Genomic DNA, 55534 nt, shown 5'->3' on the forward strand with positions numbered 1-55534 from the left:
GCCGAGCCAAGCGTCCGTGGGCGAAGGCCAAGGCCCTCGGCGCCACGTTCGCGATCGGCGTGATGGTCACCGGTGCGGCACTACCCGCACTCGCCACCGGGAGCGACGGGGCCGTCGCCACCACCAGCCTCACCACAGCCGCCGCCGCCGATGCCGCGCAGTCCTACACGTCTCCGTCCGCGTCGGCTTCGACCGAGACGATCCGCGCCGAGATCGCCCCGCGGGGGAGCTTCTCGGCGACGACGCCCGAGGAGATCGAGGAGACGCGCTCCCGTGCCGTCGCCGCCGCGCTCGCTGCCGGCATGCCACTCGGAAGCGCGGTCGAGATCCCCATCGCCGACCGCATCGTCATGCCGATGGCAGACGGCACGTACTCGTTCACCGACGGCTTCGGCGCCTCACGCCCGGGCCGGTCTCACCTGGGCCAGGACTTCGCTGCGGGTGTGGGCACCCCGATCAACGCCGCCATGAAGGGCTGCGTGTCCCGCTCCACCGAGAGCTACCAGGGCTACGGTGTGACGATCCAGATCGAGAGCATCGTCGACGGGCAGGCGGTGAGCACCGTCTACTCGCACATGAACTACGGAACCCGCGCGGTCGAGGTCGGCGACTGCGTCGACGAGGGCCAGTACATCGGCGACGTCGGATCGACCGGATACGTGTTCGGCTCCTGCCTGCACTTCGAGGTCCACATCAACACGGTCGCCGTCGATCCCATGCCCTGGCTCCAGACGCACGTGAGCTGACCTGCACCACCGGGCATCTCGGCGAGACCCCGACTTGGCACCGAGACCCCGTTGTGCCGTCGACGGAAGCCCGGGGCTTCGACGAGAAGCCGGGGTTTCGACGAGAAGTCGGGGCTTCGGCGCCCACCAGGACGCCCGCGGCTCAGTCGAGCGCGCTCATCACGTGCTTGATGCGCGTGTAGTCCTCGAACCCGTACTGCGAGAGGTCCTTGCCGTATCCGGAGTGCTTGAACCCACCGTGCGGCATGTCCGAGACGAACGGGATGTGCGTGTTGATCCACACGCAGCCGAAGTCGAGGTTGCGCGATAAGCGCATCGCCCGGGTGTGATCGGTCGTCCACACCGAGGCGGCGAGCGCATAGGGCACGTCATTCGCCATCTCCAGCGCCTCGTCGTCGCTGGAGAACGCCTGCACGGTGAGCACCGGGCCGAAGATCTCGCCCTGCACGACCTCGTCATCCTGCCGCACGCCCGAGACGATCGTCGCCTCCCAGAAGTAGCCCTGATCTCCCTGACGGCGTCCGCCGGTCTCGATGGTCGCGTGCGCGGGCAGCCGGTCGATGAAGCCCTGCACTTGAGCGAGCTGCGCCGCGCTGCTCAGCGGGCCGTACAGCACACCCTCCTCATGCGGGCCGCCGGTGCGCGCATGCGTCTTCGCCCTGGCCACCAGCGCGGCCACCAGCTCGTCGTGCCGCGAGGCGTGCACCAGCACCCGAGTGGCGGCGGTGCAGTCCTGCCCGCCGTTGAAGAAGGCCCCGGTGATGATCCCGTCGACCGCCTTCTCCAGCGATGCATCCGCGAACACGATCGCGGGCGCCTTGCCGCCGAGCTCCAGGTGCACGCGCTTGACGTCGTTCGCCGCCGAGCGCGCCACCGCCATGCCTGCGCGCACCGATCCCGTGATCGCGACCATCTGCGGAGTCGGATGCTCCACCAGCGCGACGCCCGTGTCACGATCGCCCAGCACGACGTTGAGCGTGCCGGCCGGGGTGTGTCGGGCGACGACCTCGGCGAGCAGGAGAGTCGTCAACGGCGTCGACTCCGCCGGCTTGAGCACGACCGTGTTCCCGGCGGCGAGCGCGGGCGCGATCTTCCAGACGGCCATGTTCAGCGGATAGTTCCACGGCGTCACCTGGCCGATCACGCCGACCGGCTCGCGGCGCACGAACGAGGTGTGCCCGGCGAGGTACTCCCCCGCCGCGCGGCCCTCCAGACTGCGGGCGGCACCGGCGAAGAAGCGCAGCTGATCCACCGACTGCATGATCTCATCGGCGACGAGGCTCGCGCGCGGCTTGCCGGTGTCCTGCGACTCCAGATCGGCGAACTCCTCGGCCCGCGACTCCATCTCGTCGGCGATGCGGAACAGCGCCAGCTGCCGGTCGGCGGGCGTTGTGTCGCGCCAGAGCGGGAAGGCGGCGGATGCCGCGGCGTAGGCGGCGTCCACATCGACGCCGTCGGAGATCGGCAGTTCACCGTAGACGGCTTCGGTGACAGGATCGAGAAGCGGCATCCGTTCCGTCCCGGTCGCGGGCACGGAGCGGCCGCCGATGAAGTTCTGCAACGGCGCCGAGTTCTTCACAAGGGTGCGGGACATGCCGTCATGGTAGCGCGCGGCCTGCGGAATCGGAAGATTTCACCCGGGCGAAGCGACTGAATCAGTTGCAGAATCAGGCTATGACTGTCAATATCGACAGATGAGCCCCAAGCCTGCCCAGCCTGCACTGGACGACATCTCGAAGCGCATCGTCGAACTCCTGCAGGAGGACGGTCGCCGCCCCTACGCCGAGATCGCCCGCGAGGTCGGCCTCAGCGAAGCCGCCGCCCGGCAGCGGGTGCAGCGGATGACCGAGGCAGGCATCATCCAGATCGTCGCGGTCACCGATCCCATGCAACTCGGCTTCCACCGCATGTCGATGATCGGCATCCGCGTCTCCGGCGACCCCCGCGCGATCGCCGAGGAACTCACCCTGATCCCCGAGTTGGCCTACGTCGTCGTCACTCTCGGCACGTTCGACATCCTCGTCGAGGCCGTGTGCGAGGACGACGAGCACCTGATCACCCTCATCGCCACTCGCATCCGCACCATCCCGGGCATCGTCCACACCGAGAGCCTGCTCTACGCGGGCCTGTACAAAGACCTCTACAACTGGGGAACGCGCTGACGCGCGCCCCGAACGCATCGGAGTGATCATGGGAACCACGGTCTTCGAACGCCGGCGGCCGCCGCAGGGGGTCGTCGACGACTCTCTGCGCGACACCGCTCTCCGGGTGTTCTGGCTCGACGATGTCGATCGGCCGACGCATCCGCGACTGAACGGAACGGTCCGCGCCGACCTCGCCATCGTCGGCGGCGGCTACGCCGGGCTGTGGACGGCGGTGCGCGCCAAGGAGCGCGACCCCGAGCGCCGCGTGGTGCTGCTGGAGGCGTCGCGGATCGCGTGGGCGGCATCCGGTCGCAACGGCGGCTTCTGCGAGTCGAGCCTCACCCACGGTCATGAGAACGGCGTGACCCGGTGGCCCGACGAGATCGACCGGCTCGAGGAGCTGGGCCACGAGAACCTCGACGGCATCGAGCAGACGGTCGCCCGCTACGGGATGGATGCGGAGTTCGAGCGCACCGGCCAGCTCGCCGTCGCGGTCGAACCGCACCAGGTCGAGTGGCTCCGCGACGAACCGGGCTTCCTCGACCGCGAAGCCGTGCAGGCCGAGGTGCACTCCGAGACGTTCCTCGCCGGAGCTTGGGACCGCGAGGGCTCCGCGATGGTGCATCCCGCCAAGCTGGGCGTCGAGCTGGCCCGCGTGGCCGCAGACCTCGGCGTCGAGATCTACGAGCACAGCATCGTGCGCGCCATCGAGGGCGACGGCTCCGGTCCGATCACGCTGGTCACCCCGAACGGTCGGGTGATCGCGGATGCCGTGGCGCTCGGCACCAACGTGTTCCCCTCGCTCCTGAAGCGCAACCGCCTGATGACCGTGCCGGTGTACGACTACGTGTTGATGACCGAGCCGCTCTCCACGGAACAGCTCGCGTCGATCGGCTGGTCGAACCGTCAGGGCCTGGCCGACAGCGCGAATCAGTTCCACTACTACCGGCTCACCGCCGACAACCGCATCCTGTTCGGCGGCTACGACGCGGTCTACCACTACGGCGGCAAGGTGCGCCCGGAGTATGAGGACCGCATCGAGAGCCACCGCAAGCTCGCCTCGCACTTCTTCACGACCTTCCCGCAGCTGCAGGGCCTGCGCTTCACCCACCGCTGGGCCGGAGCGATCGACTCGTCGAGCCGCTTCTGCGCATTCTTCGGCACCGCCCGCAAGGGCCGCGTCACCTATGCCACCGGCTTCACCGGACTGGGCGTCGGCGCCGCGCGCTTCGCCGCCGACGTCATGCTCGACAAACTGTCGGGGGATTCGACCGAGCGCACCGAGCTGCAGATGGTGCGCGAGAAGCCCATCCCGTTCCCGCCCGAACCCGCCGCCTCGATCGGCGTCAACCTCGTGCGCGCGGCCATGAACCGGGCCGACCACAACGAGGGCAAGCGCAACCTGTTCCTCAAGACCCTCGACGCCGTCGGCATGGGCTTCGACTCATGAGCGGCCTCGCTGCCGGGGCGGGGGTGGATGCCGGCGCGCTGGGCCTCACGCACGAGCCGCTCCCCGCGGAGGAGGTGCTCGCCGGCGCCCCGACGACCGCCGTGCACGAGCTGGCGACACTCGGCGGGGTCGAGATCGGCGGGGTCGAGATCGGTGTGTGGGAGATGACACCGGGCACTGCGACCGACACCGAGGCCGACGAGGTGTTCGTGGTGCTGTCCGGCCGCGCCACGATCTCGTTCGCCTCATCGGGCGTGCCCGACCTCGAGGTCGGCCCCGGCTCAGTGGTGCGCCTCGCCGAGGGCATGCGCACGACCTGGACCGTCGCCGAGACGCTTCGCAAGGTCTACGTGGCCTGACGGCAGGCGCGATCCGAAAGAGAACGTCAGGTTCGCAGCAGCGGGCGCACGGAGGCGTAGGCGTCGCGCACATCGCGCGACGGCACGTCATAGACCCGGACGATGCCGGAAGCGCCCTCGTGACGTGGCCACCCGGGGTCGCCGCCGGTGACGAACGCGACCGCCGCGCCGTGCACCTCGTCGGCCAGGCCCTGTGGCGGGTTCGGGCCGGCGAGCGGCTCCATCGCGGGGCCGTCGAGGCAGTCGAAGAAGAACGGCACATCGAGGCAGTGCTCGGCGAAGCCGAAGCGTCCCGACGGCCAGGAGAACCGGTACACCCAGGTCGGAGCAGCGCCGCGGTCGGCGACGACCTTCAGCAGCGCCGAGCGGAACATCCGGTCGGTCAGCAGCCGCCCGGCGACGCGGGCATTGCCGAGTCGCGTGACGTCGGCGTTGGCCGCGAGGTACTCGCGACGCGCGGCCTTCGGCAGCCCGAGCTTTCCCAGCAGCAGCGACCGAGGCACCCAGCGGAGCTTCTTCGCCGCATCCGAGAACACCATGGTGAACTCGTCGTCGGTCGCCCCGAGCACGAGCGGCTTGTCGGCGCCGATGCCCGCGGCGAGCGCCTCGCGCGTCGAACGTGGCAGCAGATCGCCGTCGATGCTCGGCCCGAGCGGCAGCCCCTCCTCGAGCATCATGCCGACCGACGACGGCCCGAGCTCGGTCGCCCTCTTCTGCAGCTCGAGGATGCGCTCCTCGGACAGCGACGAGAACCCGGCCAGGGTCGGCTCGACCCCGCCGGCGGCGGCGAGCCCGCGGCCGAACGCCTCGGCGCGTGCGGAGGCGACATCGGCGAGCGCGCCGGAGATCGCATAGACGCCCTGGAACAGGTGCTGCGCCTTCTCCATGCCGAGCAGGGTCAGCACGGCACCGCCACCCGCGGACTGCCCGGCGATCGTCACGCGCGACGGATCTCCGCCGAACTCGGCGATGTTCCGCTGCACCCACTCCAGCGCGAGCAGCCAGTCGCGCACACCACGGTTCGAGGGAGCGCCCTCGATCCAGCCGAAGCCATCGAAGCCCAGGCGGTACGAGATCGACACCGTCACGACGCCGTCGCGGTTGAAGTTTCGGCCGTCGTACCAGGGGCTCGCGGGTGAGCCCGCGAAGTATCCGCCGCCGTGGATCCAGACGAGCACCGGGAGCCCGGCTCTTTGCTCGGCGCGGGTCGGGCTCGGCGTGAAGACGTTGACGTTGAGCGTCGATTCGCCCTCGATGCTCGGCTCGGGGATGAGCGTGACGCCGGGGTCGCCGCGCTGTGCGGTGGCGGCGAACTCGAGCGCATCGCGCACACCCTCCCACGGCGCCTTGGGCACGGGCTCCAGGAAGCGCAGCTCACCGATCGGCGCCTCCGCGAACGGGATGCCGAGGAACGCCGCCGACCGCGGATTGCCGCGCCCGCCGGTGGTCGGACGCCAGCGTCCCCGCACCCGCCCTGCGGCGGTCGTCACCTCGACGAAGTCGGCGGTGGTCTCGAAGTCGATGTCGGTCATGACAGCATTCTCCTGGTCGCGGCGGTGAGCGAGCCACATCGAGAGAGGCTTCAGCCGGGTGTGATCACTTCGGCGTGCGGCAGCCGCGTCTTCATGACCCCGATCGCCTCGGGGTTGTCGTCGACGAGCACGGCGTCGCGACCGAGCGCCGACGCCACGGCGCCGGTCGTGCCGCTGCCGGCGAAGAGGTCGAGCACACGGTCGCCGGGGCGGCTGGATGCGGTCACGATGCGGCGCAGGATCCCCTCGGGCTTCTGCGTGGGATAACCGGTCTTCTCGCGCCCCGTCGTCGGGACGATCGTGTGCCACCAGACGTCGGTCGGCAGCTTGCCGCGCGCGGCCTTCTCGGCGGTCACCAGTCCCGGTGCCATGTACGGCTCGCGGTCGACCTCGTCGGAGTTGAAGACGTACGCCCGCGGATTCTTCACGTACACCAGGATCGTGTCGTGCTTGGTGGGCCAGCGGCTGCGCGACTTGGCGCCGTAGTCGTACGCCCAGATCAGCTCGTTGAGGAAGCAGTCCCGCCCGAACACGGCGTCGAGCATCACCTTGGCGTAGTGCGCCTCCCGATAGTCGAGGTGCAGGTACAGGGTGCCGTCGTCGGCGAGCAGCCGCCACGCCTCCTCGAGCCGCGGCATCAGGAAGGAGCCGTAGTCGTCGAAGCGGTCGTCGTAGGCGCGCAGCATCCCGCGCACCCGCTCGTACGCGTGGCCGTGGAATCCGTGGCGCACCTCGGCGGTGGGCACGGTCTCGGCCGTCGGCGCGGCTTCGGTCTCGGCCACCCCCCGTTCAGATCTCCTCGGACCTGTGCCGGTCTCTCCATCCGGGTCGCGGAATTCCGGGAGTTCTTCGGTGACCGGCTCGGATTCTCGAGGAGTTGTGAACGTCCGGCGCGCGGTGACCACCTGCCGGCCCTGCGTCCGGCCGGTGTTGAACGGCGGGTCGAGGTACACGAGCGTGAAGGAACCCGACGGCAGGGTCGCCGCGACGGCGAGGTTGTCGCCCTCGATGATGGTGACCGCGCCCCGCGCCTGCGTCGGAGAAACGCGCTTCCCGCGGCCGGAATCCGGGGATTCGGCCGCGGGAAGCGCATTCGTCCGAGTTTCGGGTCCGTCGTCCGGCGCGGCCACGGCCGCGGGAAGCGCATTCGTCCGAGTATCGGATCCGTCGTCCGGCGCGGTCACGGCACCCGATGCAGCCACGCCTCGGTGGCGAACTTCGACGCGACGAGTGCCTCCGCCTCGGCATACTCGTCCGCGGTGATCGTGCCGGTCTCGGCGTCGGTCAGCGAGCGGAAGGTGTCTTTGAACCGCTCGATGATCTCGGCGCGCTCGAGTCCGGTCTGGCTGCGCAGCGGGTCGACGCGCTTTGCGGCCGACGTGGTGCCCTTGTCGCTGAGCTTCTCGCGGCCGATGCGCAGCACCTCGGTCATGACCTGGCCGTCGATGTCGTACGACAGCGTCGCGTGGTGCAGCACTCCCCCGTTGGCGAGGCGCTTCTGCGCGGCACCGCCGATCTTGCCGGTCGGGCTCGCGATGTCGTTGAGCGGCTGGTACACCGCATCGATGCCGAGGGACCGCAGCGCCTGCAGCACCCAGTCGTCGAGGAAGGCGTAGGAGTCGGCGAACGTCATGCCCGCGACGAGCGATGCCGGCACATACAGCGAATACGTGATGATCTGCCCCGCGGCCATGAGCATCGCCCCGCCGCCGGAGATGCGGCGGACCACGTCGAAACCGTGCCGTGCGGCGCCCTCGGGGTCGACCTCGTTGCGGTACGACTGGAACGACCCGATCACGACGGCCGACTCGTTCCACTCCCAGATGCGCAGGGTGGGACGCCGTCGCCCCTCGCCGACACGGGCGGTGAGCACCTCGTCGAGGGCGAGGTTCATGCGCGGCGAGACCGCCTGGTCGTGCACGATCTCCCAGTCGAAGTCACGCCATCCCGGGGCCGTCACGAGCGCGCGGCGCACCGCGGTGCCGACGGCTTCGGGCGAGAAGCCGAGCAGCTGAGCCCCATCGGGCAGGGCGCTGCGGACGGCCGTGGCGATCGCCGTCGAGTCCGACTCGGCGGGCAGCCCGTTCACCGCGGCGTTGATGTCGTCGAGGGCTGAGTCCGGCTCGAGGAAGAAGTCGCCGGCGAGGCGGAAGCGGGCGATCCGGTCGTCTTCGATCTCGAGGTCGACGACGACGAGCTTTCCACCTGGGACCTTGTATTCACCGTGCACAGAACCAGCTTAAGGCGCGCGGCCTCGGATGCGGCGGGCTCGACTACCCGGATCACCCGAGCGCATCAGCCGTCGAGCGGGATCGACCGCCGGCCGCGGATCAGCCGCCGAGCACCACCACGCGCTCGCCGGCGCGGATCGGCGTCGAGTATCGGTTCCCCGCGGGCGGCAGCGGGCAGACGTACTGGTCCGAGAACGCGCACGGCGGCAGGTAGGCGCGGTTGAAGTCGATCACGGCCGTGCCGTCGGCGGCGGGTTCGTCGACCGGCAGGAACCGGAAGCGATACGTCTCGAGCCCGTTGGTGCCGTCGGCGAACACCGCGCTCAACGCCCCCTGTCCGTTCCTGGTGACGGTCAGCGTCTGCGGCGCACCGGCCAACTCGAACCGCAGTCGCCCGGCGACGGCAGTCTCGCGCACCTCGCCGTCGACCGACGTGATCAGGATCTGCTCGTCCGGCGTCTCCTCGAACACCGCGGGGAGTCGCCAGCGCTCGTCGGGCGCATAGGCGTCGATCGCGGTGAACCACTCGCGCTGCGGTCGTGCCGGATTCAACACCCGCAGCGCCAGTGCGCCGTGGCGATCGAACACGCGCAGCTCACGGCGGCCGAGGCGGATGCTCTCCGAGCCGCGCAGGATCACGGTCGACCCCGTCTGGCCGAGCTCGCTGCCGCGGATGCCGCCGTCGCCGGTGAGGGCCCAGAGCCCGGGGATGCCGTCGACCGCCGCCGCCTCCGTGATGAGCCAGTTCGTCGACTCGAGCGCCGACGGACCGTACTCCGACCCCGCGTACCGCTCGCGCGACGCGTGCCAGTCCTGCCAGTCCTTCACGAAGCTCATCGGTGCGGTCCCTCCCGTGCGAGCAGCACACACGGGCGCGCTCCTCGCTCCTGCGCGGAATATTGACCCGAATCTACGGTCGGGACCGAGCCCGAGGAACGGCTCCGTCACACGACTTCACGCCGCGTCATTCCGCGTCACATCCGGCCCCGCACCGACGAGACCCCGCCTTCTGACCGAGACCCCGCCGTGCGCGCGCAGCCACCCCGGGGTGTGGACGCGAACCGGGGGTCTCGGGGCGCGAAGGCGGAAGCTCAGCGCGCGGGGATGTGCTTGTCGAGCCAGGCGAGCACGTCGGCGCGCACCTCTTCCTGCTGCAGTTCGGCGAAGATCTCGTGCCGCGCATCCGGATACACCAGCGTGGTCACGTCGGTGAGGCCGGACCGGCTGCGGTACTCGTCGGCGAGCTTGTGCACGCTGCGGGGTCCACCCACCGGGTCGTCGCGACCCACCAGGAGCAGCATCGGGATGTCGCGGCCCAGGTCCTTGGCCGGACGCCCGTACAGCCGTGCGGCCTCGATCGGGCCGAAGAGCTTGAGCAGCGGGACATCGGTCGTGAGCGGGTCGTCGGCGAACGCGGCCCACACGGCAGGATCGCGGCTGAGCCATTCGAGCCCGGTGGCGCCTTCGTCCTTCGCCCACCGCGCGTTCAGGGGTGCGGCGTTGAGGAAACCGGGCGTGCGCAGTGCGGAGCCGGAGAGGATCACGGCATCCCACGCCTCCGGGTGGTGGTTCACGAGCATCTGCGCCAGGAACGACCCCCACGAGTGGCCGAGCAGCACCAGCGGCAGATCGGGGTTCTCGTCTCGGATGATCCCGGTCAGCTGCCAGACGGCATCCTCGGCCGCGCGAAGGCCGCCGACGCCGAGCCTCCCCAATTTCTCGGGTCCGCCGTGCTGACGGATGCCGGTGCGGCCATGGCCTCGGTGATCGTCGGCGTAGACGTGGAAACCGGCCCCCGTGAGGGCGCCGATCAGGGCGCCGTATCGTCCGGCGTGCTCGCCGACGCCGTGCAGGAGCTGCACGACTCCGCGAGGAGTCCCCGCAGCCGGATGCACGTCGTAGACGATGGCCACGCCATGGGCGTCGGTGAACTCGCGCGTATCCGTCACGCTGCGAGCCTAGCGACCGGGCACCGGGACCGCCTACCGGGCGACGGCATCCCGGATCGCGAAGGCGACGTCGCGGTCGGTGACCTCGTAGCCGCCGACGCCGTCGGAGGCCGAGCCCATCCGCACGCCGCCGTCTTCGATCACGGCGCGCTTGGCGGAGAAATGGATCGCGTCGACGCCGGCCGCGGCGAGCACCGGGGCGCTGGCGACATCGACTCCACTGCCGGCCATGACCTGGATCTCTCCCTCGGCTGCGGCGACCAGCGCACGCAGGGTGTCGATGCCGTCGATCGCGGCGGATGCCCCGCCCGAGGTCAGCACGCGAGCAAGGCCCAGCTCGCGGGCGCTGCGCAGAGTGGCGACGGGGTCGGCCGTCACGTCGATCGCGCGGTGCAGGGTGACGGGAGATCCGCCTGCGGCATCGCGCAGCCGCGCCATCGCGTCGAAGTCGAGGCGCCCCTCCGCGTCGAGGGCGCCGATGACCACGCCGGTGGCACCCGCAGCGATCGCGCGTCGCACGTCGCGCTCGCTGATCGCCAGCTCGTCGTCGGCGTAGTGGAAGCCGCCCGCGCGCGGCCGGATGAGCACGTGCACCTCGGGACCGTCCGCTCCGGCCGCCTCGACCGCCAGCTCGAGCGTCGCGGGAGACGGGGTCAGTCCGCCGAGGGCGAGGGCCGTGGCGAGCTCGACGCGGTCGGCGCCGATCTCGGCGGCGATGCGCACTCCGGCGGGGTCCTGCACGGCGATTTCCAGGGCGAGCGTTCGGGTCACCCCTCCATTGTGCCCGGTGCCGAGACGGCGTCCAAAAAATTAGATAGACTATCTAAGTAATGTCTGCGTCCGATGAATCCCTCCACCTCACCGCCACAGACCTGCGCATGGCCACGTTCCGGCTGGCCCGTCGCCTCCGCTGCGCCCGCGCGGCCGACTCGATGAGCGATGCGCAGCTGGCGGTGCTCGCCGACCTGCGCATGAACGGTCGCCGCACGATCTCGACCCTCGCCGTCCGCGAGCGCGTGACCGCTCCGTCGATGACCAGCACCATCAACGGCCTCGAGGAGCAGGGCTTCGTCGTGCGCACCCCCGATGAAGACGACCGCCGCCGCGTGCAGGTCGACATCACCGATGCGGGTGTCGAGATCGTCGTGGAGACGATCCGCCGCCGCGACGAGCTGCTGGCCGACATGCTGCGCGAGGTCGAATACACCGAGGCCGAGCTCACCACGCTCCGAGAAGCGAGTGCACTGATGCGGCGGGTGGTGGAGCGATGAGCGCCATGTTCCGTTCCTTCGCGAACATCAACTACCGCATCTGGTTCGCGGGGGCCCTGGTCTCGAACGTCGGCGGCTGGATGCAGGCCACCGCCCAGGACTGGGTCGTGCTCACCGAGCTCACCGACAACGACGCCACCGCGATGGGCGTCACCATGGCGCTGCAGTTCGGTCCGCCGCTCGTGCTGGTGAGCCTCACCGGATGGGTGGCCGACCGCTTCGACCGACGCCATATCCTGTTCGCCACCCAGTCGGCGCTGCTGGCCCTCGCGATCGCGGTGGGTGTGCTGCTGCTGAACGACGTGATGACCCTGCCGATGATGTTTGCCTTCGCACTCGGTTTCGGCGTCGTGAACGCGTTCGATGCCCCGGCCCGGCAGGCGTTCGTCTCCGACATGGTGTCGACCGGCGACACCTCGAACGCGGTCGCACTCAACTCGGCATCCTTCAACCTCGCCCGCATGATCGGCCCGGCGGTCGGTGGCCTGCTGATCGTGGCGATCGGTTCGGGCTGGGTGTTCATCGTGAACGCCGCCACCTTCCTCGCGATGATCCTCGCGCTGTCGATGCTGCGCACCCGCCTGCTCGCGCCGCGACTGAAGAGCCGCAGCCGGGGTGGGCTCGCCGCCGGGTTCCGCTATGTGTGGGGGCGCAGCGATCTGCGGGTCGTGTTCGTCACGGTGTTCCTGATCGGCGCGTTCGGCATGAACTTCCCGATCTTCGCCTCGACCATGGCCCTGGAGTTCGGCGCGGGCGCCGACGGCTACGGCGTGCTCAGCTCGGTGCTCGCGATCGGCTCCCTGATCGGCGCCCTGCTCGCGGCCCGTCGCGACCGCGCACGCGTGCGGGTCGTGATCCTCGCCGCGGGTGGATTCGGCATCGCCGCGTTCGTGTCGTCCGCCATGCCGACCTACGCCTCCTACGCCGTCACGCTGACGTTCACCGGCTTCATGATCGTGACGCTGCTCACCACGGCCAACGGGTACGTGCAGATCACGACGGAGCCGGCGCTGCGCGGGCGCGTGCTCGCCCTGTACATGGCCGTGATCATGGGCTCGACGCCCGTGGGTGCCCCCATCGCCGGGTGGGTCGCCGACTCCTTCGGACCACGTGCCGCCATCATGCTCGGCGGCACGGCCGGATTCGTCGCCTGCGCGATCGGTGTCATCTGGGTGGCGACCTCGGGACGCCTGCGCCGTGCCGAGAATCGCCGCTTCCTGCTCACCCTCGACGAGACCCGGCCGCTGCGGGTGATCGAGCGGCCCGACCCGATCGAGTTCAGCGACGAGGCCGCCGTCACGACTCCGATCCGGAGCGCGAAGCGGGACGACGTCGAGGGCTGAACAACTTTCCGCCGTTTGTCAACGCCCTCTACGGAGTGCATCCGGCGTACGTACCGTCGATCCATGGACGACAACACGGAACGCACACCCCACCCGCAGGATCCTGCCGAAGGCGCTCGCCGCGTCGGCGTGCCGGATGAGGATGCCGGTCAGGGCGACGGCAGCGGCGGCGCGATCCAGGGCGACAGCTCGCGCGGCGAATCGACCGGCGGCGCCATCCAGGGCGATGCCGGCCAAGGTCACCGCTCAGCCCTCGGCGGCGATGAGGAGACCGAGGACCAGCTCCAGGCCGACAACGCGGCCGAGGAAGACACGTTGAAGACGCTCGATCCGGATTCCCCACCGGCCTGAGCACTCCGGAAGGACAGCGTCACCGTCAGCCGTCGTCCCCAGCGTCGGCCCTCCCCCGGCGGTGGCGCTGTCCGCTTCCCGGGCGCGTCCGCGTCCGGCATCCGGCATCCGGCATCCGGCATCCGTGCCACATGTCGGACGGATGCACGGATGCAGGGCGACACGCTGCGTCCTGGTCCGGCATCCGTCCGTTCTCCCGACATCCGAGCCGGGCCGTCGATCAGCCGAGCACGAGCTTGAGCTGCTCCACCGCCCAGTCCAGTTCGGTCGCGCGGATCACCAGCGGCGGCGCGATGCGGATGGTCTGACCGTGCGTGTCCTTCACGAGCACGCCCCGATCGAGCAGCTTCTCGGCGATCTCGCGGCCCGTTCCCTTGGCGGGGTCGATGTCGACGCCCGCCCAGAGGCCGGCGATGCGCACCGCTGTCACGCCGTGCCCGATCAGCGGCTGCAGCGCCTGCTCGAGGTGCGCGCCGAGTGCCCGGGCGCGTTCCTGGAACTCGCCCGTCTGCAGCATCTCGACCACACGCAGACCCACGGCCGCGGCCAGCGGGTTGCCGCCGAAGGTCGAGCCGTGCTCGCCCGGACGGATCACACCGAGTACGTCGGTGTTGCCGACCACGGCCGAGACGGGGAGGATGCCGCCGCCGAGGGCCTTTCCGAGCAGATACAGGTCCGGCACGACGCCCTCGCGGTCGCAGGCGAACGTCTCGCCGACGCGGCCGAGCCCGGCCTGGATCTCGTCGGCGATGAACAGCACGTTCTTTTCGTCGCAGATCTCGCGGATGCGGCGCAGGTAGCCCTCGGGCGGGATCACGACGCCGGCCTCGCCCTGGATCGGCTCGACGAGCACGGCGGCCGTGTCGTCGGTGATGGCCGCAGCGATGGCATCCGCGTCGCCGTAGGGCACCACGTCGAAGCCCGGCGTGTACGGGCCGAAGTCGTCGCGGGCCTGCTCGTCGTCGCTGAAGCTCACGATCGTGGTCGTGCGGCCGTGGAAGTTGCCGGCCGCGACAATGATGCGCGCCTTGCCCGCAGCGATGCCCTTGACCCGGTATCCCCAGGCGCGGGCGACCTTGATGCCGGTCTCGACGGCCTCAGCGCCCGTGTTCATCGGCAGCACGAGGTCTTTGCCGGCAAGGTCCGCGAGCGCCGCGGCGAACGGCTCGAGCCGGTCGCTCTGGAACGCGCGGCTGACGAGGGTGACGCGGCCGAGCTGCTCGGTGAGCGCGGCCACGAGCGCCGGATGCCGGTGCCCGAAGTTCACGGCCGAGTATGCGGCGAGCAGATCGAGGTAGCGCTTGCCCTCGACATCCGTCACCCAGGCGCCCTCACCGCGGGCGATGTTGACCGGCAGCGGGTGGTAGTTGTGCGCGACGTGCGGCTCGGTGCCGGCCTCTCCCGGCTGGGTCGCTGAGCCCGTCGAAGCGTCGACCGCGGTCACTTGGCACCCCGCAGCTCGAGCGTGCAGCACTTGATGCCGCCGCCGCCGAGCAGCAGCTCGGAGAGGTCGACGGTGATGGGGTTGTATCCGCGCTCGCGCAGCTGCTTCTCGAAGCCCTTGGCCCGCGGCGAGATGATCACGTTGTAGCCGTCGCTCGCCGAGTTGAGGCCGAACACCGAGCCGTCTTCATCCGACACGAGGATCGCGTCGGGGAAGCGCTTCTCGAGCTCGGCACGGCTGGCGTCGTCGAAGGCGCCCGGAAGGTACGCGATGTTCGCGCGCTCGGGGCCGCCGTTCTCCGTGCCCTGCACCGGGTCGAGCACGGCGATGGCGGTGTCGAGGTGGTAGAAGCGCGGGTCGACGAGGTTCAGCGAGACGACCTCGCGGCCGAACACCTCGCCGACCTCGCGGTGGCTGTCTCCGGTGGAGCGGAAGCCGGTGCCGGCCAGGATCACGTCGCCGACGAGCAGGAAGTCGCCCTCGCCCTCGTTGACCTCCTTCGGCATCACCGTGTCGTAGCCCGCCGCGCGGAACCAGTCGGCGAACGCCGGGGCCTCGCCCTGCCGCTCGACGAAGCGGAACTCGGGCACGTACGCACGGCCGTCGATGAGGAATCCGCCATTGGCCGTGTAGACCATGTCGGGGTAGCCGGCGAGCGGCTCGATGAGTTCGACCGTGTGGCCGAGCTCGAGGTAGAGGTCGTGCAGCTTCTGCCACTGCGCCACCGCGTTCGCGGTGTCGGTGGGCCGCGACGGCTCCATCCACGGGTTGATGGAGTAGTTCACGGTGAAGTGCTCCGGCTTGCACATCAGGTAGTGACGGCGGTGCGCGGTGCGGGCGGGTGCGGTGGTGACGGCGGCTTCAGGCGTCGACATGGATGCTCCTCGAATGGACGGGCGCGGCGGACGCTGTCCTGGGGCCCGGCGGTCCTTCGACCCGCTGCTCGTTCAGAGCCGGCGACGGGGAAGATGCGACTCGGGCACGCCGGAGTCCATTGTGTCACCCGCCCCCTGTGCGCCGCCAGAGCCGCGCTCCATTCGAGGCCGTCACACTCCCGAGCTGCGGACGACGACCTTCCCGACAGTGTGCCCGGCCTCGAGGTGGGCGAGGGCGGCGGACGCTTCCGCGAACGGGTACTCGCGCTCGATCACGGGCACGATGCGGCCGTCGGCGACGAGCTCGAGGAGCTTGGCCAGCACCTCGGGGCGCGGCGTCGCGGCGAGAGGACGGATGCGCCGCGAGCCGATCGACAGCACCGCCGCCCGCACCATCCGCGGGATCGGTCCCAGCACGTGCCCGCCGTCGCCGGTGACCAGCACGATCCGACCGCCGTGCCCGACGAGGCGCTGCAGCTCGCGCAGCGGCATCCCTCCGGCGATGTCGACGACCGCGTCGAAGCGGCCGGCCGGGATCTCGCTCAGCGGCGACTCGCGATGGTCGAACGTGCGCACGGCACCCAGGCGCTCGATCAGCGGGGCGTTGCGGGCGCTGCACGCGGCCCAGACCTCGGCCCCACGGAGCGCGGCGAGCTGCACCGCGAACGTGCCGACGCCTCCGGATGCGCCGATGATCAGCACCCGCGGGGCCTCTCCTCCGCGCAGGCCGACGCCGGCGAGATCGAGGGCCTGCCACGCGGTGCCGGCGGCGATCGGGAGGGACGATGCCGCCTCGGGCGTGATGTCGGGCGGGGTCGGCACGAGCCGGGAGGCGGGCACCCGCACGTACTCGGCGAGTCCTCCGCCTCCGACCAGCTCGCCCACGACGTCTTCGCCGATCTCGGCGCTCACGACGTCGGGACCGACCGCGACGACGGTGCCGGCGACCTCCATGCCGCGCACCGGGTGCTTCGGTCGCGTGAGGCCGAAGACCGGGCGCACGAGGAGCGGATCGCCGAGCAGCAGCCGCACATCACCCGCGTTCAGCGAGGTGGCGCGCACCTTCAGGAGCACTTCTCCGCGATGCGGCACCGGCACCGGGATCTGCTCGAGACTCACCCCGGACGACGGGCCGTAGGTCTCGCGTCGCCAGGCGTTCATCGTCTCTGTCATGATGCTCCTCCGGATACAGGTGGGGCGGGGTAGGCGAACAGGTCGTCGATCCCGACCCCGAACGCCCGCGCGATCTGGAACGCCAGCTCCAGCGTGGGCGAGTACTTCTGCTGCTCGATGGCGATCAGCGTCTGCCGGGTCACACCGACGGTGCGGGCGAGCTCGGCCTGGGTGAGGCCCGCCTGCTCACGATGTGCACGGATGCTGTTGGAGACGAGGGTCGGCTTCACCATCAGACGAGCCCCCGCCGGTAGGCGATCACGCGGGCGATGCCGCCGACGAGCGCGGAGATCGCGAAGCCCAGGTACATGGTGTTCGCGATCCAGAACACGTCGGCGCCGACCGCGCACAGCGCGATGACGCCGAGCCCGGCGATCACCACGAAGGCCTGCTCGACCCGCCCGCCCATGCGGCTGATGTCACGGTCGCGGATGTCGGAGCGGCCGGCGCCGTCCGGGTCCTTCATGCCGGCGAGGATGCCCCAGACGATGCTGATCACGATCGTCGCGACGATGCCTCCGACGATGGTCCACAGCATGAGCGGGAACCAGTCGACGGTGGTGAGCGGCGCTCCCCCGGCCTGCTGGAGCACCAGCACGACGTAGACGATCAGCGCGATCGGACTGACGATGAGTCCCGCCCAGGCGTTGCGTTCTTCGTAGACCATGATGCCTCCGATGTAAAAGATTCTTGACACTCACGCTACGCCCGCGGGTGCGTCGTGTCAAGAATTCTTTACACTGGGAGCTTCCGCGCGCCGCGGGCAGCCCGATGGGCTCTACCGATCCCCGCCGAGCTTCGCGCGCCTGGCCTCTTCGAGGAACCGCTCGAGCACGCCGAGGGGAATCGCCGTGTCGTCGAACATGGCGAACGTCATCGCGCCGGAGACGTCGTCATGGAACACCTCCGCGATCACCTCGCCCGACCCTTCGCGCGCGATCAACTCGAGGGCGATACCGTCACGTGCACCCACCGAGCTGGCGATCTGCATCCGATCGGCGTTCGTGGGATCCGTCGTCATGAGCACCAGTGTGGCATCGGCTGCATACCGGCATCAGATCACGTCGCTGCTCCAGGGGTCGAGTTACGATGCCACGGGGTGATCTGTTGAGAACGTCGATTGTGGTGCCGTGGGTTCTCGCCTGCATTGTGGCGATCGGCACACTCGTCGCGTCCGTGGGCGTCTCGATTTCGACGGCGAATATGCCAGACCACTCTCCCTACCTCAAGGACGCGGCCAATACCACGGCTCTCATCTTCTGCCTCGTGTCGCTCGTCGGCGGGGGCGTCGCCTCCAGGTTCGTGCGATCGAACGAGACGAAACGCCGCTCCATCGCGTGGATGACGCTGGGCGCGGCCGTGCTCGGCGCGGTCGTCACCGCGGTTCTGATGACGCTCGCGATCGGGTCGTGAACCTCAGATCACGTCGCTGCTCCAGGGATCGAGGTTGCCGTAGCGGTGCGCGGTGATCGAGATCGACTGCTCGTGCACGAACGGCAGCAGCTCGATGCGGGCGGCCGCTGTGACCTCGCCGTCGTACACCGCGAGGTCGGGATCACCCCCGGATGCCGTGGCCAAGGCCGTGTGCAGCGCGGCGACCGCAGCGCGACCGCCGACCAGTCGCACCCGGTCGCTCACGGGCAGTGCGGCGACGCCCTCGGCGGCATCCTCCGCGCGGAGCATCCGCTGCATCCACTCCTCATCGGTCTCGAGGAAGACCGCGGCGTCGAGGTCGCCGAGCGCGCGGCGCACGTCGCCAGGCAGGCCCACCGGCGTCGAGAGCACGAAGTCCGCTCCCGAGCGCACGCCCGCGATCACCACGCGCAGCAGATCCTGCAGCGCCGCATCCTCCGTCGCCCGGATCTCGACCGGCACCGGACGGTACCGGAAGAGGTTCCGCTCCACCCCGAGGTGCGACACGTCGCGCACCTGCCCGAACTCGCGGTCCCAGGCCAGGGCATCCGAGAGCGCCGAGCGCCGTAGCCACTCGAACTTCTCGTACTCCAGCGACGACTGCGCCGACTCGATGAGCGCGGTGATGCGGGAGTCGAGCCCACGCAGATGCAGGGTGCTGGATGCCGGTCCGCCCGGCTGCGAGCGCCAGGACCCGAGCCCGATCAGGTAGTTCGGGCCGCCCGCCTTGGCGCCTGGTCCGACTGCCGAGCGCTTCCAGCCGCCGAACGGCTGCCGCTGCACGATCGCTCCCGTGATGCCGCGGTTCACGTAGAGGTTGCCCGCCTGCACGCGGTCGAGCCAGAAGGCGAGGTCGTCCGGATCCTGCGTGTGCAGCCCGGCGGTGAGCCCGTAGGCGACGGCGTTCTGCAGCTCGACGGCTTTCTCGAGGGTCGGTGCATGCATGATGCCGAGCACCGGCCCGAAGAATTCCTCGGTGTGGAAGCGCGACCCCGGCTGCACGCCGACACGGATGCCGGGCCGCCACAGCCGCCCGCTGCCGTCGTCTCCGGCGTCGAGGGCGGGCTCGATCAGCCACTGCTCCTCGCCCTCGAGCTCGCTCAGCGCCCAGGCGAGCTTGCCCTGCGGCGGCTCGATCACCGGGCCGACCTCGGCGAGCGGATCGGTGGGCGGGCCGATGTGCAGCGAGCGCACGGCATCCGCGAGCTGACGCTTGAACCGCGGCGACCGACCGACCGGACCGACGAGGATCGCGAGAGACGCGGCCGAGCACTTCTGACCGGCGTGCCCGAAGGCGCTCTTCACCAGGTCGGCGACGGCCAGGTCGAGGTCGGCCGACGGGGTGATGATCATCGCGTTCTTGCCACTGGTCTCGGCGAGCAGCGGCAGGTCGGGTCGCCAGGAGCGGAACAGCGCGGCGGTGTCCCACGCCCCGGTGAGGATCACGCGGTCGACCGCGTCGTGGGTGATGAGCTCGCGGCCGAGCTCGCCCTCTTCGATGTCGACCAGCGCGAGCAGGTCGCGGGGGATGCCCGCCTCCCACAGTGTCTCCGCGATCACCGCGGCGCAGCGGCGGGCCTGCGGGGCCGGCTTGAAGACCACGCCCGAACCGGCGGCGAGCGCGGCGAGCACTCCGCCGGCCGGGATCGCGAGCGGGAAGTTCCAGGGCGGCGCCACGACGGTGATGGATGCCGGCACGAACACCGCGCCCGCGATCGCATCGAGCTCGCGCGCGGTGGCCGCGTAGTACCGGGCGAAGTCGACGGCCTCGCTCACCTCGAGGTCGGCCTCGGCGAAGATCTTGCCGGTCTCGGAGGCGGCGACCTCGATCAGGTCGCCGCGTCGGGCCTCCAGCGCGGCCGCGGCGCGCAGCAGCACCTCGGCGCGTTCTGCGGCGGGGCGCCCACCCCAGGCCGGAGCCGCACCGCGGACCCCCTGCACGGTCCGCTCGAGGGATTCCGCATCCTCGATGCGCGCGGCCGCGACCGTGTCGGCACCGAGGTCGGACGAGGCGATGCGCTCCCGCACCCCGCGCGCCCAGTCGCGGTTCACCGGCAGCGCCGGGTCGCTGTCGACCGAGTTCGAGAAGCCCGGAGCACCACCGGCATCCTGCTCCAGCTCGCGGGCGGAATACACCGCCGTCTCGAGGAAGGCCTCGCGACCGCCGCCGTCCTCGGAGCCGCGCGAGATGCCGAGCACGGCCTGGGTGAGGTCGGTCTCCGGCAGCGGTGCCACGGGCGAGGGACGCAGCGCTTCGTGCACCGGCGCGCTCCGATCCTGCGTGCGACGCGGTCCGGTCCGCAGCGTGGGATCGTCCGAGCGGTCGAGTGCGTCGAGGAACCGATCCTGCTCGCGCACGAACAGGGCCTCGTCATCCCCGAGCCGGAACGCGGCGGAGAGGAAGTTGTCCGGAGAGGCGTTCTCCTCGAGCCGCCGCACCAGATAGCTGATCGCGACGTCGAACTCGGCGGGCGCCACCACGGGCACGTACAGCAGCACGGGCCCGACCTCGCGCGAGACGGCCTGCACCTGCCCCTGCGCCATGCCCAGGAGCATCTCGAACTCGACGGCCTCGCGCACGCCGCGCTCCCCGGCGAGCAGCCAGGCGTAGGCGATGCCGAACAGGTTGTGTCCGGCGACGCCGAGCTTCACGGCGGCGGCATGCTCGGGGCGCAGAGCCCAGTCCAGGCAGCGCAGATAGTTCGCGTCGGTGTCGAGCTTGGTGTCATAGGTCGCGGGCGTCCAGCCGTGCATCCGCGCCTCGACCTGCTCCATCGCGAGGTTCGCGCCCTTGACGAGGCGCACCTTGATGCGGGCGCCGCCGTGCGCGACGCGGTCCTGTGACCAGGCGGTGAGCTCCTGCAGGGCGGGCAGGGCGTCGGGCAGGTACGCCTGCAGCACGATCCCGGCCTCGAGCCCGGCGAGCCGAGGGTCTTCGAGGATGCGCGTGAACACCGCGATCGTCAGGTCGAGGTCGCGGTACTCCTCCATGTCGAGGTTGATGAAGGTGCCGTCCGCCGCGGCCGTCAGATACAGCGGGAGCAGCCGCTCCACCACCTCGTCGACGATCTCGTCGAACGCCCACATCGACAGGTGGCTGACGATGGCCGACACCTTGACCGAGACGTAGTCGACATCCGGTCGTCGGATCAGGTCGTGGATGCCGTCGAGGCGGCGCTTCGCCTCGGCCTCCCCCAGCACGGCCTCACCGAGCAGGTTGAGGTTCAGGCGCGAGCCCGTGGTCTTGATGCGCGCGATGGCGGCTTCGAGTTTGGCGGGTCGCGCGTCGACCACGAGGTGCCCGACCATGTCACGGAGCACCTTCCGCGCGATCGGCACGACCGGCGACGGCAGTATCGGGGCGACCCCTCCCCCGAGACGCACCACCGAGCGCAGGTACCAGGGCAGGAACTCCGGCACGATCGGCGCGATCCGATGCAGCTGCGAGGCCGCGGCCGCCAGGCTCTCCGGGCGCATGACGCCGTCGACGAAGCCGAGCGTGAACGGCAGCCCGTTCGCATCCTGCAGCACTCCGGCGAGACGGGCGGCAGCGGGGTCGGGTTCGATCGCGGCGGCCTCGATCGCCCACCGCCGAGCAAGCTCGACGGCACGGTCTGCGAGGGGTGCGGATGCCACGGCATCCGCCGGGATGTCAGCCATGACTTTCACCCTAGGTCTGGATGCGCCGGATTCCGCGCCGCGCCGCCCGTGCTCGTTCCGTTCCGGTCGCATTTCCTGTCGCTTTCTGGCGTGCGAAGCGACAGCAAGTGCGACCGGAACAGGGTGAGCACGAGGGGACAACTACAGCGCGGCGATGATGTCCTCCACCCGCTGCTTCGCGTCGCCGAACAGCATCTGCGCGTTGTCGCGGAAGAACAGCGGATTCTGCACGCCCGCGTACCCGGCGGCCATCGAGCGCTTGAACACGATGACGTTCTCGGCCTCCCACACCTTGAGCACCGGCATCCCCGCGATCGGGCTCCCCGGGTCTTCCGCGGCGGCCGGGTTCACGGTGTCGTTCGCGCCGATCACGAGCACGACCGCGGTCGACGCGAGGTCGTCGTTGATCTCGTCCATGCTCAGGACGATGTCGTACGGCACCTTCGCCTCGGCCAGCAGAACGTTCATATGCCCGGGGAGACGGCCCGCCACCGGATGGATGCCGAATCGCACGTCCACTCCCCGCTCACGGAGCCTGTGGACCAGGTCGGCCACCGGGTACTGCGCCTGAGCGACCGCCATGCCGTAGCCGGGCGTGATCACGACGCTGCTCGCCGCGACGAGCATCTCGGCCGCGCCCTCGGCGGTGATCTCGCGATGCTCGCCGTACTCGGTGTCGTCCGCAGTCGGTGCCGCGATCCCGAATCCGCCGGCGATCACCGAGAGGAACGAGCGGTTCATGGCCTTGCACATGACGTAGGAGAGGTACGCACCCGACGATCCGACCAGCGCACCCGTGACGATGAGCAGGTCGTTGTTGAGGAGGAAGCCGGCTGCGGCCGCCGCCCACCCGGAATAGCTGTTGAGCATCGAGACGACCACCGGCATGTCTCCGCCGCCGATCGAGGCGACCAGGTGCCAGCCGAGCCCGAAGGCGAGCACGGTGACCGCGATCAGGAGCCACAGCTGCTGGTCGTTCACGAACCACACGGTGAGCGCGACGAACGCGACGAGCGCCCCGATGTTCAGCCCGTTCTTGCCCGGCAGCATGAGCGGCTTCGACGACATCTTCGCCGACAGCTTCAGGTAGGCGACGATCGAGCCGGTGAACGTGACCCCGCCGATGAAGACGCCGATGAAGACCTCGGCGTCGTGGATGCCGACGAGCTCGGGAGCGATCTCCGGATGTGCGACGTAGCCGTTCCAGCCCACGAGCACGGCCGCGAGTCCGACGAAGCTGTGCAGGAGCGCGATGAGCTCCGGCATCCCGGTCATCTCGACCCTCCGCGCCCGCCACAGGCCGATGGCTGCGCCGATGAGCACCGCGGCGACGAGCAGCCCGAGTCCGAGGAACGCGCCGGTGCTCCACGCATCCGCCACGGTGAGGGCGAGGGTCGCGACCAGCGCGATGGTCATGCCGGCGATGCCATAGACCACGCCGGCACGGGCGGACTCGTGGCGACTGAGGCCAGCGAGGCTGAGGATGAACAGCAGGGCGGCGACGATGTAGGCCGCCCCGGCGAGCGCGTCGACGGTCACTTCCGGCCGCCCTTCGCTGAATTCCCGAGGGTGAACATCGCGAGCATCCGGCGGGTGACCGCGAACCCTCCGAAGATGTTGATGGAGGCCAGCAGCACCGCCACAGCGGCGAGCACCTGCACGACCGGCAGCGGCGAGGTGATCTGCAGCATCGCGCCGACCACGATGACGCCGGAGATGGCGTTGGTCACCGACATGAGCGGGGTGTGCAGCGCGTGGTGCACCTTGCCGATGACGTAGAAGCCGATCACGACCGAGAGCACCAGCACCGTGAAGTGCTGTGGCAGCGGGGCCGGGGCGAACGCGTTCACGGCGAACAGGGCGGCGATGCCGACCACGATCAGGCCGACGCGGCGCGCGGTGGACATCCTCTTCGGCGGCGCGACCTCGACCGGGGCCGCCGCAGCCTTCGCCGCGGGGGCGGCCGCGACCTGCACGGCGGGTGGCGGCCAGGTGACCTCCCCGTCGCGCACGACGGTGACCGAGCGCTGCACGACGTCGTCGAAGTCGATCACCAGCCGCCCGTCCTTCGCGGGAGTCAGCAGGGCGACGAGGTTGGCGAGGTTCGTGCCGTAGAGCTGCGAGGCCTGGGCCGCCAAGCGCGATGCGAGGTCGGTGTAGCCGAGGATGATCACGCCGTTGTCGGTGACGATCCGCTCGCCCGCGACCGAGCCCTCGACGTTGCCGCCCTGACCCGCAGCCATGTCGACGATCACGCTGCCCGGCCTCATCTGCGCGACATCGGATGCCGTGATGAGGCGAGGCGCCGCGCGCCCGGGGATGAGCGCGGTCGTGATGATGATGTCGACGTCGGCGGCCTGCTCGGTGTAGATCTCGGCGGCTCGGCGGTCGTAGTCCGCGCTGGTCGCCTTGGCGTAGCCGTCGGTGGAGGCGGCGACCTCGACGTCGACCGGAAGATACGTGCCGCCGATCGAGGTGACCTGGTCGGCGACCTCGGGGCGCGGATCGGTGGCCCGCACGATGGCGCCCAGACTCGACGCAGCGCCGATGGCTGCGAGCCCGGCGACTCCGGCACCCGCGACCAGCACCTTCGCCGGCGGCACCTTGCCCGCGGCGGTCACCTGTCCCGTGAAGAAGCGGCCGAACTCGTGCGCGGCCTCGACCACGGCGCGGTACCCGGCGATGTTCGCCATCGAACTGAGCACGTCCATCGACTGCGCGCGCGAGATGCGGGGCACGGCGTCGAGCGCGAGCGCGGTGATGCCGCGCTGGGCGAGCGACTCGACCAGGTCGGGGCGGAGCGCGGGCGAGAGCAGCGCGATCAGCGTCGCACCATCGGACAGGAGCGCGATCTCGTCGGGGCCGGGCGCCGTGATGGCGAGGACGACCCCGCTCCCCCAGGCATCCGCACGGTCGACGAGTGTCGCCCCCGCCGCCGCGTATTCCGTGTCGGGGTATGAGGCGGCCGCGCCTGCTCCCCGCTCGACCCTGACCGTGTGACCCAGCTTCCCGAGCGACGAGGTCGTCGCCGGGGTGGCCGAGACCCGTGCTTCGCCCGCAGGCTCCCGCACGATGCCGATGACTGCCACTGCATCCTCCTCCGCCCGTCTGCGTCGACGGGATCACCGGGGCGCCTCTGCCCCTGACTTCCCGCTCAGAGTACTGAGGCGCGCGCCGGAACTACTCGTCCTGCGCCCGCATGACGCGGAAAGATGTGTCGTTCTTGTGGAAAGCGGAGGAGCGATCCGGCGCGCGCACGGTCCTAAGCTGTTGCCGTGACCACGACGCCGCCGGAGAGCCCCGCCCAGGGGCAGGATCCGGCCGTCACCGCGACGAATGCGAGCGCGCGTGCGAAGGTCCTCGGTTGGGCACGACGCAGCATCGACCTGATCCCGACGTCGTGGCTCATCACCAGCGCCGGCGCGGTGCTGTTGGCGACCACCGCCGTGTTCGGCGGACTCGAGGCCGCAGCGGTCGATCCGATCCCGGTCGTCGAGGTCGGCGAGACCTTCGCGGGCTCGGATCTGGAGATGACCGTCGTCGGCGTGGAGCTGCGCGACGAGCTGAGCGCTGAGAGCGGCCAGACCCTGGTCTTCCCGGACGAGGAGAAGGGCGAGCGAATCCTGGTCGTCACGGTCGACGTCACCAACACGTTCGACAAGCCGCGACCGTCGACGGCGAATCCCCCGCAATCCCCGGTCGTCGACGGCATCCGCATCGAGGGGCTCGACGAGAAGGGCGACGTCCTCCGTGCCGACGACGGCGAGCGCGCACCCCGGTTGCAGCCCGACGTCCCCGCCCGCGTGCTGCTCACCTGGACCGTCGGGCCCGACGACTTCCACGACGGCGATGAGATCACCCTCACCCTCCCCGAGTCGGACCACTACGTCGGGCAGAGCGTGATGCGCGGCGACTACTGGCAGGACGTCCGCGTCGGAGCGACCCTGCCGGCGACCATCGACGAGGTGACGCTCCCGTGAAGAAGCACGTCCTCATCTGGCTCGCCACCGTCGCGCTCCTCGTCTGCGCGTGGGGCGTCTCGAAGGCGACGCTTCCCGACGACGCCCCGAACGCCCCGTTCCCCACGGTCGCGAAGATCGGCGAGGAGGCCTCGACGCGCAACCTGGTCGCGACCGTGACCGACGTGCGCCTCGCCGACCGGGTGACGGATGCGAAAGGCTGGTCGGCCGACGGCACCTGGCTCGTCGTCGACCTCGAGGCCGCCACCGGCGTGACTCAGGATCTGAGCTCGTCCAGACTCGCGGAGCTCACGATCGGCGACCGCACGTTCAGCGCAACGGATCGCGGCACGACGTTCGCCGCGGAACGGCTTGTCACCGGCGTCCCCCGCTCCGGGAGCCTCGCGTTCGAGCTGCCGGACGACGTGACCGGCGATCGGGCGACGCTCCGTCTGGGGGTGCCGGGGTCCGGGGTCGGCGAGGTGGTGCGCGATGCCGTGATCGACCTGCCGATCGACCTCGCCGCGCTGCCCGTCGAAGCCGAGGTGCTCCTCGACGAGAACGGATGGGCCCAATGACGATTCCTCTCCCACCCGTCACGCCCGCACCTCGCGAAGCCCCGAAGACGGCGGATGCGCCGGCGAAGCCGCCCTCCTGGTGGCGTCGCAACACTCTGGCGCTGGTCGCGCTCGTCCTCCTTCTGCCGGCGACCGCCATCGCGGTCGGGTGGCAGGAGTGGTACCAGTACTTCGGATTCGGCGCCCGCGCGGTCACGCCGGTGGTGGTCACCGAAGACGAGACGACGGATCTCGCCGGCGCCGGATGGGGTCCGGTGCGCGGCGGCGAGATCGAGGATCTCTCGGGTCTCGACGTCCCGGACGGCACGCGCCTGATCGCGGTCGGGGTGCCCGTGAATGCGGGTGCCGAAGGGGTCGCGTGCGAGACGCCGACGCTCGTGGAGCAGTCGACCGGACGCGAGTGGAGTCCCGTCCGTGCGGAGATCGGCCTGGACTCGAGCGCGGAGGAACCGGAGCTCTGCCTCGGTTCGCAGACCGGTTCGTACGAGCTGATCGTGCCGTTCGTGGTGCCCGAGGATGTCGAGGGCCCCTTCTGGGTCGACGTGCGCCCCTACGACGCCGGCGGCTCCTTCGTGAGATTCGAGTTCGAACCCTGACCTTCGACGCCGTCCCTGGCGGGGGCGGTGACCATCGCGGCGGCGACGGCATCCACCGACGAGGGCAGGAGGCCTGCGGCATCGGCGACCGCGCGCATCTCACCCTCCTCCGTCGAGACGCCCGCCGTGTCCGTGCGGTCCTGCTGGCGCTTGCGCAGCCGCGCGAGGGTGGCATCGTACGCACCGCTGATCACCGCGATCCGCACCGGCTCCATGAGCAGGAGCGGCACGAGCGAGACGAGCGGTGCGGCGATCGCCCAGAAAACGTAGTCCTGCGGGCCGACCAACCGGGTGATGCCGAAGCCGAGATAGGACTCGAGCGCCTTCACGATCACGTAGAGCAGCGCGTAGGAGCCGACGAGCAGTGGTCCCGCGCGCCACATGAGCAGCAGCGCCCGTCCGATCGGCCGGAAGCGGGCACCGAGCTCTTCGCCGAGGTCCTTGAGCCGGCGCACGAGCGGGTTGGGGATGACGGCCGCGTGGGCACGGACCCGGGCGATCAGCTCGCTCTCCACCCGCAGCTTCTCGGCCACGATCGCCTGGCCGAACACCACACCCGCGATGGTGAGCCACGCCAGCGGAGCGAGGAGCACCGGCCCCGCCTCGGAGAGCAGCCAGCCGATGCCCTCCCACAGCCAGCGCAGCGGGGCGACGGCGTCCAGGACCTGCTCCCTGACCGTCTCGAGGAAGGCCATGGCCGCACGGCTGTCCACCCACGCCTTGATCGTGTCGAAGATGTCGCCGAGCACCATCACCGAGAAGAAGACCCAGACGACCTCGAAGTAGACCGCGACCGGCGACAGCCACTTCGCGAGCGTCGCCGACCACTTCGACCACGCCCAGCGGCCGGCGAACGCGAGCACGATGATCGAGATGGTCCACACGTTGATCGGCAGGTTGAGCACGGTGTCGATCGAGCTCACCGGATCGTCGCCGTTGACAGCCGCCCACGCGATGATGCCCTGCCGCACCTCGAGAGCGCGCATCGAGTACGCCCGCACATCTTCGCCCAGCAGCCCCTGCGCCCAGTAGACCGCGAAGAAGGGGAGGATGCCGGCGAGCAGCGCCGAGAGGAAGGTGCGGCGGCGGTCCGCGGCGGCCTCAGGCAGCGGGGCGACCTCCTGCAGGTTGCGCAGCCCGTCGCGCAGGACCAGGAACATCGCGACCAGGCTGATCAACCGCGCGAGGATCCCGATCGGCAGGACGAGGAACCCGAGGGTTGCGGAGTAGGCGCCGATGAACCCGGCGATCTCGGTGATCACATAGTGCACCAGCACGCCGGCGAGATACCACGCCATGAGCGCGGGCCAGTGTCTCCACAGCACGCGCCCGGTGGTCTTCAGGATCGCCAGCACACGGTCAATATATCGCTGCTCGTGCGAGGCGCTGAGGACGGCGTCAGCCCCAGACGCTCGGCGCCTTCACCCGCACGGGCGGGAGGGCGGATGCCGCGGCCCAGTCGTGCACCCACGCATCGATCTCCGGCACGCCCTCGGGCTTGCCGACCGCGGCGAACAGCTCTTCGTTGCTGACCGTGCCGCCGGTGCGGCGCAGCATCCGCGCCCGCACGATCGCCCGGGCGTAGACCTCGCCGTCGACCACGGCGCGGTGCTCGAGGAACAGCGCCTTCTCGTCGTGGCCGATGAACCGCGACTGCACCTCGAACCGCTGCCACAGCTGCAGCGACTTGCGGAACGTGATCGTCTCGCTGGAGACGACCGCGTACCAGCCGCGATCCTTCATCGCGTCGAACAGCCCGGTGCGGATGAGCTGGTCCCAGCGTCCGAGGTCGAACAGCGACAGGTAGCGACCGTTGTTCATGTGGCGCAGGATGTCGAGGTCGGTCGGCAGGGTGGTGATGGTGATGCTGCCCACCGCCGTCGGGTCGAGGGTCTTCCCCCGCCGCACGCGGCGCCGGGCGCCGAGGATCACCAGGAGGGTCCGCCAGATCACGTTCACGAGGAACGATCGTAGCCAGGCGTGCACGATCTGCGAACATCGTTGTACAAACCCTCCAGGCCGGCACGTCGAGTGTCATCGAACATCCACCCGATTTCCGCTTCGCGGATGCCGCGCGTAGAGTCACGATCATGAGCGCCGAAGCCCAGCCTGAAGTCATCGTCCGTCCGGTCCGTGATGTGGATGCGGAAGCCCTCGGTCGCGTGCACGCGCAGTGCTGGCACGAGACCTACGACCACCTGATCAGCAAGGCTGCGCTCGAGAAGGTCTCGCCCCGCCGCATGGCCGAGCTGTGGACGCACTGGGCCTCGCAGGGCCCCGAGTTCAAGATGAACGCCGCGCTCGTCGACGGCGAGATCGTCGGATTCGTCGGCTCCGGTCCCGCCCGCGACAAGGATGCTCCGGCGTTCCGCGAGCTGTACTTCATCTACCTGCTCGACGCGTACCACTCCACCGGCATCGGCCAGAAGCTTTTCGACGCCGCGGTCGAGACCGACGAGCCGCTGTACCTCTGGGTCGCCGAGGACAACCCCCGCGCGCACCGCTTCTACACGCGCAACGGTTTCCGCCTCGACGGCGCGACGCACACCGAGCCGTTCCTCGGCGAGACGTTGACCGAGGTCCGCTTCGTCCGACCCTGATCCACTCTTCGACTGAGTCGGGCCGCTTCCCTTCGGGGAGGCGGCCCGCTCTCGTTTCGAGCTGCGCGGTCAGAGACGCTCGATGATCGTCACGTTCGCGACGCCGCCGCCCTCGCACATGGTCTGCAGACCGTAGCGCCCGCCCGTGCGCTCCAGCTCGTTGAGCAGGGTCGACAGGATACGCGTGCCGGTCGCGCCGATCGGGTGCCCGAGAGCGATGCCACCGCCGTTGACGTTGACCTTGTCGTGCGGCACCCCGGTCTCCTGCATCCAGGCGAGCACGACCGCGGCGAAGGCCTCGTTCACCTCGAAGAGGTCGATGTCCTCCGGGCGCAGGCCCGTGCGCTCCAGCGCATGCCGCGTCGCGGGGATCGGCGCGGTGAGCATGAGCACGGGATCGTCGCCCCGCACGGACAGGTGATGGATGCGGGCGCGCGGAGTGAGTCCGTGTTCCTTCACCGCGCGCTCGCTCGCGATGAGCACGGCACTGGATGCGTCGCTGATCTGCGAAGCGACCGCCGCGGTGATCCGGCCGTTCGGGGCGAGGGGCGCGAGGCCCGCCATCCGCTCCAACGATGTGTCACGGCGCACGCCCTCATCGTGGTCGAGGCCGTTCAGTGGTGCGATCTCGTTCGCGAAGCGGCCCTCATCCTGCGCCTGTGCCGCGCGGCGATGGCTTTCCAGGGCGAACTGCTCCATCTCCTCGCGGGAGATGCCCCACCTCTCGGCGATCAGCTCGGCGCCGCGGAACTGCGAGATCTCCTGATCTCCGTAGCGCGCACGCCAGCCGGGTGATTCCGCGTACGGAGTCGTGAAGCCGTACGCCTCCCCCACGGTCGCCGCCGCGGTGAGCGGCACCTGCGACATGTTCTGCAGCCCGCCGGCGACGACCAGGTCGCTCGTGCCGCTCATCACCGCCTGCGCCGCGAAGTGCACAGCCTGCTGACTCGACCCGCACTGTCGGTCGATCGTCACTCCTGGCACGTGCTCGGGGAATCCGGCCACGAGCAGAGCGGTGCGGGCCACGTTGCCCGCCTGCCCGCCGATCGCATCGATCGTTCCCAAGATGACGTCGTCGACGGCGCCGGGATCGATGCCCGTGCGCGCGACGAGTGCGGTCAGACTGTGCGCGCCGAGGTCGGCCGGATGGATGCCGGAGAGGGCGCCGCCGCGCCTGCCGACGGGTGAGCGGACCGCGTCGACGATGTATGCCTCTGCCATGTTCTTCCTTTCGTGGGGTGCGCTGCGGCGTTCTCGATGCGTGCGCCGATCATCGCATACGCGAGTCGTCGACTAGCCTTAAGTCATGGAAACTATGGCCAAAGGTCATAGACGTTGGGGGAATCGCTTGGAACAGCAGGGGACATCGACCGAAGTCACGCGGCGGACGCTGGTGCGCGCCGCGGCATGGTCCGTGCCGGTGATCGCCGCGGCGGTCGCCACACCGCTCGCCGCCGCATCGCGCCGAGCGGAGTTCACCGTGGACATGGCACCGGCGAGCGTCGTCGGCGCCACGTTCACCTGGCCGGGGGCGGTGATCGAGAACACCGGGACGACGCCGCTGACGGTGACCTGGTCGGTCGAGGTGACACCGACGCTCGATTCGCTCAGCGGTCCGCTCACCGGCGCCATCACCATCCCGCCTCTGAGCTCCGCGACCGTGGCGGCCGGCGTGACCGGCTACTACGTGGCGGCCGCGTGGCTGACCGAACTGCTGTTCACGCTGATCCATGACGGCGGCTCGCGGACTGACAAGATCAGCTTCCGGGCCGAGGAGCAGTAGCGGGGGCGGCCGGGAGCAGCAACCGGAACCGCTCGCAGACGACCGGCATGTCCGGCGCGTAGCCGCGCGGGTTCTCGGAGTGCCGGCGCCAGTACCGCTCGTGCACCTCTCGCCAGTGTGCGAGGGAGCGATCGCCTTCGCCCTCGGCGAATGCGTGCGCCTCGTCGACCTCGTCGAAGGGCACGACGTCGATCGCCGCGGTCTCGATCACCGCCCGCGGCGCACCCGCTCCGTCGAGGATGATGCTCAGCTCACCGACGACCGGCAGCGGGTCTCCGCTCTGCTCGTAGTCCCACAGCGACGAGGCGGTGCCCACCTTGATCCCGGCGAGCACCAGCTCCAGAAGCTCGTCGGCGTGCTCCGGCGTGGCACCGAACGCCCAGGCTTCGGGCAGCCTCTCCGGCAGCTCCGGCATCGCGATCCTCGCGTCGCGCCAGTAGTCCTGGATCCGTGTGGTCTCATCCACCATGTCAGCGCCCCGAGACCTTGCCGAACACCTTCGCGATCGGCGCCAGCACGAGCGGTCGGGCGGCCACCCAGGCGAGGGCGATCACCACGAGCGAGAGGATGAACACCCAGAACCCGGTCCAGGTGACCGCGTCCTGCGACGCGAACATGTGGTTCAGGTTGCGCAGGAACCCGGTCAGCATCACGAGCGCGACATGGGCGATGATGAACGCCACGAAGTAGAGCATGACCGGGAAGTGCAGCGCACGCGCCCACTCCACCGGGTACGCCTTCGACAGCTTCTCGGCCTTCTTCGGCCACAGTCCGGACATGCGGAACCCGGTGACCGCGGCGAGAGGCGCAGCGAGGAACACGGTCGCGAAGTAGGCGAGCTGCTGCAGGCTGTTGTAGTTGTTCCAGCCGTTCTCGTGCGGCCAGTCGAACGAGACGTACTGCAGCGCCGCCGACAGCGCGTTCGGGAACACCTCCCAGCTCGTCGGCACGATGCGCACCCAGTGCCCCGTGACGAACAGCAGCACGACGAAGGCCACGCCGTTCACCAGCCACAGGATGTCGAGCGCCTGGTGGAACCAGAGGTTCAGGCTGATCTTGCCCTTCGCATTTCCCCGAGGCGTCCAGAACACCGTCGGCCGCTTCTCGGTGCGCACCTGCAGGCCCGAACGGATGATCAGCACGATCAGGAACATGTTGAAGAAGTGCGCCCAGTTGGCCCACGGCGCGAAGCCGGGCTCCACCGCGATCGCCGGCTCGTACTCACCGGGGAACGCCGCGAGGAAGTCCTGCATGAACGGGAAGCTCAGGAGCGCTCGCACGAAGGCGATGGCGGCGCCCGCCAGCACCCCGAGCGCCGCGGCGCCGAACAGCACGGCGATGGCCTGGGGCCAGGTCGGACGCGGGCGACCCGAGGCCGAAGCGGATGCCGGAGCCTCGGTGACCCGTCGTGGCGCGCGACCGTTCCACACGGTGCGGGTCCAGGGCAGCGGGGTGTCGAGGTCGGCGAGCACCGGGACGACGGCAGAGGGGGCGGAGGCGGAGGCCTGGGCTGCGGGCTCCGGGGCGACCGAAGCTGCGGGCGACTCGGCGACAGCGGGCTGGACGACTGCGGGCTGGACGGGCGTAGCCGCCGCACTCTCGACCGCGACGGAGGTGGCAGGAGTCGTCGCCGGGGCGGTCGGCACGGTGTCTGCCGGCGGCCACGGATCGCCGCCGACGACACGCGGCAGGCCGCGACGGACACCGCCGGCAGACGCGGCCTGCGATTGGGCAGCAGGAGCGCCCTGCGGGTCGGCCGCACCGGCAGCAGGGTCGGCGCCGGCGGCAGCAGCACCCTCGGCGACCGTCGCCGCCGCGGTCGCCGCCGCGGTCGTGGCCGCGGCCGACGCGGGGACGACAGGCGTCACCTGCGGGGCAGCCGTGGCCGTCGCCAGCGCGGGAGCACCGTCAGCCGGGGGCCACGGCTCTCCACCGGGCACGCGCGGCAACCCACGACGGATGTGCGACTCTCCGCTCGCCACGGCGCCGACCGCAGCTGCAGGAGCCAGGACGACTGGCGCCGCGACTCCCTCCGCGTCGGCGACAGCATCCGTGGTCACCGTCGCGGCGGCGGGATCGGCGACGGCGGGCACGACCGGAGCCACCGACGGTTCCACAGCATCCGACACCGCGTCCTCAGGCACCACAGCATCCGACACCACAGCAGCGGCCGGCGGCCACGGCTCCCCGCCCGGCACACGCGGCAGACCGCGTCGCAGCATCCGCGTCGCCATGGCTACTTCTTCCGCGCCTCGAGCGCGGCGATCACCTTCGGGACCACCGCGAACACGTCGCCGACGATGCCGAAATCGGCGACGTCGAAGATCGGTGCTTCCGGGTCCTTGTTGATCGCGACGATGTTCTTGGAGGTCTGCATGCCCGCGCGGTGCTGGATCGCTCCCGATATGCCGAGGGCGACATACAGCTGCGGCGACACCGAGACGCCGGTCTGACCGACCTGGTGCGACTGCGGGATGTATCCGGCGTCGACGGCGGCCCGTGACGCTCCGACGGCGGCGCCGAGCGCGTCGGCGAGCTCTTCGACGAGCACGAACTTCTCCTTCGATGCGAGACCGCGTCCACCGGAGACGACTCGCGTGGCCCCGCGGAGCTCGGGCCGGGAGGAGGCGACCTCGACCGCCTCCACCGCACCGGCGGTCGCCGCGACCGCACCCGATGCCGTGACCGCGAGCGCCTCGATCTGGGGCGAGGCCACCGCCTCGGCGCGGGCATCCACTGCCCCCTGTCGCACCGTGATCACGGGCGTGCCGAACGTGGGCGCGGAATCGACGAGGTAGGCCCCGCCGTAGACCGAGTGATGGGCCACGATGCCTTCATCGTCACGGGAGAGGCCGACGGCATCCACCGACAGGGCGCTCTTCGTGCGCACGGCGAAGCGACCGGCTACGTCGCGCCCGGTGATCGAGTTCGAGATGAGCACGGCGTCGGGGCGCACCTGTGCGGCTGCGGCCTCGAGGGCGTCGACGATCGGAACCGTCAGCGACGACGGGTCGCCGTCGGCTGTCAGCACGACGCTCGCGCCGGCCGCTGCGGCCTGGTCGACCACAGCCTGGCTTCCGCCGACGATCAGCGCGATCGGTGCGCCGACCTGCGAGGCCGCGCCGAGGAGTCCGGCCGTGCTGCTCGCGGCGTTGCCGGACGGGTCGACGTCGACGAGGACGAGGATCGGGTTCTCGGGGTACGTCATCTCACACCAGCCTGTTCTGCACGAGGTACTCGACGAGCTTGTCGGCTGCGTCGCCTTCATCGGTGATCTTCACGCCGGCGGCCCGCGGGGGCTTCTCGGACACGGCGGTCATGATCGTCCGAGGTGCCGCCGACGGATCGGCCGAGACGTCGAGGTCGGCGAGCGAGAGCACCTCGAGGGGCTTCTTCTTCGCCGCCATGATGCCCTTGAAGTTGGGGAAGCGCGCATCGGGGAGCGCCTCCGTGATCGAGATCACCGCGGGCAGCGGGGCCGAGACCGGCTGTCCACCGGCGTCGGCGGCGCGGGTACCGGAGACCTCGGAGGCCGTGATCTCGACGGAGCTGAGCGCGGTGGCCTGGGCGAACCCGAGGTGCTCCGCGAGCATCGCCGGGATGACACCACCGGAGCCGTCGGTCGAGAGGTTGCCGGTGATCACGAGGTCGGGCGCGCCGCGGCGGATGGCAGCGGCGAGCACCTCGGCGGTGAGACCGAGGTCGGCGCCGGCCAGCTGCTCGTCGGCGATGTGCACGGCCGATGCGGCACCGATCGCGAGCGCGCGGCGCACCGAGGCCGTCGAGCCCTCGGGAGCCATCGAGATGGCCACCACCTCGGTCCCGTCGTTCTTGTCGGCGTAGCTGAGCGCGACTTCGAGAGCCCGCTCCGTGATCTCGTCGAGGACGACATCACCCGCCGCGCGGTCGGCGAGTCCGGTCTCGAGATTCAGCTTGCGATCGCCATAGGTGTCCGGCACCTCTTTGACCAGGACGAAGATCTTCATCGAATGCTCCTCACGACTGCTGCAATTCTAGACGGCGATACTGAGTTCCAGCTCACCTGCGACCGAGACTCAACGTTGCCCCGACGGATGCGTCGCGCGCCGTCGCCGCGCCTCGCCCTCGCGCCAGTACCGTAGAGAAATGGCTCGACCTCGTCCGCTCCCCATCGATCCGCTTGCCGAAGCCAAGCGGCAGTGGCTCGCGCACGGATGGACGGATGCCGCCGACGGCATGGCCCTTGTCACCTCTGTCATGCGGGCCCAGCAGCTGCTGCTCGCCCGGGTCGATGCCGCTCTCAAGCCGTTCGCCCTCAGCTTCGCCCGGTTCGAGGTGCTGCGCCTGCTGGCTTTCAGCCGCTCGGGCCGACTCCCCCTGTCGAGCGTCGTCGCCCGCCTCCAGGTGCATCCGACCACGGTGACCAGCACGGCGGAACGCCTGGTCCGCGACGGGCTCATCGCCCGGGAGCCGCACCCGCACGACGGGCGCGCGGCGCTCCTGGCACTCACGGATGCCGGTCGAGAGCTGGTCGAGCGCGCCACCCAGGCGCTGAATTCCGAGGTCTTCGCCGACCCGGGCATGAGCCACGACGATGCCGCAGAGCTCGTCGCGATCGTCGCCCGCCTCCGCAAGGACGCCGGCGACTTCGCGGATCCGCGCCCGCAGCCCGACGCCCTCTGACATGGCGCGGTTCGTGCTCGCCGAATTCGAGGGCCCCGGGCGTACTCTTTCGGCATGAGCGAACTGCGCGTGCACACCGTCCTCACCGGCCGTGGCCCCGCCGCGGCGATCCTGCTCAGCGATGAGGAGGTCGCGTCTTTCGGGGCGGGAAAGGCGTTCCCCGTCGCCGTGACGATCGGCGGCCGCACGGCCCGACTGCGCGTGGCCCGCATGGGCAGCGAGAACATGATCGGCTTCAGCAAGGCCGTGCGCGCCGACCTCGGGCTCGAGATCGGCCAGGAGATCGATGCCGTGATCCGCGTGGATTCCGCCGAGCGCACGGTCGACGTTCCGGCCGAGCTCGCCGCCGCGTTGGATGCTGACCCCGCTGTGCGCGCCGCCTTCGACGCCCTGTCCTACTCTGTCCGCAAGGAGCACGCCCGCTCCGTCGCCGAGGCGAAGCAGGATGCGACCCGTGAGCGCCGCATCGCGAAGATCGTCGACGCCCTCCGCGACTGAGGCCGTGCACGACTCCGCAGAAACCCTCCCGACGTGAGCGCCGAGGCAGCGCGGAGGCCGGCCCGACGCCTTTTCTGAGGAGTTGTGCACGGGCGGTCAGCGGTTCTGGAAGTCGGGCGACCGCTTCTCCCGGAAGGCCGACATGCCCTCCTTCTGATCTGCGGTGTCGAACAGCGCGGCGAACGCCTGCTTCTCGTGCGCGAGCCCGTCGGCCAGAGTCGTCTCCATCGCGGCGTCGAGTGCGGCCTTCGCGGCGTACACCGACGGCAGGGACTTCGAGGCGATGGTCTCGGCGAGTTTCTCGGCTTCGGCCGGAAGATCGGATGCCGGCACGACCCGGGAGACGAGCCCTGCGCGCTCCGCCTCCTCCGCACCCATGAACCGCCCCGAGAGCACCAGCTCGGCCGCCTTGTAGTAGCCGACCGCGCGGATCAGGCGCTGCGTGCCGCCCATGCCGGGGATGACGCCGAGGTTGATCTCCGGCTGGCCGAACTTGGCGTTGTCGGCGGCCAGGATGATGTCGCACATCATCGCGAGCTCGCAGCCGCCACCGAGCGCGAACCCGGAGACGGCCGCGATGACCGGAGTGCGCACCGCGGCAAACTCGTGCCAGACACCGAAGTGGTCCGTCTCGAGCATCTCCGCAGCGGACATGCCCTCCATCTCCTTGATGTCGGCACCCGCGGCGAACGCCTTCTCGGATCCGGTGACGACGATCGCGCCGATGCCCTCGTCCGCATCGAACGCGACCGCCGCGGCGGTGACCTCTTCCGCAAGCCGACTGTTCAACGCGTTCAGCGCCTCGGGACGGTTCAGGGTGATCCACCCGACCCGCCCGCGCTGCTCGACCAGGATCGTCTCGTACTCGGTCATCTCGCCCGCCTTCGTGTCGTGTTGCTGTCCAGTATCGCCCTTCGCCTCTCAAGCGCCCCTGCGCTGAGGGGTCACATCACGCCGCATACCGCACGGGGGGCGCGGCGTGTTGTGACCCCTCACGGCCGCGGGAGCACGCCGTCGCGGATGTCGGTGATGATGCCGGAGAAGTCCCGCGTCGCACCGTCGCCCGCGGCGAAGGCGGCATACAGTTCCTGCGCGAGCCGGCCCATGCGGGCGTCCGTCGAGGTCTGCTCGATCGCCTGCAGCGCGAGGCCGAGGTCCTTCGCCATCAGCGCCCCCGCGAAACCGGGCTGGTAGTCGCGGTTGGCCGGGCTCGTGGGCACGGGACCCGGAACAGGGCAGTTGGTCGTGATCGACCAGCACTGTCCGGATGCCTGCGAGACGACATCGAACAGCGCCTGGTGCTCGAGTCCGAGCCGCTCCCCCAGCACGAAGGCCTCGGCGACGGCGATCTGCGAGACCGCGAGCACCATGTTGTTGCAGACCTTCGCCGCCTGGCCGAGTCCGGGTCCACCGCAGTGCACGATGCGCTTGCCCATGACCTCGAGGAGCGGGAGCGCTGCCGCAAAGTCGTCATCCGATCCGCCGACCATGAACGCGAGTGTCCCGTTCTCGGCCCCGACGACTCCGCCAGAGACCGGGGCGTCGACGTTGCGGTGCCCCGCGGCGAGCGCGAGCGCGTGAGCCGCGCGAGCCTCGTCGACCGCGATGGTCGACGACTCGATGAAGAGGGTGTTCGGCCGGGCCGCCGCGAGCAGCTCCGCGCGATACGCCTCGATCACATGCTTCCCTGCGGGGAACATCGTGATGACGACATCCGCATTCGCCACGGCATCCGCCCCACTCGCCGCCACCGGGATGCCGGCTGCCCGTGCCGCCTCGATGGCCGCGGGAACCAGGTCGAAGCCGTGCACCTCGTGGCCGGCGGCGACGAGGTTCTTCGCCATCGGCAGTCCCATGTGCCCGAGGCCGAGGAACGCGACGACCGCTTTCGACGAAGACGCAGTCATGATGCGCTCCGCATCTGGTCTCCGCCGCTCCGCTGGAGGGAGCTCGAGCCGGCGGGTCGCAGCATCTCGCGTCCGACGATCAGTCGCATGATCTCGTTCGTCCCTTCCAGGATCTGGTGCACCCGCAGGTCGCGGACGACCCGCTCGATCCCGTAGTCCTGCAGGTAGCCGTAGCCGCCGTGCAGCTGCAGCGCCCGGTTGGCGACGTCGAAACCGGCGTCGGTGGCGAACCTCTTGGCCATCGCGCAGCGCATGGTCGCGTCGGGCGCCTGCTCGTCGACCGCCTGGGCCCCGTCGCGCACCATGAGCCGGGCCGCGTGCAGTTCGGTGCGCATGTCGGCGATCGCGAACAGGATCGACTGCTTCTCGGCGAGCGGCTCCCCGAAGGCGACCCGCTCGTGCACGTACCGCACCGCCTTGTCGAGCGCCCACTCCGCGCCTCCGAGCGAGCAGGCGGCGATGTTGAGGCGTCCGCCGTTGAGCGCCGACATCGCGATCGCGAAGCCGCGCCCCTCGTCGCCGAGCATGGCGGATGCCGGAACGCGGACGCCGTCGAAGATCACCTGTCGGGTCGGCTGCGCGTGCCAGCCCATCTTCTTCTCGAGCGGGCCGAAGCTCAGCCCCTCGGCGTCGCCGGGAACCAGGAACGCGCTGATGCCGCGGGCGCCGGGCTCCCCCGTGCGCGCCATGACGACGTACACGGCTGCTTCGCCGGCACCGGAGATGAACTGCTTCATCCCGGTGAGCACGTAGTCGTCTCCCTCGCGGACCGCACTGGTCGCGACGTTCGCGGCATCCGACCCGACTCCCGGCTCGGTGAGGCAGTAGCCGCCGAACTCCGCCATCGCGGTGAGCTTCGGCAGCCACGCCGCACGCTGGGTCTCGTCGCCGTAGGTGTCGATCATCCACACGACCATGTTGTGGATCGAGATGTACGCGGCGACCGCCGGGTCGCCCTTGGCGAGCTCCTCGAAGATCGCCACGGTGTCCCTGCGGCTCAGGCCGGTTCCGCCGAAGTCCTCGCGCACGTAGATGCCGCCGAGTCCGAGCTCACCGCCGCGGTTCAGCGATTCACGCGGGAAGAGGTGCTTCTCGTCGCGCTCGGCGGCGAAGGGGGAGAGCTCGGCTTCGGCGAACTCGCGGACGGCGGCGAGGATGGCCTCGCGCTCCTCGGCGGTGGTGGTGACGGTGGTCATGGTCATCATGTGTCCTTGTGGGATCTCGTGACGGACGTGGGATCAGTGCATGGTGGGGATGACGAAGCTGGCTCCGTCGCGGATGCCCGCCGCGGGCCAACGGCTCGTCACCGTCTTGGTCTTCGTGTAGAAGCGGAACGCGTCGGTGCCGTGCTGGTTGAGGTCGCCGAAGCCGCTGCGCTTCCAACCGCCGAACGTGTAATACGCGATCGGCACCGGGATCGGGACGTTCACGCCGACCATCCCCACCTCGACGCGTGCGGCGAAGTCACGGGCGGCATCGCCGTCGCGGGTGAAGATCGCGACACCGTTGCCGTACTCGTGCTCGGACGCCATCCGCAGCGCCTCTTCATAGTCGGCGGCGCGGGCGATCACCAGCACCGGACCGAAGATCTCCTCGCGGTAGATCGCCATGTCGGTGGTGACGTGGTCGAACAGGGTCGGGCCGAGGTAGAAGCCCTCTTCGTGACCTTCCACGGTGAAGCCCCGGCCATCGGCGAGCAGGGTCGCCCCCTCGTCGATGCCCTGCTGGATGTAGCCCTCGACCCGCTCGACGGCCGCCCGCGTGACCAGGGGTCCGTAGTCGACGTCGACCGCGAGCGAGGGGCCGACCCGCAACTGCGCGACGCGTTCGGCGAGCTTGGCGGCGAGAGCATCCGCCGTTTCCTGCCCCACCGGGACCGCGACCGAGATGGCCATGCATCGCTCGCCCGCCGAGCCGTAGCCCGAGCCGATCAGCGCGTCGACGGCCTGGTCGAGGTCGGCATCCGGCATCACGATCATGTGGTTCTTGGCGCCGCCGAAGCACTGGGCGCGCTTGCCGTGGGCCGTCGCGGTCGCGTAGATGTACTCGGCGATGGGCGTGGAGCCGACGAATCCGACGGCACGGATGCGGTCGTCGGTGAGCAGCGCGTCGACGGCCTCCTTGTCGCCGTGCACGACGTTGAGGACCCCGGCGGGGAGGCCCGCTTCGAGGAACAGTTCCGCCAGCCGGACCGGCACCGAGGGGTCGCGCTCGCTGGGCTTGAGCACGACCGCGTTTCCGGCGGCGAGCGCGGGGCCCGCCTTCCAGAGCGGGATCATCGCGGGGAAGTTGAACGGGGTGATCGCGGCGACGACCCCGAGCGGCTGCCGCATCGAGTAGACGTCGATGCCGGTTCCCGCACCCGTCGAGTACTCGCCCTTCAGCAGGTGGGGCGCTCCGGCCGAGAACTCGATGACCTCGAGTCCGCGCTGGATGTCGCCCTTGGCATCGTCGACCGTCTTACCGTGCTCGCTCGCGAGGAGCTCGGCGAGTGAGGTCATCTCGCGCTGCACCAGGTCGAGGAAGCGCAGCAGCACGCGAGCCCGCTTCTGGGGGTTGGTCGCGGCCCACGCGACCTGGGCCTCTTCGGCGTTCGCGACCACGCGGCGCACCTCGTCGGTCGAGGCGAGCGGCACACGCGCCTGCACGGCGCCGGTGCTCGGATCGAACACGTCGGCGAAGCGACCGGAGTCGGGGGTGAGAAGCGATCCGCTCACGAAGTGCGGGATTGTACGAGTCATTGTGTGACGTCCCTCCGTGCCGTCGTTGGCACAATGAGGAGTTTAGTCGGAGCACCGGATATTTACTAGGACATCCTTGTAATTTCTCCCGAGGCCCGCCTGCCCCGAATCGCGGTTGTTCGCGCCCCGTTCACCGCCGCGTCATCTCGCCCGGGTACAACTGCAAGTGCGCGGACAGAGACTCAGACCGGATCGGGTGTCACGTCTACCGCGCGAACGGTGAGCGCTCTCGCTCCCGTCGCGGCGCCCACGCCGCGAGACCCCCGCCGAATCGGGTCGGCGGGGGTCCTCTCTGTCCGGGCCGGGAGCGGCCTGCGAGGCCCCGCATCCGAATTAGAATCGACGATGCGCCGCCACCCCTGGCGCATCCGCTTCGGCGTCCCGACCCCGGCCGCCCGTTCCCCCGAGGACCGCACCATGTCCGAACCCCTCACCGTGTCCATCCGCCGCGAAGTCGACCCCGAGCGCATCGTCGAGGCGACCGCCTGGGTGCAGACGGGGGTGAACCTCGCGACGAAGTATCCGGGATTCCTCGGTTCGGGCTGGGTACGCGCCGGCGAGGATTCGCAGGTCTGGCACATGCTGTACCGCTTCGCGAGCGAGGACTCGCTCACCGCGTGGGAGCAGTCGGCCGAGCGGGCCTGGTGGCTCTCGATGGGCGAGGGCTTCGTGCGCAGCGAGCGCTCCAAGCGGCGCACCGGCATCGAGGGCTGGTTCGACGAGCCGACCACCGGCACGATCACGCTCCCGGCAGCCGACGGCACGACCGAGACGGTCACCGTCGCCCCCGCTCCCCCGCGGTGGAAGCAGGCGACCTCGATCTGGCTGGGGTTCTTCCCGGTCAACCTCGCGTTCACCTACGCGATGAGCCCGGTGCCCGGATGGAACGAGCTGCCGATCTGGCTCCGCGTGCTCGTCACGACCCTCGTGCTCACGCCGATCATGGCGTACTGGGTGCTGCCGTTCGTCACCCGTTCGCTGCGGAGCTGGCTCGCCCGCTGACTCAGGTACCCTTCCCCGGCGAGACCCCCTCGTCCGGCGACTCCACGAGCGAGAGCGGGTCCGCGATGTCCTCCAGTGACTTGCCTGCCGCGCTCACCCCGAAGATGCCGCAGACGACGCCACCGAACATCATGATCGCCGCCCCGAGTACGTACCCCCAGAACAGCGGGCCGCGGTCGCCCGACTCGGCACTCGCACCGATCAGGGAGCCGTAGAGCACGGGAGCGATGGCGCCGACGAGCTGCCCGATCGAGAAGACGTACGAGATCACCTGGCTTCGGAGCTCCAGCGGGAAGATCTCGCTCACCGTCAGGTATGCCGCCGACGCACCGGCCGACGCGAAGAAGAACGACGCGCACCAGAACGCCGTGTGCGTGGCCGCATTCAGCACGCCGGCGTTGAACAGGAAGGCGCTGACGAGGAGGATCAGGCCCGCGAGCACGTACGTCGAGAACAGCATCCGCCGTCGACCCCAGGTGTCGAAGAAGTGCCCGAGGATGAGCGCGCCTGCCAGGTTCCCCACCGCGAACACGATGAAGTACTGCGACGCCGAGGCCGGCGGGGTGTCGTAGAAGTTCTCCAGCACGAGGGCGTAGGTGAAGAAGATCGCGTTGTAGAGGAACGACTGGGTCACCATCATCGTGATGCCGACCAGCGTGCGCCGCGGGTACTTCTTGAACAGCACCTTCGCGATGACGAGGAACGGGACGCTGCCGTACTCCTTGACGGTGATCGCCTTGCTCTCGTCGACCGGTTCGATCGTCTTGCCTTCCTTGCGGATGCGCTCCTCGATCTCGTCGACGTTGCGTTCCGCCTCGTCCTCGCGGCCGTGCGTCATCTGCCAGCGCGGGCTCTCCGGGATGTGCCGGCGCAGCCAGATGATGAGGATGCCGAGCACCGGTCCGACGAAGAAGCTGAGCCGCCAGCCGAGGTCGGCGGGGAGGATGTCGGTGTTGAGGAAGAACATGTTCGCCACGGCGCCGAGGGCCGCTCCACCCCAGTAGGTGCCGTTGATCGCGATGTCGACGCGACCGCGGTACTTCGCCGGGATGATCTCGTCGATGGCCGAGTTGATGGCCGCATACTCACCGCCGATGCCCGCGCCCGCCACGAACCGCCAGATGTAGAAGAACCAGGGAGCGAAGGAGAGACCGGCGATCGCGGATCCGACCAGATACACCGCGAGCGAGACGAGGAAGAGGTTCTTGCGGCCCAGGCGATCGGCGAGACGTCCGAACACGAGCGCACCGAACACCTGACCCAGCAGGTAGCACGTGCCGGCGAGGCCGACCTCGGCCGGGCCCATGCCCAGGGTCGCGGCATAACCGTTCGCGGCGACGATCTGCACCTCGAGCCCGTCGAGGATCCAGGAGAACCCGAGTCCGACGACGATCATCCAGTGGAATCGCGACCACGGCAGCCGGTCCATGCGTGCCGGGACGAGAGACCGGACCTCCTTGACGGTGGTGTCGGATGCGGACATGGACCCTCCTTCGTACGCGGGCGAAATCGCCCCGGCATCTGTCTTACTCCGCGGGAGAATTCGTCGCACCGCCTTGACCGCGGGGATCGCACCGCGCTAAGCACGGCAGAAGGCCCCGATGTGCTCGACACATCGGGGCCTTCGGTCACTGCAGCTCAGCTCTCGACGTGCCGCTCGTCCGGGCCGTCGTAGTGCGACAGCGGACGGATCAGCGCGTTCGACCCGGCCTGCTCGATCACATGCGCGGTCCACCCGGTGACCCGCGCGGCCACGAAGAGCGGCGTGAAGGTCAGTGTGTCGAACCCGATCAGGTTGTACGCCGGACCCGACGGGTAGTCGAGGTTCGGGTAGATGCCCTTGCGCGCGACGAACTCGGACTCGAGGGCGTCGTAGAGGGCGGCGACCTCGGGCCGGTCGTAGTGCTCCACGAGGGTGTCGAGCGCCGCCTTCATGGTCGGCACCCGGGAGTCGCCCTTCTTGTAGACGCGGTGCCCGAAGCCCATGATCTTGCGCTTCTCGGCGAGAGCCGCATCGAGCCAGGGCACGACGTTGTCGGCCGTGCCGATGTCGTCGAAGATGTGCAGCACAGCCTCGTTGGCGCCACCGTGCAGCGGACCCTTGAGGGCGCCGATCGCACCGACCACTGCCGAGTAGATGTCGCTCAGGGTCGAGGTGATCACGCGCGCCGTGAACGTCGAGGCGTTGAAGGAGTGCTCGGCGTAGAGGATCATCGAGCGGTTGAATGCGTCGACCACGACGTCGTCCGCCTCTTCGCCGAACGTCATCCAGAGGAAGTTCGCCGAGTAGTCGAGATCGTCGCGCGGGGCGATGATCTCCTGCCCGCGGCGGCGACGCTGACCGTAGGCGACGATCGCCGGCAGAGCGGCGAACAGGCGGATGCTGCGCTCGAGGTTCTGCTCCGGGCTGCCACCGGCGTCGAGCACCGATCCGCCCGCACCGGGGTCGGAGGCGCCGATCAGGCTGACCGCGGTGCGCACCTCGTCCATCGGGTGGGCGTCGAGCGGCACCAGGTCGATCGCGGCCTTGACGTTGTCGGCGAGCGCGCGGTGCGTGCGCTCATCGAGACGGAACGCCGCAAGCTCTTCCGGCGTCGGCAGCTCGCCGTTCCAGAGGAGGTAGGCGACCGCCTCGAACGGCTGCGTGTCCGCCAGCTCCTGCACGGGGTAGCCGCGGTACAGCAGGCTGTTCGTCTCGGGGTTGACCTTCGAGATCGCGGTCGTGTCGACGACGACCCCCGCGAGGCCCTTCTTGATGTCCGGCTCGGTCATGGTCACTCCTTCGTGTACTTCGACTCGTCGCTTCGCTCCTCGCTCAGCAACCGGGTCGGATGTCCGCTTCGCTGCGCTCAGCGACCGGTGTTGTCGACTGTGAAGTTGAAGACGCCGGAGTCGAAGTGGTTGTACGACTCGTAGTCGATCAGGTCATAGAGATCGGCGCGGTGCTGCATCTCGCCGAGCTTCGAGGTCAGGTGCCCCTCGTCGTTCAGCGTATCGAGAGCACGGCCCGCGGCCCCCATCGAGATGCGCAGCAGCGACACGGGCCAGATGACCAGGTTCACGCCGGCGTCACGCAGCTGGTCCGTGGAGAACAGCTCGCTCTTGCCGAACTCGGTCATGTTCGCCAGGATCGGCACGTCCAGCGCCTCGGCCATCGCCTCGAACTCGGCGAGCGTGCGCATCGCCTCGGGGAAGATCGCGTCGGCACCGGCATCCACCAGCGCCTTGGCACGGTCGATCGCCGCGTCCAGACCCTCGATCGCGCGGATGTCGGTGCGCGCCATGATGAGGAAGTTCTCGTCACGGCGGGAGTCGGCGGCGGCCCGGATCCGCTTGATCGCGGTGTTCTCGTCGACCACGGCCTTGCCGTCGAGGTGGCCGCAGCGCTTCGGGTTGATCTGGTCCTCGATGTGCGTGCCGGCGAGGCCCGCATCTTCGAGCTCCTGGATCGTGCGGGCGACGTTCATCGGCTCGCCGAAGCCGGTGTCGGCGTCGACGATCGCGGGGAGGTCGGTCATGCGGGCGATCTGCTTCGCGCGGCCGGCGACCTCGGTCAGCGTCGTGAGGCCGATGTCGGGCAGGCCCAGGTCGGCGGAGAGCACGGCGCCGGAGATATAGACGCCGTCGAAGCCCTTCTGCTCGATCAAGCGGGCGCTCAGCGGGTTGAAGGCTCCGGGAAAGCGCAGCAGTTCGCCGCTCGCGAGCCGCTCCCGGAACAGCCGCCGCTTCTCGGCGGGGGTCGTGGTGGAGTACAGCATCAGAGGTTCCTTCCCTTTCGGGCGGCCGGTGCACAACTTCGGAGATCGGATGCGACACGCCGGGGGACGGATGCCCCGACCGGTGCGTCGCCCGCCATCTCCGAAGTTGTGCGGGGGTACAGCATCAGAACAGTCCCGCAGGGGCAGGGGCTGCCTCGAGCAGGCCGGGCTTCGCGACGATCGACAGCTCGCCGACCTCGGCGGCCGTCAGTTCGGGCAGGCGCTGCACGAGCTCCAGGAAGCGCTCGATCTCGGCGGGCTCGAGCACGGGCTCGGCGAGCAGACGGAACTTCGCGATGTAGTTCTCGCGCGCGAACGGACGTGCTCCGAGCGGATGCGCGTCGGCCACGGCGATCTCGTCGACCACGGTCGAGCCATCGGTGAGCCGGATCTCGACGCGACCGCCGAATGCCTTCTCGTCGGGGTCTTCGGAGTGGTAGCGGCGCGTCCACTCGGCATCCTCCGCCGTGGTGATCTTGTGCCACAGCGCGACGGTGTCGGCGCGGCCCGCACGCTCCGGCGTGTAGGAGTCGACGTGGTGCCAGCCGCCGTCCTGCAGCGCCACCGCGAAGATGTACGGCACCGAGTGGTCGAGCGTCTCGCGCGAGGCGGTCGGGTCGTACTTCTGAGGGTCATTCGCCCCCGAGCCGATCACGTTGTGCGTGTGGTGGCTGGTGTGGATGACGATCGAGTCGATGTTCGCGGGGTCGCGCAGCGCCGGGTTCGAGGTCCCCAGCTTACGAGCGAGGTCGATGAGCGCCTGGGCCTGGTACTCGGCCGAGTGCTCCTTCGTGTACGAGTCGAGGATCGCGCGCTTGGGCTCGCCCGCAGCGGGCAGCGGCACGTCGTAGGACGCGTCCTTGCCGTCGAGCATCCAGGCGATGACGCCGTCTTCGCCTTCGTAGATCGGGGCTGGGCTGGTCTGTCCGCGCATGGCCCGGTCGACCGCTTCGACGGCCATCTTTCCGGCGAAGGCCGGGGCGTGCGCCTTCCAGGTCGAGATCTCGCCCTTGCGGCTCTGGCGCGTGGCGGTGGTGGTGTGCAGGCCCTGGCCGACGGCCTGGTAGATCGTCTCGACGTCGAGGCCGAGGAGGGTGCCGATGCCGGCGGCGGCCGACGGGCCGAGGTGGGCGACGTGGTCGATCTTGTGCTTGTGCAGGCAGATCGCGCGCACCAGGTCCATCTGGATCTCGTAGCCGGTCGCGATGCCGCGCACGAGTGCCCGACCGTCCTTGCCGGTGTGCTGCGCGACCGCGAGGATCGGCGGGATGTTGTCGCCGGGGTGCGAGTACTCCGCGGCCAGGAACGTGTCGTGGTAGTCGAGCTCGCGCACGGCCACGCCGTTGGCCCAGGCCGCCCACTCGGGGCTGGTGCGGTGGTCGAGAGCCGCGCCGAACAGGTTCGCGCCGACGCCGCCGGTCGAGACGGGGTGGCTGAAAGCCTGCGCACGCGCGGCGTTGATCGGCGCGCGGGTCAGGGATGCCGCGGCCACCGAGGCGTTGTCGATGATGCGGTTGATGATCATGTCGACGACGTCCTGCTCGACCTCGACCTGGTCGGCGGCGACCTCGGCGATCTTCCAGGCGAGCTGGTCTTCGCGCGCGAGGTTCTCGGAGCTCGCGTATACACGGACGTGGTGGGAGACGGTCATTTCTTATCCTTCACGGTTGCTGGAGTCGAGGGAGTCGAGGATGCCGGCGAGGGCGTTGTGCAGGTGCACGTGGGTGGCATGGGCGGCGAGGTCGCCGTCGCGGGCAGCGAGCGCCTCGGCGATCGTGCGGTGCTCGGCGGCGGAGGCTGCGAGCCGAGCGGGCTTGTCGCGGGCCATACGGCGCACACGCACGAGGTGCGTGCGCACGGTGCGCAGGGCCGAGGCGATGTAGTCGTTCGCGACCGCCGCGTCGAGGGCGGCGTCGAACCGGGCGATCAGGGCGTAGTAGGCATCGCGGCCCTCGGCTGCCGCGAGGTCCACGTGCGCGAACTCCTCGGCCAGCGCGGCGAACAGGCGGTCATCCCCGCGGGCGGCCGCGATACGGGCCGAGCTCTCCTCGAGCGCGCGGCGGATCTCGAAGAGGGAGCGGATGTCGTCGGCATCCAGGTCGGCGACGACGGTGACCCGAGGCGACTGCTGCACGACGAGCCCGTCGGCGGCGAGCCTGCGGAGGGCCTCGCGCATCGGGGTGCGGCTGACGCCGAGGCGCTCCGCCTGCTCGACCTCGCCGAGCACGAACCCGGCCGGAAGAGCGCCGGACTGGATGTCGTCGAGCAGGGCCGTGTAGGCGCGATCACTCGCGGAGAGGCGCTCGACGGCAAGAGTCATGCCCTCAGTGTATACATAAAGCGACTAGGTGGGTTCAGATCTCTTCCGGAGTGCGCTTCTCGTATACATTCTCGCCCGCGGGGACCGGCACGATGAACTCCGGAGCGACGGGCTCACCGAGCTTGACCACCACGACGCCCACGAGCACGAGCACGCCGCCGAGCGCCTGCAGCAGGTCGGGAAGCTGCCCGAGCAGCAGCCAGCCGAACAGGAGCGCGGCCACGACCTCGGCGAGCGCGACGAACGAGGCGAGCCGCGAACCCAGCATCCGGGTCGAGGCGATGCCGAGCAGATAGGCGAGGGCCGTCGCCACGACGCCCATCGCCAGCACCGGGACGAACCACGGCACGCTGCCGAAACGGTAGGCGATGTCGTCGGTCGTCCACGCGATCGGCAGGACGCCGATCGCCCCGGCGGCGGTGAGTCCGAGAGCACCGAGCAGCAGCCCGCTTCCCGCGAGGGCGATCGGAGGCAGCCCCGTGTCGGCTTTGGCCGAGAGCACGAAGTAGGTCGCCGCGCCGACCATGGCCCCCAGCGCCCACAGGATGCCGGCCACGTTCACGTCGGCCCCCGTGAGGATGTCGAGCATGAGCACGAGCCCGACGAAGGCGATCGCCGCGCCGATGATGCTCTTGCGACTCGGGCGCTCGCCTCTCCGGATCCAGAGCCACAGCAGCACCGCGACCGGCGCCGTGTACTCGATGAGCAGCGCCAGCCCGACATCCATCACAGCGACGGCTTGGAAATAGAAGAGCTGGGTGGCGGCGACCGCGAGCAGCCCGTAGGCGAGGATCATGCCGGCGTTGCGCCGCAGCAGGCCCCACCGCCCGCGCAGCGAAAGGATCGTCGGGATCAGCAGCACGAGGGCGGCGACCCAGATGCGGGCGGTCACCGCGGCGCCCGGCGTCCATCCGGCGTCGATGAGGCCGCGCGCCCACCCGCCCGACATGCCGAATGCGAACGCCGCAGCGATCGCGAGCGGGAGCCCGAGGCGCACGTCGCGTGCGGACGCGACCGCCTTGTCACTGCTCATATCGCCCATGATCGATGACGGTACTCTCGCGCGCTGTAAGATGTCAACATGATCTTCACCGATGACACGGAGGAGGGCCTCCGTGCGGCCGTCTGGCTCGTCAACTCGGCCGAAGACCCGGACACACTGGTCGACATCGAGGACGAGAACGCCTTCCTCCGGGAGTTCCCCTACACCGGGCGTCTGGACCGCGACGTCGAGGAGGTCGCTTCGCTGCGCCGCCTGCGCCCCCGTCTGCGCGCGATGCTGCTGGCACCCCGCGACGAGATGGCCTCCCACGTCAACGACGCCCTCGCCGAATCCCGACTCGCCCCGGCGCTGCGTCGCCATGACGGCGTGGACTGGCATCTGCACGCGGTCGCCGACGACCACCCCCTCGACGAGCGCATCCTGATCGAAACCGCGATGGCCCTGATCGATGTCATCCGCGCCGACGAAGGTTCGCGCCTCACCGTGTGCGACGACGAGTCCTGCGAGGCCATCGCGCTCGACCTGTCCCGCAACCGCTCGAAGCGGTACTGCTCGACGACCTGCGCGAATCGCAACGCGGTCGCCGCGTATCGCGCGCGCCGCGCGGAAGCCTGACCCGGCGCGGCTCCAGCCGACCTCCGCGGCACGGTCCCCCGCTCCGGTCACTCCCACGCTCCGGTCGCTCCCACGCTCCGGTCGCTCCCACGCTCCGGTCGCAGTTCGTGCCGGATTCGTCGCGATCAGGCGGCACCAACTGCGACCGGAGCGGCAACAGGTGGCACCAACTGCGACCGGAGGGCCGACGCCGACCCCGCGCCGCGCGCAGATGCGCGCCGTAGATCGCGCGCGAGCGCAAGCCCCTCTGGACGCAACCTGTCATAACAGGTACAGTGAGCCTGTCATTACAGGTTGCGCAGCGCCGCAGCATCCGTTACGAGGAGCACCGATGCCCGAGTTCCACACCCCGCCGATCTCTCCGATGGCGATCGCGTTCGACGCCGAGAAGCTCACGCTCTCGCCCGAAGGACCGACACTCACCCGGCGGATGTCCGACCTCGAGGGGCTCTTCCTCGACGCCGATGCGTGGGCCGCGGCATCCGCCGGCGAGAACCCCGTCGTCTACACGGTCGTCAGCTCCCCCGTGCCGGAGATCGACCGGGAGCTGCCGCAGTCGATCACCACGATCATGCCCGGCGACACCTCCGGCGAGCTCTGGATGACCAAGGGCCACCAGCACCCGAACCACCAGGGCGAGATCTACCTGGCGCTCAAGGGCCGCGGCGGACTGCTCATGTTCGACGGCGAGCGCACCGAGTGGCTCGACATGCTGCCGGGCACGATCGGCTACATCCCCCCGGGCTGGGCGCACCGCTCGGTCAACACCGGCGACGAGCCCTATGCCTTCCTCGCGGTGTACCCGGGAGGAGCAGGGCATGACTACGGCTGGGTGCTGGAGCACGGCATGGGCTCGCGCGCCTATCGCGCAGCCTCCGGCGTCGACCTGCGTCCCTACGCGGAATAGGCTCCGGCCATGATCATCGCGCACGACCTGGGCACCACCGGGAACAAGGCGTCGCTGCACCACGACGACGGCCGTCTGATCGCCTCGGTCACCGTCCCCTACCCTGCGCACTTCGCCGCGGGCGGCGTCGCCGAGCAGAATCCCGTCGACTGGTGGGACGCCGTCGTCGAGGCCACACGCGATCTGATCGCCCGCACCGGCGCAGCCCCGACCGACGTCGCCGGACTCGTGGTGAGCGGTCAGATGATGGGCGCCGTCCTGCTCGACGCGGACGGCGAGCCTGCCCGCCCGGCGATCATCTGGGCCGACACCCGGTCCGGTGCGCAGCAGCGCGAGCTCGAGGCCACGATCGGCGCCGAGCGCGCCTACGGCATCCTGGGGCACCGGCTCAACCCCACGTACTCCGTCGAGAAGATCATGTGGGTGCGCGATAACGAGCCGGACACCTGGGCTCGCGTGCGACGCGTGTGCGTCGCGAAGGACTTCATCGTGCTGCGCCTCACCGGGCGCCTCGCGACCGATCGCTCCGACGCATCCGGCATGAACGCCTACGACCAGGCGAACGGTACGTGGTCCGAGGAGGTGCTGCGGGCCGCGCGCCTCGACCCCGCACTGTTCCCCGAGATCGTGGAATCCACACAGATCACCGGCACGCTGACGGATGCCGCTGCCGAGGCACTCGGCCTGCCCACGAGCGTCCGGGTGGTGATGGGAGGCGGCGACGGTCCGATGGCCGCCGTCGGCTCCGGCGTCGTCGCACCGGAGGATGGCGCCTACGTGTGCCTGGGCACCTCGTCGTGGATCTCGTTCGCCGCCGACACCCCGCTGCACGACCCCGCGATGCGCACCTTCACGTTCGACAACGTCGTGCCCGGATCGTTCGTGCCCACGGCCACCATGCAGGCGGGCGGAGCCTCGGTGCAGTGGATCGCCGAGGCCCTCTCCCCCGACCCCGCACACCCCGAGACCCCGCGTCTGACGGCCGAGGCATCCGCCGCCGTCGACACCGACGACCTCTACTTCCTCCCCTACCTCCTCGGCGAGCGCTCTCCGATGTGGGATCCGGATGCCCGGGGCGCGTTCGTCGGCCTCGCCCGCCACCACGGCAGGTCGCACCTCGTGCGGGCCGTGCTCGAGGGCACCGCGTTCAACCTGCTCAGCTGCATCCAGGCGTTCCGCGAAGCCGGTGCCCCGATCGACCGCATCGACGCGGTCGGCGGCGGAGCCCAGAGCGATGTGTACCTCTCGGTGCTCGCGGACGTGTGGGGCGTGCCCGTGCGCCGCCGGACGATCGTCGAAGAGGCGAACAGTCTCGGCGCCGCCGTCACCGCCGCGGTCGGGCTCGGTCTCACCGACTTCTCGGCCGCGCGTGCTCTGAGCGAGGTCACGGCCGAGTTCACCCCGGATGCCGCCCGTCACGCCGTCTATGCCGACCGGCACACCCGCTTCGTCGACGCGTACACGGCGCTCGCTCCGTGGTTCGCCGGACGGCGGCGCTCATGAGCGTCATCCTCGTCACCAGCCGCTCGTTCTCGGACGGCGACCTCGACCTCGTCGAACGCGCGGCGCAGGCCGGGCACCGCCTCCTCCGGGGACCCGCGCACCACGACCTCGACGAGCTGCGGTCGCTGCTGCACGGTGCCGATGCCTGGATCGCGGGCACCGGAGCCGTCACGGATGCGCACTTCGCCGCGGCTCCGAAGCTCAAGGTGCTCGCCCGCTACGGCGTCGGCACCGAGTCGGTCGACCTCGCGGCTGCGAGAGAGCGCGGCATCCCGGTGACCAACACCCCCGGCGCCAACGCCGACGCGGTCGCCGATCACGCCGTCGGCCTCATGCTCGCCGCGCTCCGCTTCGTGCCGGACGGCGACCGCCGTGTGCGCGTCGGCGATTGGAGCGTGCGTCGCGGGCGGGAGCTCGGCGCCGCGACCGTCGGGATCGTCGGCTTCGGTCGCATCGGACAGGGGGTCGCCGCACGGTTGAGCGGCTTCGGGTCGCGCGTGCTGGCGGCCGATCCGTTCCTTCCCGACGAGGTAGTGCGGGCTCGCGGTGCGGAACCCGTCCCGATCGATGACCTGTTCCGCGCCGCCGACGTCATCACGCTGCACGCGCCGGGTGGGCAACGGCTCGTCGACGCCGACCGTCTCACCGGCATGCGACCGGGAACCGTACTGGTCAACACCGCCCGCGGCGACCTGATCGACGAGGCGTGCGTGGCCCAGGCGCTGCGCGACGGCACTCTCGCCGGTTACGCCGCCGACACCCTCGACGGCGATACGGCTGCCCACGACAGTCCGTTGCTCGCCCCGGAACTCGCCGACCGCGTGATCGTGACACCGCACCTCGGCGCTCAGACCACCCAGGCGGTCGACAACATGGGCTCCCTCTCGCTCGCCGATGTGATCGCGATCCTCGCAGGGCTCGAGCCCACCCACCCCGTCCCCGTCCCCGTCCCCGAGGAGACCCGATGACCACCGTTGACGCCGTCAGCATCGCGCCCGCCACGGCATCCGCCGACTACATGGGCTTCGTCGGGGTGACCACCGCGTCGTCGTCGATCATGAAGGTCTTCCCGCTCTGGGCCGACATCCTGGGCCTTCCGACCCGCACCCTGGTCGGCCACGACCTGCCGATGGATGCCGACCCCGCGCAGTACCGCGCGATGGTGGAGCAGATCCGCGACGACCCGCATCACCGTGGGGCCCTCGTGACCACGCACAAGATGAACGTGTACGCCGCGGCCGCCGACCTCTTCGACGAACTCGACCCGTTCGCGGTGTCGTGCTCCGAGATCTCCAGCATCTCGAAGCGCGGTCCGATCCTGTCGGGGCGGGCCAAAGACCCGATCACGGTCGACCTTGCGCTGAACGACTTCCTTCCCGCCGAGCACTTCACCCGCACCGGAGCCGAGGTCGTGATCCTCGGGGCCGGCGGCTCGGGCACCGCGCTGAGCTGGGCCCTGGCCGAACGCGACGACGCCCCCGCGAAGATCACGGTCACTGCCCGCACGCAGGACAAGCTCGACCACCTGCGCGAGGTGCACCGCCAGCACGGCACCCGCGAGGGGCTGATCGAGTACGTCGTGACCGCATCCCCCGCAGACGCCGATGCGCTCGTGTCCGCAGCCCCCGCAGGATCTGTGATCGCCAACGCGACCGGGCTCGGCAAGGATCGCCCCGGCTCGCCCCTGACCGACGACGTGGTGTTCCCTGAGCGGGCCTACGTGTGGGAGTTCAACTACCGCGGCTCGCTCGAGTTCCTGCACCAGGCTGAGGCGCAGGCATCCGCACGCGGGCTGCACGTTGTCGACGGCTGGCGCTACTTCATCCACGGCTGGTCGCAGGTGGTGGCCGACGTGTTCGAGCTCGATCTGACCCCCGAGGTGGTCGAGCGACTCGCCGAGGCCGCGGAGTCGGTGCGCTGATGCCCGCCGTCGTCCGCACCGTGCTCGGCGACATCGACCCTGCGCTCCTCGGGCGGGTGGACTACCACGAGCACCTGTTCCAGGTGTCGCCGCTGCTGCCGGGCGATGAGCTCGACGACGAGAAGGCCTCGGGAGAAGAAGCGGCTCTGCTGCAGGCGAGCGGGTTCGAGGCGATGGTGGATGCCACGCCGTTCGGCCTCGCGCGCGCCCCGGGAGCGCTCGCCCGGATCAGCGCCTCGACCGGGCTCCGCATCGTCGCGACGACCGGACGACACCGTGAGGCCCACTACGGCGCGGACCATCCGATGCAGGCGTGGACCGCCGATCGGTTGGCCGCGCTGTTCATCGCCGACATCACGCGCGGAATGCCCGCCGACGACGCGGAGATCTTCGAAGCACCCGAGGTGCCCCTGGCCGCAGCGCCCGATGGCGGCCCCGTGCGCGCAGGGATGCTCAAGGGCGGCGCCGACTACTGGCGCATCAGCCCGTTCGAGCGCACCACCCTGCTCGCCGTCGCCGAGGCGCACCGCGTGACGGGCGCTCCGGTCATGGTGCATCTGGAGTTCGGCACGGCGGCCCACGAGGTGCTCGACCTGCTCGCGTCCGAGGGCGTGGCAGCCGACCGCGTCGTGCTCGCGCATGCCGATCGCGACCCCGACCCCGGCCTGCACGCGTCCCTGGCCGAACGCGGGGCTCACCTCGGCTACGACGGCTTCGCTCGTCCGCGCACCCGCTCCGACGCGGAGCTGCTCGCCCTGACGGTCGCGGTGTTCGAGCGCGGCGCCGGTCATCGGATCGTGCTCGGCGGCGACGTCGCCCGGCGCACGCGGTACATCGCTTACGGCGGCATGCCCGGACTCGCCTACCTCGGCGACCGCTACCTCCCCCGTCTGCGCGACGCCGTGGGCGAGGCCGCCGTGCACCGGATGCTCGTGACCACACCGGCCCAGCTTCTGGCCCTCGCGCCCTGATCAGGTTCGTCGCAGCTCACCTTCCTCCTCTGCCGCCTCCGACGACCACGCCATTCAGCGATCGAGCCGGGGATCCCGCAAAGATGCCATCGCCTCGACGAGGCTTTCGTGGATGTACTCGAGCTCGGGCGAGGTGAAGCTCGACCAGTCCTCTTCGGCGGCACCGTGATCGTCCGCCTCTTCACCGTCCCCAGAGCCACTCCACGAGGCGGCGTCCGCTCCGTCGGCATCCCACACCTGCTCCTGCGGAACATGTGTGTAGACCCACC

At 70.0% G+C, this 55534-nt stretch carries 56 protein-coding genes (2 of these 56 running past the window's edge); 22 read left to right on the plus strand and 34 right to left on the minus strand.

Annotation, left to right across the window (positions count from 1 at the left end):
- A protein-coding gene (locus ACFC14_RS03115; protein ID WP_376101171.1) for a M23 family metallopeptidase crosses the window boundary here: on the plus strand, positions 1-746 show its 3' portion. Its footprint begins 496 nt before the window's first position; the window shows 746 of its 1242 coding nt (coding positions 497-1242); the start codon falls outside the window, past its left edge; it ends in the stop codon at positions 744-746.
- A gap of 142 nt (positions 747-888) precedes the next feature.
- Here ACFC14_RS03115 and ACFC14_RS03120 read toward each other — a convergent pair whose 3' ends face one another.
- Entirely contained in the window at positions 889-2340 is a 1452-nt protein-coding gene (locus tag ACFC14_RS03120) for a gamma-aminobutyraldehyde dehydrogenase (protein ID WP_376101172.1), read from the minus strand.
- 100 nt (positions 2341-2440) lie between these two features.
- Between ACFC14_RS03120 and ACFC14_RS03125 the strand changes: the two genes are divergently transcribed.
- The 3 genes from ACFC14_RS03125 to ACFC14_RS03135 are packed head-to-tail and all read left to right on the plus strand — an operon-like array spanning position 2441 to position 4699.
- Positions 2441-2908, plus strand: coding sequence for an Lrp/AsnC family transcriptional regulator (locus ACFC14_RS03125; protein WP_376101173.1), 468 nt, complete (start codon positions 2441-2443; stop codon positions 2906-2908).
- A 28-nt stretch (positions 2909-2936) separates the two neighbouring features.
- A complete protein-coding gene (locus ACFC14_RS03130) occupies positions 2937-4340 on the plus strand; it encodes an NAD(P)/FAD-dependent oxidoreductase (RefSeq protein WP_376101174.1) in 1404 nt (467 codons plus the stop codon).
- A complete protein-coding gene (locus ACFC14_RS03135) occupies positions 4337-4699 on the plus strand; it encodes a cupin domain-containing protein (protein ID WP_376101175.1) in 363 nt (120 codons plus the stop codon). The genes ACFC14_RS03130 and ACFC14_RS03135 overlap by 4 nt, the downstream gene beginning before the upstream one ends.
- Positions 4700-4725: 26 nt before the next feature.
- Here ACFC14_RS03135 and ACFC14_RS03140 read toward each other — a convergent pair whose 3' ends face one another.
- The 6 genes from ACFC14_RS03140 to ACFC14_RS03165 all read right to left on the minus strand — a co-directional run bounded on the left by ACFC14_RS03140 (position 4726) and on the right by ACFC14_RS03165 (position 11182).
- A complete protein-coding gene (locus tag ACFC14_RS03140) occupies positions 4726-6231 on the minus strand; it encodes a carboxylesterase/lipase family protein (RefSeq protein ID WP_376101176.1) in 1506 nt (501 codons plus the stop codon).
- 50 nt (positions 6232-6281) lie between these two features.
- Positions 6282-7244, minus strand: a complete 963-nt coding sequence (locus ACFC14_RS03145; RefSeq protein ID WP_376107087.1) for a DNA-methyltransferase — start codon at positions 7242-7244, stop codon at positions 6282-6284.
- Between the two features lie 167 nt (positions 7245-7411).
- On the minus strand, positions 7412-8461 hold the full coding sequence (locus ACFC14_RS03150) for a biotin/lipoate A/B protein ligase family protein (protein WP_376101177.1): 1050 nt from the start codon (positions 8459-8461) through the stop codon (positions 7412-7414).
- Between the two features lie 100 nt (positions 8462-8561).
- Complete coding sequence (locus tag ACFC14_RS03155; protein ID WP_376101178.1) at positions 8562-9299, minus strand: DUF1684 domain-containing protein; 738 nt, start codon at positions 9297-9299, stop codon at positions 8562-8564.
- A gap of 254 nt (positions 9300-9553) precedes the next feature.
- Positions 9554-10411: an alpha/beta fold hydrolase gene (locus ACFC14_RS03160; protein WP_376101179.1), complete on the minus strand. Its 858-nt coding sequence runs from the start codon at positions 10409-10411 to the stop codon at positions 9554-9556.
- A gap of 33 nt (positions 10412-10444) precedes the next feature.
- Positions 10445-11182 (minus strand): copper homeostasis protein CutC, encoded by a 738-nt coding sequence (locus ACFC14_RS03165; RefSeq protein WP_376101180.1) that lies wholly within the window; start codon positions 11180-11182, stop codon positions 10445-10447.
- A gap of 59 nt (positions 11183-11241) precedes the next feature.
- Between ACFC14_RS03165 and ACFC14_RS03170 the strand changes: the two genes are divergently transcribed.
- The 3 genes from ACFC14_RS03170 (at position 11242) to ACFC14_RS03180 (ending at position 13376) form a co-directional block, all read left to right on the plus strand.
- The gene (locus ACFC14_RS03170; protein ID WP_136041304.1) at positions 11242-11682 is read left to right on the plus strand and encodes a MarR family winged helix-turn-helix transcriptional regulator; all 441 of its coding nucleotides are present in this window, start codon (positions 11242-11244) and stop codon (positions 11680-11682) included.
- A gap of 5 nt (positions 11683-11687) precedes the next feature.
- Complete coding sequence (locus ACFC14_RS03175; protein WP_376107090.1) at positions 11688-13025, plus strand: MFS transporter; 1338 nt, start codon at positions 11688-11690, stop codon at positions 13023-13025.
- A gap of 63 nt (positions 13026-13088) precedes the next feature.
- The gene (locus ACFC14_RS03180) at positions 13089-13376 is read left to right on the plus strand and encodes a hypothetical protein (RefSeq protein WP_376101181.1); all 288 of its coding nucleotides are present in this window, start codon (positions 13089-13091) and stop codon (positions 13374-13376) included.
- A 220-nt stretch (positions 13377-13596) separates the two neighbouring features.
- Here the strand turns inward: ACFC14_RS03180 and rocD are convergent, their stop codons facing one another.
- From rocD to ACFC14_RS03210, 6 genes are all read right to left on the minus strand, one after another.
- Positions 13597-14820 (minus strand): ornithine--oxo-acid transaminase, encoded by a 1224-nt coding sequence (gene rocD, locus ACFC14_RS03185; protein WP_376101182.1) that lies wholly within the window; start codon positions 14818-14820, stop codon positions 13597-13599.
- Positions 14817-15695 carry a dimethylargininase gene (ddaH, locus tag ACFC14_RS03190; protein WP_376101183.1) on the minus strand — a complete coding sequence of 293 codons (879 nt, stop codon included), beginning with the start codon at positions 15693-15695 and terminating at the stop codon, positions 14817-14819. The genes rocD and ddaH overlap by 4 nt, the downstream gene beginning before the upstream one ends.
- A 171-nt stretch (positions 15696-15866) precedes the next feature.
- A complete protein-coding gene (locus ACFC14_RS03195; RefSeq protein ID WP_376101184.1) occupies positions 15867-16868 on the minus strand; it encodes an NAD(P)-dependent alcohol dehydrogenase in 1002 nt (333 codons plus the stop codon).
- Positions 16865-17101: a helix-turn-helix transcriptional regulator gene (locus ACFC14_RS03200; protein WP_376101185.1), complete on the minus strand. Its 237-nt coding sequence runs from the start codon at positions 17099-17101 to the stop codon at positions 16865-16867. Before ACFC14_RS03200 ends, ACFC14_RS03195 begins: the two co-directional genes overlap by 4 nt.
- Positions 17101-17535, minus strand: a complete 435-nt coding sequence (locus ACFC14_RS03205) for a hypothetical protein (RefSeq protein WP_376101186.1) — start codon at positions 17533-17535, stop codon at positions 17101-17103. Before ACFC14_RS03205 ends, ACFC14_RS03200 begins: the two co-directional genes overlap by 1 nt.
- Positions 17536-17646: 111 nt before the next feature.
- The gene (locus tag ACFC14_RS03210) at positions 17647-17889 is read right to left on the minus strand and encodes a hypothetical protein (RefSeq protein ID WP_376101187.1); all 243 of its coding nucleotides are present in this window, start codon (positions 17887-17889) and stop codon (positions 17647-17649) included.
- Positions 17890-18071: 182 nt separating this feature from the next.
- Between ACFC14_RS03210 and ACFC14_RS03215 the strand changes: the two genes are divergently transcribed.
- Positions 18072-18281: a hypothetical protein gene (locus ACFC14_RS03215; protein WP_376101188.1), complete on the plus strand. Its 210-nt coding sequence runs from the start codon at positions 18072-18074 to the stop codon at positions 18279-18281.
- A gap of 3 nt (positions 18282-18284) precedes the next feature.
- On the opposite strand, the gene ACFC14_RS03220 is transcribed toward ACFC14_RS03215, so the two are convergent.
- The 3 genes from ACFC14_RS03220 to ACFC14_RS03230 form a co-directional block, all read right to left on the minus strand.
- Complete coding sequence (locus tag ACFC14_RS03220; protein WP_376101189.1) at positions 18285-21941, minus strand: proline dehydrogenase family protein; 3657 nt, start codon at positions 21939-21941, stop codon at positions 18285-18287.
- A gap of 141 nt (positions 21942-22082) precedes the next feature.
- The gene (gene pntB / locus ACFC14_RS03225; protein ID WP_376101190.1) at positions 22083-23480 is read right to left on the minus strand and encodes a Re/Si-specific NAD(P)(+) transhydrogenase subunit beta; all 1398 of its coding nucleotides are present in this window, start codon (positions 23478-23480) and stop codon (positions 22083-22085) included.
- Positions 23477-25030, minus strand: coding sequence for a Re/Si-specific NAD(P)(+) transhydrogenase subunit alpha (locus tag ACFC14_RS03230; protein WP_376101191.1), 1554 nt, complete (start codon positions 25028-25030; stop codon positions 23477-23479). The genes pntB and ACFC14_RS03230 overlap by 4 nt, the downstream gene beginning before the upstream one ends.
- 186 nt (positions 25031-25216) lie before the next feature.
- On the opposite strand from ACFC14_RS03230, the gene ACFC14_RS03235 reads away from it, so the two are divergent.
- The 3 genes from ACFC14_RS03235 to ACFC14_RS03245 are packed head-to-tail and all read left to right on the plus strand — an operon-like array spanning position 25217 to position 27074.
- Complete coding sequence (locus ACFC14_RS03235) at positions 25217-25921, plus strand: hypothetical protein (RefSeq protein ID WP_376101192.1); 705 nt, start codon at positions 25217-25219, stop codon at positions 25919-25921.
- Positions 25918-26478 (plus strand): hypothetical protein, encoded by a 561-nt coding sequence (locus tag ACFC14_RS03240; RefSeq protein ID WP_376101193.1) that lies wholly within the window; start codon positions 25918-25920, stop codon positions 26476-26478. Before ACFC14_RS03235 ends, ACFC14_RS03240 begins: the two co-directional genes overlap by 4 nt.
- Entirely contained in the window at positions 26475-27074 is a 600-nt protein-coding gene (locus tag ACFC14_RS03245) for a hypothetical protein (protein WP_376101194.1), read from the plus strand. Before ACFC14_RS03240 ends, ACFC14_RS03245 begins: the two co-directional genes overlap by 4 nt.
- Here ACFC14_RS03245 and ACFC14_RS03250 read toward each other — a convergent pair.
- Together ACFC14_RS03250 and ACFC14_RS03255 are read right to left on the minus strand one after the other, a co-directional pair.
- Positions 27029-28429 (minus strand): hypothetical protein, encoded by a 1401-nt coding sequence (locus tag ACFC14_RS03250; RefSeq protein ID WP_376101195.1) that lies wholly within the window; start codon positions 28427-28429, stop codon positions 27029-27031. The genes ACFC14_RS03245 and ACFC14_RS03250 overlap by 46 nt on opposite strands.
- Positions 28430-28472: 43 nt before the next feature.
- On the minus strand, positions 28473-29033 hold the full coding sequence (locus ACFC14_RS03255) for an acyl-CoA thioesterase (protein ID WP_105723880.1): 561 nt from the start codon (positions 29031-29033) through the stop codon (positions 28473-28475).
- A 131-nt stretch (positions 29034-29164) separates the two neighbouring features.
- Between ACFC14_RS03255 and ACFC14_RS03260 the strand changes: the two genes are divergently transcribed.
- Entirely contained in the window at positions 29165-29674 is a 510-nt protein-coding gene (locus ACFC14_RS03260; RefSeq protein WP_168429446.1) for a GNAT family N-acetyltransferase, read from the plus strand.
- A 69-nt stretch (positions 29675-29743) separates the two neighbouring features.
- On the opposite strand, the gene ACFC14_RS03265 is transcribed toward ACFC14_RS03260, so the two are convergent.
- Complete coding sequence (locus ACFC14_RS03265; RefSeq protein WP_376101196.1) at positions 29744-30895, minus strand: acetyl-CoA C-acetyltransferase; 1152 nt, start codon at positions 30893-30895, stop codon at positions 29744-29746.
- Between the two features lie 127 nt (positions 30896-31022).
- On the opposite strand from ACFC14_RS03265, the gene ACFC14_RS03270 reads away from it, so the two are divergent.
- Positions 31023-31457 carry a hypothetical protein gene (locus ACFC14_RS03270; RefSeq protein ID WP_376101197.1) on the plus strand — a complete coding sequence of 145 codons (435 nt, stop codon included), beginning with the start codon at positions 31023-31025 and terminating at the stop codon, positions 31455-31457.
- On the opposite strand, the gene ACFC14_RS03275 is transcribed toward ACFC14_RS03270, so the two are convergent.
- Genes ACFC14_RS03275 through ACFC14_RS03290 form a run of 4 tightly spaced genes read right to left on the minus strand, consistent with a single transcriptional unit; the run spans position 31432 to position 35443 of the window.
- The gene (locus ACFC14_RS03275) at positions 31432-31926 is read right to left on the minus strand and encodes an ASCH domain-containing protein (protein WP_376101198.1); all 495 of its coding nucleotides are present in this window, start codon (positions 31924-31926) and stop codon (positions 31432-31434) included. The genes ACFC14_RS03270 and ACFC14_RS03275 overlap by 26 nt on opposite strands.
- A 1-nt stretch (position 31927) precedes the next feature.
- Positions 31928-33691, minus strand: coding sequence for a cytochrome b/b6 domain-containing protein (locus ACFC14_RS03280; protein ID WP_376101199.1), 1764 nt, complete (start codon positions 33689-33691; stop codon positions 31928-31930).
- Positions 33692-33693: 2 nt separating this feature from the next.
- Positions 33694-34665: an electron transfer flavoprotein subunit alpha/FixB family protein gene (locus ACFC14_RS03285; RefSeq protein WP_376101200.1), complete on the minus strand. Its 972-nt coding sequence runs from the start codon at positions 34663-34665 to the stop codon at positions 33694-33696.
- Position 34666: 1 nt separating this feature from the next.
- Positions 34667-35443: an electron transfer flavoprotein subunit beta/FixA family protein gene (locus ACFC14_RS03290; protein WP_136040609.1), complete on the minus strand. Its 777-nt coding sequence runs from the start codon at positions 35441-35443 to the stop codon at positions 34667-34669.
- A gap of 139 nt (positions 35444-35582) precedes the next feature.
- On the opposite strand from ACFC14_RS03290, the gene ACFC14_RS03295 reads away from it, so the two are divergent.
- A complete protein-coding gene (locus ACFC14_RS03295) occupies positions 35583-36119 on the plus strand; it encodes a MarR family winged helix-turn-helix transcriptional regulator (RefSeq protein ID WP_136040610.1) in 537 nt (178 codons plus the stop codon).
- Between the two features lie 54 nt (positions 36120-36173).
- Positions 36174-36617 (plus strand): YdeI/OmpD-associated family protein, encoded by a 444-nt coding sequence (locus tag ACFC14_RS03300; RefSeq protein WP_376101201.1) that lies wholly within the window; start codon positions 36174-36176, stop codon positions 36615-36617.
- A 96-nt stretch (positions 36618-36713) separates the two neighbouring features.
- Here the strand turns inward: ACFC14_RS03300 and ACFC14_RS03305 are convergent, their stop codons facing one another.
- The 4 genes from ACFC14_RS03305 to ACFC14_RS03320 form a co-directional block, all read right to left on the minus strand.
- Positions 36714-37490: an enoyl-CoA hydratase-related protein gene (locus tag ACFC14_RS03305; RefSeq protein ID WP_376101202.1), complete on the minus strand. Its 777-nt coding sequence runs from the start codon at positions 37488-37490 to the stop codon at positions 36714-36716.
- A gap of 119 nt (positions 37491-37609) precedes the next feature.
- A complete protein-coding gene (gene mmsB / locus ACFC14_RS03310) occupies positions 37610-38524 on the minus strand; it encodes a 3-hydroxyisobutyrate dehydrogenase (RefSeq protein ID WP_376101203.1) in 915 nt (304 codons plus the stop codon).
- On the minus strand, positions 38521-39726 hold the full coding sequence (locus tag ACFC14_RS03315) for an acyl-CoA dehydrogenase family protein (RefSeq protein ID WP_376101204.1): 1206 nt from the start codon (positions 39724-39726) through the stop codon (positions 38521-38523). The genes mmsB and ACFC14_RS03315 overlap by 4 nt, the downstream gene beginning before the upstream one ends.
- A gap of 36 nt (positions 39727-39762) precedes the next feature.
- On the minus strand, positions 39763-41265 hold the full coding sequence (locus ACFC14_RS03320; RefSeq protein WP_376101205.1) for a CoA-acylating methylmalonate-semialdehyde dehydrogenase: 1503 nt from the start codon (positions 41263-41265) through the stop codon (positions 39763-39765).
- A gap of 417 nt (positions 41266-41682) precedes the next feature.
- Between ACFC14_RS03320 and ACFC14_RS03325 the strand changes: the two genes are divergently transcribed.
- A complete protein-coding gene (locus ACFC14_RS03325) occupies positions 41683-42267 on the plus strand; it encodes an antibiotic biosynthesis monooxygenase (protein ID WP_136040623.1) in 585 nt (194 codons plus the stop codon).
- 1 nt (position 42268) lies between these two features.
- On the opposite strand, the gene ACFC14_RS03330 is transcribed toward ACFC14_RS03325, so the two are convergent.
- The 6 genes from ACFC14_RS03330 to ACFC14_RS03355 form a co-directional block, all read right to left on the minus strand.
- On the minus strand, positions 42269-43750 hold the full coding sequence (locus ACFC14_RS03330) for an MFS transporter (RefSeq protein ID WP_376101206.1): 1482 nt from the start codon (positions 43748-43750) through the stop codon (positions 42269-42271).
- A gap of 155 nt (positions 43751-43905) precedes the next feature.
- Positions 43906-45039 carry a bifunctional 2-methylcitrate synthase/citrate synthase gene (locus ACFC14_RS03335; RefSeq protein ID WP_376101207.1) on the minus strand — a complete coding sequence of 378 codons (1134 nt, stop codon included), beginning with the start codon at positions 45037-45039 and terminating at the stop codon, positions 43906-43908.
- A 77-nt stretch (positions 45040-45116) separates the two neighbouring features.
- On the minus strand, positions 45117-46025 hold the full coding sequence (prpB, locus tag ACFC14_RS03340; RefSeq protein ID WP_376101208.1) for a methylisocitrate lyase: 909 nt from the start codon (positions 46023-46025) through the stop codon (positions 45117-45119).
- Positions 46026-46149: 124 nt separating this feature from the next.
- Positions 46150-47676, minus strand: coding sequence for an MmgE/PrpD family protein (locus ACFC14_RS03345; protein WP_376101209.1), 1527 nt, complete (start codon positions 47674-47676; stop codon positions 46150-46152).
- A gap of 3 nt (positions 47677-47679) precedes the next feature.
- The gene (locus ACFC14_RS03350) at positions 47680-48345 is read right to left on the minus strand and encodes a GntR family transcriptional regulator (protein ID WP_376101210.1); all 666 of its coding nucleotides are present in this window, start codon (positions 48343-48345) and stop codon (positions 47680-47682) included.
- 34 nt (positions 48346-48379) lie between these two features.
- Complete coding sequence (locus tag ACFC14_RS03355; RefSeq protein ID WP_376101211.1) at positions 48380-49378, minus strand: DMT family transporter; 999 nt, start codon at positions 49376-49378, stop codon at positions 48380-48382.
- 48 nt (positions 49379-49426) lie between these two features.
- Between ACFC14_RS03355 and ACFC14_RS03360 the strand changes: the two genes are divergently transcribed.
- The 6 genes from ACFC14_RS03360 (at position 49427) to ACFC14_RS03385 (ending at position 55265) form a co-directional block, all read left to right on the plus strand.
- On the plus strand, positions 49427-49963 hold the full coding sequence (locus ACFC14_RS03360) for a CGNR zinc finger domain-containing protein (RefSeq protein ID WP_376101212.1): 537 nt from the start codon (positions 49427-49429) through the stop codon (positions 49961-49963).
- Between the two features lie 331 nt (positions 49964-50294).
- Complete coding sequence (locus ACFC14_RS03365) at positions 50295-50870, plus strand: glucose-6-phosphate isomerase family protein (protein ID WP_376101213.1); 576 nt, start codon at positions 50295-50297, stop codon at positions 50868-50870.
- Positions 50871-50879: 9 nt separating this feature from the next.
- A complete protein-coding gene (xylB, locus tag ACFC14_RS03370; RefSeq protein ID WP_376101214.1) occupies positions 50880-52373 on the plus strand; it encodes a xylulokinase in 1494 nt (497 codons plus the stop codon).
- On the plus strand, positions 52370-53341 hold the full coding sequence (locus ACFC14_RS03375; RefSeq protein WP_376101215.1) for a phosphoglycerate dehydrogenase: 972 nt from the start codon (positions 52370-52372) through the stop codon (positions 53339-53341). The genes xylB and ACFC14_RS03375 overlap by 4 nt, the downstream gene beginning before the upstream one ends.
- The gene (locus ACFC14_RS03380; RefSeq protein WP_376101216.1) at positions 53338-54294 is read left to right on the plus strand and encodes a shikimate dehydrogenase family protein; all 957 of its coding nucleotides are present in this window, start codon (positions 53338-53340) and stop codon (positions 54292-54294) included. The genes ACFC14_RS03375 and ACFC14_RS03380 overlap by 4 nt, the downstream gene beginning before the upstream one ends.
- Positions 54294-55265: a phosphotriesterase gene (locus ACFC14_RS03385; RefSeq protein WP_376101217.1), complete on the plus strand. Its 972-nt coding sequence runs from the start codon at positions 54294-54296 to the stop codon at positions 55263-55265. The genes ACFC14_RS03380 and ACFC14_RS03385 overlap by 1 nt, the downstream gene beginning before the upstream one ends.
- 54 nt (positions 55266-55319) lie before the next feature.
- Here ACFC14_RS03385 and ACFC14_RS03390 read toward each other — a convergent pair whose 3' ends face one another.
- Positions 55320-55534 carry the end of a VOC family protein gene (locus ACFC14_RS03390; protein WP_376101218.1) on the minus strand. It continues 367 nt past the right edge of the window, so the window shows 215 of its 582 coding nt (coding positions 368-582); its start codon lies off the right edge, out of view; it ends in the stop codon at positions 55320-55322.

The organism is Microbacterium sp. NPDC055988, from assembly GCF_042269505.1.
GTDB lineage: Bacteria > Actinomycetota > Actinomycetes > Actinomycetales > Microbacteriaceae > Microbacterium.

Bases quoted from the DNA above. Each gene is read 5' to 3' on its own strand.
- ACFC14_RS03120 (WP_376101172.1), bottom strand. From the start codon at position 2,340: ATGTCCCGCACCCTTGTGAAGAACTCGGCGCCGTTGCAGAACTTCATC.
- ACFC14_RS03125 (WP_376101173.1), top strand. From the start codon at position 2,441: ATGAGCCCCAAGCCTGCCCAGCCTGCACTGGACGACATCTCGAAGCGC.
- ACFC14_RS03130 (WP_376101174.1), top strand. From the start codon at position 2,937: ATGGGAACCACGGTCTTCGAACGCCGGCGGCCGCCGCAGGGGGTCGTC.
- ACFC14_RS03135 (WP_376101175.1), top strand. From the start codon at position 4,337: ATGAGCGGCCTCGCTGCCGGGGCGGGGGTGGATGCCGGCGCGCTGGGC.
- ACFC14_RS03140 (WP_376101176.1), bottom strand. From the start codon at position 6,231: ATGACCGACATCGACTTCGAGACCACCGCCGACTTCGTCGAGGTGACG.
- ACFC14_RS03155 (WP_376101178.1), bottom strand. From the start codon at position 9,299: ATGAGCTTCGTGAAGGACTGGCAGGACTGGCACGCGTCGCGCGAGCGG.
- ACFC14_RS03170 (WP_136041304.1), top strand. From the start codon at position 11,242: ATGTCTGCGTCCGATGAATCCCTCCACCTCACCGCCACAGACCTGCGC.
- ACFC14_RS03175 (WP_376107090.1), top strand. From the start codon at position 11,688: ATGTTCCGTTCCTTCGCGAACATCAACTACCGCATCTGGTTCGCGGGG.
- ACFC14_RS03180 (WP_376101181.1), top strand. From the start codon at position 13,089: ATGGACGACAACACGGAACGCACACCCCACCCGCAGGATCCTGCCGAA.
- ddaH (WP_376101183.1), bottom strand. From the start codon at position 15,695: ATGTCGACGCCTGAAGCCGCCGTCACCACCGCACCCGCCCGCACCGCG.
- ACFC14_RS03195 (WP_376101184.1), bottom strand. From the start codon at position 16,868: ATGACAGAGACGATGAACGCCTGGCGACGCGAGACCTACGGCCCGTCG.
- ACFC14_RS03200 (WP_376101185.1), bottom strand. From the start codon at position 17,101: ATGGTGAAGCCGACCCTCGTCTCCAACAGCATCCGTGCACATCGTGAG.
- ACFC14_RS03205 (WP_376101186.1), bottom strand. From the start codon at position 17,535: ATGGTCTACGAAGAACGCAACGCCTGGGCGGGACTCATCGTCAGTCCG.
- ACFC14_RS03210 (WP_376101187.1), bottom strand. From the start codon at position 17,889: ATGACGACGGATCCCACGAACGCCGATCGGATGCAGATCGCCAGCTCG.
- ACFC14_RS03215 (WP_376101188.1), top strand. From the start codon at position 18,072: ATGCCAGACCACTCTCCCTACCTCAAGGACGCGGCCAATACCACGGCT.
- ACFC14_RS03220 (WP_376101189.1), bottom strand. From the start codon at position 21,941: ATGGCTGACATCCCGGCGGATGCCGTGGCATCCGCACCCCTCGCAGAC.
- ACFC14_RS03245 (WP_376101194.1), top strand. From the start codon at position 26,475: ATGACGATTCCTCTCCCACCCGTCACGCCCGCACCTCGCGAAGCCCCG.
- ACFC14_RS03260 (WP_168429446.1), top strand. From the start codon at position 29,165: ATGAGCGCCGAAGCCCAGCCTGAAGTCATCGTCCGTCCGGTCCGTGAT.
- ACFC14_RS03265 (WP_376101196.1), bottom strand. From the start codon at position 30,895: ATGGCAGAGGCATACATCGTCGACGCGGTCCGCTCACCCGTCGGCAGG.
- ACFC14_RS03275 (WP_376101198.1), bottom strand. From the start codon at position 31,926: ATGGTGGATGAGACCACACGGATCCAGGACTACTGGCGCGACGCGAGG.
- ACFC14_RS03280 (WP_376101199.1), bottom strand. From the start codon at position 33,691: ATGGCGACGCGGATGCTGCGACGCGGTCTGCCGCGTGTGCCGGGCGGG.
- ACFC14_RS03285 (WP_376101200.1), bottom strand. From the start codon at position 34,665: ATGACGTACCCCGAGAACCCGATCCTCGTCCTCGTCGACGTCGACCCG.
- ACFC14_RS03290 (WP_136040609.1), bottom strand. From the start codon at position 35,443: ATGAAGATCTTCGTCCTGGTCAAAGAGGTGCCGGACACCTATGGCGAT.
- ACFC14_RS03295 (WP_136040610.1), top strand. From the start codon at position 35,583: ATGGCTCGACCTCGTCCGCTCCCCATCGATCCGCTTGCCGAAGCCAAG.
- ACFC14_RS03300 (WP_376101201.1), top strand. From the start codon at position 36,174: ATGAGCGAACTGCGCGTGCACACCGTCCTCACCGGCCGTGGCCCCGCC.
- ACFC14_RS03305 (WP_376101202.1), bottom strand. From the start codon at position 37,490: ATGACCGAGTACGAGACGATCCTGGTCGAGCAGCGCGGGCGGGTCGGG.
- mmsB (WP_376101203.1), bottom strand. From the start codon at position 38,524: ATGACTGCGTCTTCGTCGAAAGCGGTCGTCGCGTTCCTCGGCCTCGGG.
- ACFC14_RS03315 (WP_376101204.1), bottom strand. From the start codon at position 39,726: ATGACCATGACCACCGTCACCACCACCGCCGAGGAGCGCGAGGCCATC.
- ACFC14_RS03320 (WP_376101205.1), bottom strand. From the start codon at position 41,265: ATGACTCGTACAATCCCGCACTTCGTGAGCGGATCGCTTCTCACCCCC.
- ACFC14_RS03325 (WP_136040623.1), top strand. From the start codon at position 41,683: ATGTCCGAACCCCTCACCGTGTCCATCCGCCGCGAAGTCGACCCCGAG.
- ACFC14_RS03330 (WP_376101206.1), bottom strand. From the start codon at position 43,750: ATGTCCGCATCCGACACCACCGTCAAGGAGGTCCGGTCTCTCGTCCCG.
- ACFC14_RS03335 (WP_376101207.1), bottom strand. From the start codon at position 45,039: ATGACCGAGCCGGACATCAAGAAGGGCCTCGCGGGGGTCGTCGTCGAC.
- prpB (WP_376101208.1), bottom strand. From the start codon at position 46,025: ATGCTGTACTCCACCACGACCCCCGCCGAGAAGCGGCGGCTGTTCCGG.
- ACFC14_RS03345 (WP_376101209.1), bottom strand. From the start codon at position 47,676: ATGACCGTCTCCCACCACGTCCGTGTATACGCGAGCTCCGAGAACCTC.
- ACFC14_RS03350 (WP_376101210.1), bottom strand. From the start codon at position 48,345: ATGACTCTTGCCGTCGAGCGCCTCTCCGCGAGTGATCGCGCCTACACG.
- ACFC14_RS03355 (WP_376101211.1), bottom strand. From the start codon at position 49,378: ATGAGCAGTGACAAGGCGGTCGCGTCCGCACGCGACGTGCGCCTCGGG.
- ACFC14_RS03360 (WP_376101212.1), top strand. From the start codon at position 49,427: ATGATCTTCACCGATGACACGGAGGAGGGCCTCCGTGCGGCCGTCTGG.
- ACFC14_RS03365 (WP_376101213.1), top strand. From the start codon at position 50,295: ATGCCCGAGTTCCACACCCCGCCGATCTCTCCGATGGCGATCGCGTTC.
- xylB (WP_376101214.1), top strand. From the start codon at position 50,880: ATGATCATCGCGCACGACCTGGGCACCACCGGGAACAAGGCGTCGCTG.
- ACFC14_RS03375 (WP_376101215.1), top strand. From the start codon at position 52,370: ATGAGCGTCATCCTCGTCACCAGCCGCTCGTTCTCGGACGGCGACCTC.
- ACFC14_RS03380 (WP_376101216.1), top strand. From the start codon at position 53,338: ATGACCACCGTTGACGCCGTCAGCATCGCGCCCGCCACGGCATCCGCC.
- ACFC14_RS03385 (WP_376101217.1), top strand. From the start codon at position 54,294: ATGCCCGCCGTCGTCCGCACCGTGCTCGGCGACATCGACCCTGCGCTC.